Origin of the sequence: Amycolatopsis sp. cmx-11-12 (genome assembly GCF_046269425.1) — a bacterium.
Taxonomy (GTDB): domain Bacteria; phylum Actinomycetota; class Actinomycetes; order Mycobacteriales; family Pseudonocardiaceae; genus Amycolatopsis.
Genome location: NZ_JADNQM010000010.1, coordinates 57672 through 115342 on the forward strand (window position 1 = coordinate 57672; position 57671 = coordinate 115342).

Below are 57671 nucleotides of genomic sequence, written 5' to 3' on the forward strand. Positions count from 1 at the left end.
CACACCGAGGCTGGGCCGCGAACTCGAGCGCCGCGGCTTCGATCCGGCGGTATGCGATGTCTCCGAGTTCGGCAAGGCGGGCGGCGGCTGCCGCTGCCTGACCCTGGCCCTCGACGTGGAACTGGACCGTGCGACGGCTCCCCTCACCGCGGGGGTGGTGGGATGACGGTGGCCGCGTTCAGCCCCCGCATCGCGCGGTGGCTCCACGACCACGACCCGTCCACCCCCTGCCTGGTGCTCGACCTCGACGTGGTGACTCGGCGCTACCACGAACAACGGGCCGCGCTGCCGTACGCGACCCCGTACTACGCGGTCAAGGCGAGCCCGGAACCCGCGGTGATCGCCCTGCTGGTGAAGCTGGGAGCCTGCTTCGACGTCGCGAGCCGGGCCGAGATCGACCTGTGTCTGGACAACGGAGCCGATGCCGGCTCGCTGTCCTACGGCAACACCATCAAGAAGAGCGCGGATATCGCCTACGCCCACCGGCGAGGAGTGTCGATGTTCGTGTTCGACAACGTGCGCGAACTCGAAAAAATCGCCGACGCGGCCCCGGGGGCGGCGGTGTACTGCCGGTTGCTCAGTGAGAGCACCGGGGCGCGCTGGCGCCTTGGCGACAACTTCGGTTGTTCACTCGAGTACGCCGTGGAGCTGATGACACTCGCGGCGCAGCGAGGCCTGCGTCCCTACGGATTGTCCTTCCACGTCGGCTCCCAGCAACTCGAGCCGGCGCGGTGGGAGCCCAACATCGCCGCCGCGTCCGAGGCATTCGCGAAGCTGCGAGCCAACGACGTGGAGCTCGAGATGCTCAACCTCGGTGGTGGCTTTCCTGCCCGCTACGCCGAGCCGGTCCTCCCGATCAACCAGTTCGGGAAGGCGATCGAGCAGGCGCTCGACCGGTGGTTCCCCGGCGATCAGCGGCCACGAATCGTGACCGAACCCGGCCGTTCGCTCAGTGCCGAGGCCGGCGTGCTGCGCACCCAGGTGGTCTCGGTGCGCGAGCCGTTCGAGGGCGCCGAACGCTGGGTCTACCTGGACGCGGGTCGCTTCGGCGGGCTCGCCGAGACCGAGGGCGAGGCGATCCTGTATCGGGTCGAGACCGAGCGCGGCGGACCGACGCAGCCAGTGATCATGGCCGGACCGACCTGCGACAGCATCGACGTGATCTACCGCGACGCCGCCTACGCGTTGCCCAAAGAGCTCGAGATCGGTGACAGAGTCGACTTCCTCAGCGCCGGCGCCTACACCGCGAGCTATTCCTCGATCGGCTTCAACGGTTTCCCGCCGTTGCCGACGCATTGCATCGGAGGCGGATCATGACCGGAAACGCACGCCTTTCCGTCACTGGCCGGGTGCTGGTCCTTGGCTGTGGTTCGGTGTCCCAGTGCCTGCAGCCGCTGCTGCTCGCCCACCTGGACATGCCCCGCGACCGGCTGACCGTGCTGGACATGACCGACCGGCGCACGGAGATCCCGGACACGCTCGCCGCGGGGTGCCGGTTCGTTCAGCGGCAGCTGACCCCCGAGAACCTCGCCGAGACCCTCTCCGAGCAGGTCGGCCCCGGCGACGTGCTGGTGAACCTGACCTGGAACATCGGCACCGAAGACATCATCGGATGGTGCCACGACAACGGCGTGCTCTACGTCGACACCTCGGTCGAGCAGTGGGATCCCTACGCGGACATGAACGCCCGGCACCCGACCGACAAGACCCTCTTCGCCCGCCACCACGCACTGCGGCGCATGAGCCGGGACTGGGACAGCCGCGGCCCGACCGCGATCATCGAGCACGGCGCCAACCCGGGTCTGGTGAGCCACTGGACCAAGGTCGGGCTCGAAGATGTCGCCACGGCCATGCTCAAGGACGGCGTCGAGGACCTTCTGCGACGGGCCCGGATCGAGCAGGCGTTGGACGAGGGCGACCACGCGCGGATGGCGATGGAGACCGGGACCCGGGCCATCCACATCTCCGAGCGCGACACCCAGATCGGATCGTTGCCCAAAGAGCCGGAGGAGTTCGTCAACACCTGGTCGGTCGAGGGCTTCTACGAGGAAGGGGTCGCTCCCGCCGAACTCGGGTGGGGCACCCACGAGCGTGAGCTGCCGCCGGCGGCGGTGGTCCCGGAGGACGGCATCGGCAACCAGATCTGCCTCGCCCGTCCGGGTATGGCCACCTGGGTGCGCTCGTGGGTGCCCTCGTCGGGCCCGATAGAAGGGATGCTGATCCGGCACGGCGAAGCAGTGACGATCAGCGACCATCTCACCGTCACCGATGACGACGGGAAAGTCGCCTACCGTCCGACGGTGCACTACGCCTACCTACCCACTGACGCGGCGCTGGCCTCGGTGCACGAGTGCAAGATGCGGGGGTTCCGGCTCCAAGAGCGCCAGCGGATCATGACCGACGAGATCATCAGCGGCGCCGACGAACTCGGCGTGCTGCTGCTCGGCCATGACCTCGGGGCATGGTGGACCGGCTCGCAACTGACCATCGAGGAGACCCGCGAGCTGGTGAGCGGGCAGAACGCCACCACCCTTCAGGTCGCGGCCTCCGTTCTGGCGGCGGTGTTCGCCGCCGTGCGCCACCCGGAGCGGGGACTGTGCAGGCCCGACGACCTCGATCACCACGAGATCCTCGCGATCGCCGATCCCTATCTCGGCCCCACCCCGTCGGTCCGCAGCGACTGGACCCCCCAGGCGACCGGGCCGGGCCCGTTCGACGACTACCTCGGCGTGACCCCGCCCGACGACCCGTGGCAGTTCTCCAACGTTCTCGTGTCGTGATCCCCGCCGCCCCGCCGCGGCCCACCGCGGCGGGACGGCGCTCCCGTTCAAACTGCATGACTGCGTCAGTCATATATAGTGGAGCCATGGATGACCGGACCGCGAACCTCTTCGCCGCGCTCGTCGTGGCGCTGTCCGACGAGCTCGAGGCGGGCAGCGGGCACGTCGCGGGTCAGTCGACGGTCGGCACGGCCGCCCTCGCGACACTGCTGTCGGCGCCGGGAGCCCGGGTCGACGCCCTCGGCCGGGTTCTCGGGCTCACCGGCTCCGGCGCGGTCCGTCTTGTCGACCGGCTTGTCGCGGCGGAACTGGTCGAACGCCGCCGCGACACCACCGACCAGCGCGGTGTCACGCTCTGGTTGACCGATCAGGGTCGTGCCGCGGCCACGGACGTCGTGACGCGGCGCCGTGAGGTGGTGGCGCGTGTCCTCGCCCCGCTGAGCGACGCCCAGCGCGCCGCTGTCGCCGAGGCCACGGAGCCGGTGCTCGCTCATCTGGTCAAGGACCGGTCCCGCGCGGATCGCGTGTGCCGGTTCTGCGACTACTCCGTATGCCCCCCGGCCGACTGTCCCGTCGAAAGTTCGGTGCCATAACGGGTTCCACCACTGGCCACCGATCGAGAGAGGAGCAGGTGATGAGCGCCAATGCCACGTCGGCGCAGCACGTCGACGACGTGACGATCCACCCGGCCGAGCCCGACCGATGGGACGACGTCGTGGAGGCGTTCGGCAGCAACGGAGGCTGCGAGGGTTGCTGGTGCATGTACTGGCGGGTGCCCTCGGGACCCGAGTACGACCGGATGCGGGGCGCGCCCGCGCGAGCCGAGTTCTCCCGTCTGGTGCGCGAGGGCGAGGTGCCCGGGCTACTGGCCTACCACGACGGGCATCCGGTGGGGTGGTGTGCGGTGGCGCCGCGCCCCGCGTATGTGCGGCTGCGCAGCTCGCGGACCCTGCGCCCGGCCGAGCCTGACGACACTGGTGTGTGGGCGGTGCCGTGCTTTTACATCAAGAACGGGCATCGCCGCCACGGCGTCGCCGACCAGTTGCTCGCCGCCGCGGTCCGCCACGCGGAGCGGCACGGCGCGCACACCCTTGAGGCCTACCCCACCGATTCCGAGCATCGCCGCTACTCGTCCGGGGAATTGCACATGGGCACCGTGGACCTGTTCACGCGTCATGGGTTCACCGAGACCGAACGCCCCTCGCCAGGACGAGTCATCATGCGGCGCGGCCTGGCCTGACCATCACGTCTGGAGGCGAACAGCAATGCGAGTGATCGGTGCGCCATTCAGCTCTGCCGGCCGGATGGACCACGAAGCTCTGGCGCCGAAGGCGCTACGCGACGCCGGGCTCATCGAACGACTGCGCGCCGCCCTCGGGCCCGACGAACCGGTCACCGACGGCGGCAACGTCGCCATCGGCACCTCGGCGGCCTGCGACCACCGCGACGGGCACTCGGGACTGCGATCCCTTCCAGGGCTTGAGGCCGTGACCGCCACCACGCGTTCTGCGGTAGCCGCGACCCTGCTCGACGGGGATCGGCCCTTGGTGCTCGGCGGGGACTGCGCGATCCTGCCCGGCTGCCTGCGCGGGGCCCAGGACGCGCTCGGCGACGACCAGGTAGGGCTGCTGTTCATTGATGGCCACGAAGACGCTTGGCCACCGCACGAGTCCGACACCGGCGAGGCCGCCGACAGCGAACTCGGGTTCCTGCTGGGGCAGCATCGCGAACAGCTGCCGGCGTCGCTCGAGTCCCAGTTCCCTGTGCTCGACGAAAGCGCCGTGGTCGCGTTGGGCCCCCGCGACGGCGCCGAGATCGCCGGCGCCAGTGACGTCCCGTCGCTGGCCGAACGGATCAGGCTGATCACGGCGCGGCAGCTCACCATCGGCGAGGACAGCGCCGCCGAGTACGCGCGGAAGGCGTTGGCCCGCATCCGCGCCCACGCCGCGCATTGGTGGCTGCACATCGACCTCGACGTGCTGTCGAGCGACGCACTGGACGCGGTGAGCTACCCCCAGCCAGGCGGGCTGGACTGGAACCAGCTCAGCGAACTCGCCGCCACCGCGCTCGGTGAGCCAGGGTGCGTCGGCATCACCGTGTGCGTCTACGACCCGGATCGTGACCCGGACGGAACAGGCGCGCAGCGCATTCTCGACTGGGTCGGGTCCCTTCTGACGACCTGCCCTCCAGCATCGCCTCCACCGAAGTCGACCGACCGGCCGATGAGCGAAGCCGCCATCTGGGCGAACATGACACCATGTCCAACGAATCCCACCGCACCCTGAACCTGCTCGGCGCGGTCGTGACCGGAGTGCACGACCAGCTCGCGTCCGCGGTCGAGACCGCGGCCGGCCGTAGTGGCGCGCTCGCGGCGACGCTGGCCATGACCGCTCAGTACGAAGGTCTCACCATGAGCACCCTGCAGCGGTTCCTGGGCGTCAGCCGCCCGGCCACGATTCGCCTCGTCAATCTGCTCGAGAGCGATGGTCTCGCCGTGCGGCGCAATCTCGACGATGACCGTCGGACGACCTCGGTGGTGCTGACCGACGCCGGCCATCGCGAGGCCCGACGCGTCCTCGCCGCCCGCCGCTCGGTACTGGAGCATCTGCTGCCCGAATCGAGCAAGCAGGAACGCGTCGTGCTCGACCGCCTCCTCGAACGGATATTGACCGCGATGATCACTCACCCGTCCCGGGGGTATGAGGTGTGCCGGCTCTGCGACATCAGCACCTGCCCACCGTCGCGCTGCCCAGTGGAAACCGCGGTCGTCGCCATGGAACCCGACGCCCCCGAGGGGCTTCTGCATTCGGAGAACGAACGTTTGACCTGATCGAAGGGAGACCGTCGTGTCGGAGAACCCGAGGGAAACAGGAACCGCGCATTCGAGCCGGGCAGGCCCGAGGGAATGGACGGGCCTCGCGGTCCTCGCCCTGCCGACGATGTTGCTCGGGCTCGACGTGACCCTGCTCTACCTCGCCCTTCCGGCCCTCTCGGTCGACCTGCGGCCCACCGGCACCCAAGCGCTGTGGATCCTCGACTCCTACGGGCTCGTGATCGCCGGGCTGCTGGTCACCATGGGCGCGATCGGAGACCGCCTCGGTCGCCGCCGCCTGCTCATGATCGGCACCGCGGCGTTCGCCATCGTCTCGATCGTCGCCGCCTTCGCCCCCAGCGCTGAGATCCTCATCGCGGCACGGGCCCTGCTGGGCGTGGCGGGCGCGACGCTCATGCCCTCCTGCCTCGCCCTGATCACCAACATGTTCACCGACGCCCGCCAACGAGCACTGGCGATCGGCGTCTGGGCGACCACCTTCGCCCTCGGCATGGCCGCCGGCCCACTTGTCGGCGGCGTGCTACTGGAGGCTTTCTGGTGGGGCTCGGCGTTCCTTCTCGCACTTCCCATCGCCGCGCTCGTGCTGCTGACCGCACCGGTGCTGCTGCCGGAGTACCGCGCCGAGGGCACCTGGCGGGTCGACCTGCTCAGCGTCGCACTCTCGCTGGGCGCCATCCTTCCCCTGGTCTACGCGATCAAGCACGCGGCCGCCCACGGCTTCGACACCCAGACCACCGTCACCCTGGTGGCCAGCGTGGTCTTCACCCTCGCCTTCGTCCGCCGCCAGCGCCGTCTGAGCGACCCGCTGCTCGACGTCGCGCTGTTCACCAATCGCGCCTCCGGCACCGCCCTTGGTGTCCTGCTCGTGGGACTCGTCGGCGTCGGCGGTGCGCTGTATCTGGTCACCCAGCACCTGCAACTCGTCGAAGAGCTCACCCCGCTGGCCGCGGGCGCGTGGATGGGCCCACCCGCCCTGGCGATGGTCGTGGCCGCCATCGGCGCTCCCCTGATCGCGCGTCGCGTGCGACCCGGCTACGTCGTCTCGGGCACCCTCGTCCTGTCCGTCCTCGGCTACGTTCTGCTCACCCAGGTGGAGGGCCCTGGCAGCATCGGCCTGATCGTGGCCGGATTCGCTCTGGTCTACCTCGGATTCGGAGCGGTGGGAGCGCTCGGCTCCGACCTGGTGGTCGGCACCACCCCCGCTCATCGAGCCGGCTCCGCCGCCGCGATGTCCGAGACCGTCCAGGAACTCGGCGTCGCCATGGGTGTGGCCATGCTGGGCAGCCTGACCACCCTGGTGTACCGCGATCAGATGCGCTTCACCGATGGGCCCGATGGCGCCGCCTCCGCGGTCGGCGAGAGCTTGGCCGAGGCCAAGTCCACGCCCGAGGTCCCTCCCCCGCTGCTGGCGCAGGCCAAAGAAGCCTTCACCTCCGGGCTCAACATCTCCGCCACTATCACCGGCGCCGTCATTCTCGCGCTGGCCATCCTGGCCGCGGTCGTTCTACGGCACATCCCGGCCACCGGCGAGTCGGTTCCCGCCGAGCCTTCCGAATCGGCCGACGACGGGACGCGTGACAGCGTGAGCACACGCGGAAAGCTTTCCTGAATGCCTCATTCAGAGCCGAGCGGGGAAGTCAAGATGTCGAGTTCGGGAGCGGTGCCGGACCTCGGCCCTCACTGTGTGGATTTTGGTGCGTTGGATGACCCAAAATCCACACAGTCCCGCACGAGGAGTCCCGGTGACCACCAGATCCAGAGGGGTGTGTGGAAATAGGGACACTCAACGTCCCTATTTCCACACACCCCTCACCCGACGCCACCTTTGCCTTGTCCCTCAATAGAACCCGGATCCCCCAAGCCCCCTGCCGTCCACCCCCTTCGGACAGCCGACGATGCCCAGTCAAAACACCAGGAGCGCCACCGACCAGCGAAGGCAACTTTGCCGGGACGCTGGGGACACCCAACGCCCCCAAATCTTCCCAGCAACAACAAAAACGTACATATCGGGAGCAATCGGACAGATCGCCCTGAGCTGCGGCCGAAGTTCGCGTCACCCACATTGGTATCAACCGGCACACGACCCGGTAAATCCTGGACTGTTCGCCCGCCGCGGGAATTGTCTGTATTTACGCTCGGCGCCATGCACACCGTATTCGCGGCCGCGTTGCGCGAAGGTGACTGGTTCTGGCACGAACCCTGGCCAGGCCACCGCTCCGCTCTGCTCCAGGCCGCAGCAGTACTGGTCACTGACACGACGGTGCAGATCAGCACCACCGACGGCAAACGCGAACTCGTCAACTACCGCCACGACCGGCCCATCGAGCTTGCCTCGCAGCACGAACGTCAGATCACTGAACCCTCGAGCGAGGACACTCCGACGCGACACGCCAGCATCACGTAGCCCAGTCTCCTGCTGCCGCGACCAGTGAAAGCGGTTGCTCATGACACTAGGTATTCGGCGTTGCGGTGTGTCCGACGACGTCGTCGACGTCATTTCTCCGACCGTGTTCGAATTCGGTGACGAAGACGTTTTCGGGCAGGTTGCGCCGGATCCTGGTGGTGATCCGGTCGATGTCGCCGCGTTCGGCGGGTGGTAATGGCGCTCCCGCTGCTTTCCTGAGTGTGGTGGCCGCGCCGAGCAGACGGGCGGCACGGTGGTGATGGCCGGTGAGCGAGTGCGCTCCGGCCAGTCCTTCCAGTGCGAGCGCGATCGCCCGTTGGTCGCCGGTGGCCTGTGCCGCGGTGTAACCGTCGAGATGCAGGGCGAGTGCCGTCGACGCGTCGCCGCGTTGTTCCGCGATGAAGCCGAGTTCGGCCAGGATCAGTGCGAGGCCGGGGGTTCCGTTCCAGCGTCGGCACCAGTCGAGCCAGTTTCGCAGATGTGTTTCGGCGGTATCGAGTTCGCCTTGCCTGCGTGCGCCGAGCCCGAGGCCGACTTCGGCGTGTTGGACGCCCCACTGGTGGGACTGTTCCGCGGCCAGTCGCATCGCTCGGGTGTGGAACTCCTCCGCTGTGCCGTAGTCGCCTGCCAGCAGGGCGCTGCGGCCGAGTCCGGACAGTTCGTACGCCGCCTCGGTCCACAACCCGAGTTCTTCGGCGTTGCGCAGGCCCTCCCGGCGAAGACGTGCGGCGTCTTCGTAGTCGCCACTGATTTCGGACAGCGTGGCGAGGCGCTGCCTGGCCTTCAGTTGCCCCCAGCTGTCGCCGAGCTGCTCGAAAAGGGTCAGGCTTCGACGGCCGAGTCGGCCGGCTTCGGCAATGTCACCTTTGGCCAGTGCGAACGTATGCGTGATCAGGACGGCCGCGACGCCCCAGTTGTCGTCGGCGGCGCGATAGGCCGCCAGAAGCCGGTCGATCCGGTCACCGGTCGTTGCCGGGGCATCGAAACCGCTCTGCGCGAAGCCGAGGAACCAGTCGGCCCACGCTCGCACGGCAGGGTCGGCGACGGCGTCGTTCACCGTGTCCAGCACACCGCTCGGAACGACCGTGTCCGGATCGGTGGCATCGCGGATCAGCAGTGAGATACCTGCTTGCCATACGGCCGACACGGCTCTCGTCGCGGCGGGCGCCGACCCGTGGCGGGTCAAGACCAGGTTCAGCATTCGGCGTGCTTCGCCGAGCCTGCCGCGCAGGAACCAGTACCAGCCCAGCGCGTTGACCAGCCGGAGAGCCAATTCCGCTTCGTCGTGCTGGATCGCTTCGTCCAGCGCCCGGTGGAGATTGGCGGTCTCGGTGTCGAGGCGACGCAACCAGTGTCGTTGCTGTCCGCTTCGCAGGTGTGGCTCGGCGCGTTCGGCGAGTTCGGTGTAGTACCGGCGGTGCAGCTGCCGGATCCGTTCGGACTCACCCGCTTCGTCGAGGTGTTCGTGGCTGTAGGCCGCGACGGATTCGAGTAGCCGGTACCGAGGGCCGTCCGCGGTCTCGGTCATGACGACCAGCGAACGGTCCACCAACCGGGCAAGCAGATCGAGAACCTCCCCCGCCCGCACTCCCCCGCCCGCACAGACGGTTTCGGCCGCCTCGATGGTGCAGCCTCCGGAGTGGACGGACAGGCGGCGCAGGACGACGCGTTCGGCCTCGGTGAGCAGTTCCCAGCTCCAGTCGATCATCGCCCGCAACGTCCGCTGACGGGCCGGTGCTCCCCGGTTCCCGCCTGCCAGCAACCGGAACCGGTCGTCCACTCGCGCGGCCAGTTCCCGCGCGCCCAGTGCCCGGATCCGAGTGGCGGCCAGTTCCAAAGCGAGAGGAATTCCGTCGAGCCGTCGGCAGATCGTGGCGACGGCGTCGGCGTTGTCGGTGGTCAGGTCGAACCCGGGCACGGCGGCGCTCGCTCGTGCCAGGAACAGCCGGACCGCGCTGGACTCGCGCACGGCTTCGATCGCCGCCCCGGGGGCCGGTGGCTCCAGCGGCGACACGGGCCACACCTGCTCCCCGTCGACCGCGAGCGGTTGACGGCTGGTCGCCAGGATTCGCAGGCCCGGTGCGGTCGACAGCAGTCGTCCGACGAGTTCGGCGGCCGACTCGGTCACGTGCTCGCAGTTGTCCAGTACCAGCAGGAGCTGCTTCGTCCGCAGAGCGCCGGTGAGCCGATCGAGCGAGGAAACGGGACCGGTGGAGGGAAACAGGGCAGTTGTGGCGTCGTCTCGGAGGCCGAGGACCGCAGCCACCAGGTCGGTCAGTTCCGCTGACGTCCTCGGATCGCCCTGGCGATCCAGCATGGCCAGTTCGACCAGCCAAACGCCGTCGGGGAAGGCATCGACCAACCGGCCCGCCGTTTCCACTGCCAGCCGCGTTTTGCCGACACCGCCAGGGCCGGTCAGTGTCACCAACCGGTCCGTGCCCAGCTCCGAGCGCACCGCGCCGACGACGTCCGCTCTGCCGATCAGGGCGCTCAGCGGGATGGGCAGATTGGTTCGCGGCGCGACGCCGGAGGTAAAGCTGAGGTGGGTGGCCTGTTCCAGGATCGACTGGTGGAGGGCGGCCAGCTCGGGCCCGGGGTCCAAGCCCAGTTCCTCGGCCAGCCGCTGGCGAAGCCCGCTGTAGGCGGCCAGTGCCTCAGCTTGGCGCCCCGCAAGGTAGAGCGCACGCATGTGGACCGCGCACAGGCGTTCCCGCAGAGGGTATCGAGCCACCAGTTCGCCGAGCTCGCCGACGAGCGCGGCGGCGAGCCGGTCGTCAGACTCCAGTCTCGCCTCAGCCTGTTCTTCGAGGGCGACCAACCGCTCCTCCTCAAGACGTCGAGTGAGGTGCCTGGCGAACTCCTCGTCCTGGAAGTCGGCGAAGGCCTGCCCGCGCCACAGCCGCAGGGCCTCCGACAACAGCCCCGCCCGGGTCCGGGCGTCGTCGCTGATTCGCGCCTGCGCGGTCAGGTCCCGGAACCGGCCCAGATCCACCATGGCCGGATCGACCCGCAGCAGATATCCGGGCGGCTGGGACACCACCAGGTCCCGCCCTCCCGGCTCGGCGTCTTCCAACGCTCGCCGGAGTTGCCAGACCCTCGTCTGCAAGGTCTTCCTGGGGTTGAGCGGAAGCTGCTCGCCCCACAGATCGTCGATGAGCCGATCGGCCGACACCGGTCGTCCCTCGTGGATCAGCAAGTCCGCCAGCAGAGCACGGACCTTCGACTCCCTGACGTCGACCGGAGTCCCGTCCGCCGTCCACACGGCCAGCGGACCGAGCACTCCGAAACGCACGGCACCACGGTAACCGGCGGGCCTGCGGCCGACTCGACGCGCACCCGACCTAGACCGGACCTAGACCGGACCTGGGGTGTCCCCTCCCAGAGTGGTGGTCACAGACCGAATGGAGTTTTGAGTGAACGAGCACGACCCACCCGTCCCGGTGACGGTCATCGGCCTCGGCGCGATGGGCAAGGCGCTGGCCGCCGCGTTCCTGGCCGCCGGCCACCCCACCACCGTCTGGAACCGCTCGGCGGGCAAGGCCGACAGTCTCGTCGCGGACGGCGCGACGCGGGCGGCCACGATCACCGAGGCGGTCACGGCCAGCCCTCTGGTGGTCGTCTGTCTGCTGGATTACCCGGTCCTGCACGAGATCCTCGATCCGGTCGGCGACGCCTTGGCCGGTCGAGCGCTGGTGAACCTCACCAACGGCACTCCGGACCAGGCCCGCGAGACCGCGACCTGGGCGACCGAGCGCGGCGCCGACTACCTCGACGGCGGCATCATGGCCGTGCCTCCGATGATCGGCCAGCCGGAAGCCTTCGTCCTTTACAGCGGCTCACGGCCCGTCTTCGACCAGTACGAGCAGGCGCTGAACAGGCTGGGCATCGCCAAGTACGTCGGCGCCGCCGCAGGGTTGGCGTCGCTCTACGACCTGGCCCTGCTCAGCGCGATGTACGGCCAGTTCGCCGGAGCGAGCCACGCACTCGCCCTCGTCGGCACGGAGAAGGCCGATCTCGCGGACTTCGCCTCGTCCCTGCTCGGGCCCTGGCTGACCGCGGCGACCGTCGCGCTGCCCCTGCTCGTCCAGCAAAACGGCACCAGCACGCAGGCTGCCGCGGAATCCGATTCCCCGCCGGACATGCAGACGGTGGCCATCGCCAACATCGTCACGGCCAGCAACGCCCAGAACGTCGACAGAGCCCTGCTCTCCCACCTGCTCATCCCCCTGCGAGACCTCATCGGCCCGCCGGCTCATGGCCGCGGTCTCGCCGACATGGTCGACCTGATCAAGAAACCCGTGGAGTAGACGATGAGCAAGTATTCAGGCAAGAAGGCCGTCGTCGCAGGCGGAACGCACGGCATGGGACTCGCTGTCGTCAAGGCACTCCTCGACGGTGGCGCGGAAGTCCTGTTGACCGGCCGCAACGAGAAGAACATCGAAACGGCACGGACCCAACTCGCGTCCCCGGCCGCGCACGTGGTCCGATCCGACGCCACCAGCATGGCCGACATCCACGCGCTCGGTGACCTCGTCGAAGAAAAGCTCGGCCGAATCGACTTCGCCTTCGTCAACATCGGACTCGCCAAGCTCGAACCCTTCGCCCAGGTAACCGAAGCGTCCTACGATCAAAGCTTCGCCACCAACACCAAGGGCGCGTTCTTCACCACCCAGCGGCTGGCTCCTCTCATCCGCGATGGTGGCTCGATCGTCTTCACCACCTCCATCGCCGACGAAGGCGGAACAGACGCCCTGACCGTCTACTCCGGAGCGAAAGCAGCCGTCCGGGCGTTCGCCAAAGGGATCGCCGGCGCGCTGCTGCCCAGGAACATCCGGGTGAACGTGATCAGCCCCGGTTTCATCGATACCCCGACGATGGGCATCACCGGCATGACCGACGACGACCGGGACGCCTTCGTGAAAATGGGAGACATGGCGACCCCGATGCAGCGGCACGGGACCGTCGAGGAAATCGCCGCGGCCGTGCTGTTCCTCGCCTTCGACGCGACCTTCACCACCGGCGCCAGACTGACCGTCGACGGTGGCATCGGCCAAGGCATCCCCGCACCGCAGTAAGAAGGCATCGCACGAACGAGCGCAGCCTCGTCGGGATCGAGGGGCGGCTGGGTTCCGGCCGCCCCTCGAGTCAGCACGTCGTGGCCGAGACCGGGCTGATGCCGGCGCTTCGCCACATCGACGTCGACAGCCACCCGAGCGTGAGGCCGAACAGGATGTGCAACCCGCTGGTGAACAGGGTGTCCGGCAAGGGAGCGGCGAGCGCGAACGCGGCAGGCACCACCACGTAGAGGCCCGACGGCAGCCGTGGGTGGATCTTCGCGCGCAGCAGGGACAGGCCGAAGAGCACCGAACCGAGGGCGAACACGCTCGCGCTCGCGGTGAGGACCAGTGTGGTCGGGCCGCGCAGTAGTTCGGCGACTACCGGGCCATCGAGGTAGAACAGCGCCATGTTCAGCGTGAACGCGGCGCCGCCGAACAGTCCGAGACCGATCAGGTTCACCAGGTACGCGATGGCACCGAACCGGCCGGCGGCCTCGCTGTGACGCGCGTAAAGCGCCACGAGCGTCGGCGTCGCCAAGGCCGGGGCGAGGCCGAGGACGAAGCTGGTGGCCGCGGTCTCCCCCAGCACCGTTTCGACGGCCGCGGGAGCCGCGATGAACAGGCCGGCGACGATGCCGCACGGCGCGCCGAGGCGGATCAACGTGGGCGACAGCATATGAGAACTCCTTTGTGGCACAAGCGTTGGCGTGCAAGGACAGGGGTCGAACGCTACGAAGGACCGCTGCGGCCCGGAAGTGCCGACCGGACCGGGAGTTCGCACCGATCACCGCCGAACGGCACGTGCCGTTCGGCCAAGGTTTCGCGGGCCGGGGCGAATGCCGCCGGATCAGCCGTACTCTCTCCCTACTGGGAGGTGACGGTGTGACGATCGTGCGGAAGGAATCGCCGGTGCCGTGGGTGTCGGCGGTCGTTTACGGGATCGTGCTGCTCGCGGGCCTCTACTACGTCCTCGCCGGGCTCGGCGCGGACGTCCGTCCACTTCGGACAGCAGGGTTCGTCGCGGGCGTCGCGGCGCTGTTCGTGCTGGAACTCGCCGAACGGCGCTGCGGCGAGGGGCGCGGCACCGCCTTGGCGTTCCTGCTCGTCCGGCTCGCGCTGTTCGTCACGGTCGCCGCGCTGGACGACTCGGGGCTGTCCCGGGCGCTGTTCGTGCTGGTGCCGTTCGCGGCCTACCTCGCGTTCGGCCGGACGGTGAGTATCGCGCTCGGCGCGCTGTGCCTGGTGCTGCTCGTCTATTCCTACGCCTTGTGGGTTCCCGGCTGGTACACCAGCGCCAACTACGTCGCCGACGTGCTGATGTTCGTCATCGGCCTGGTTCTCGCCATCGCCATGGCCGGGATCGCGGTCCGCGAGCAGCGGGCCCGCACCCGGCTCGAGGAGTCGTTGCGCGAGGTGACCTCCTACGCCGCCCAGGTCGCGGACCTGTCGGCGGCGGCGGAACGCAACCGTCTCGCCAGGGACATCCACGACAGCCTCGGCCACCACCTCACCGCGATCGCGGTGCAGGTGGAGAAGGCGTCCGCCTTCTGGGACCGCGATCCACGGGCCGCGGACCAGGCGCTGGCCGACGCGCGGTCTTCGGCACGACACGCGCTCGACGACGTCCGCCGGTCGGTCGGGACACTCCGTGACGAGCGGGCGGGACGCACCCTGTCCGCGTCGCTCGCGGAGCTCGTCGACCAAGCCGGGGACGACCGGCTCCGGGTCAGCCTCGTCGTGGACGGCGAGGAGCGCGCTGGGGACAACGCGACGGTGAGCGCGCTTTTCCGTGCTGCGCAAGAAGCCTTGACCAACGCGCGAAGGCACGCACAGGCTGATCGGGTCTCGGTGTCGCTGACGTTCGGCGACACCGAGACCCGGCTGGTCGTCGCCGACGACGGCCGCGGGTTCAGCACCGGAGCGTCCGAGTCCGGAGAAGGGTTCGGGTTGCTCGGCCTGCGCGAGCGCGCGGCGCTCGTCGGCGGGCTCGCGCGGATCGAGAGCAGTCCCGGGGCGGGCACCCGGATCACCGTGACGGTGCCGGCCTGATGAGCGTGCGCGTGCTGGTCGTCGACGACCAGCGGTTGATCCGGGACGGTATCGCCTCGCTGCTGGGCATCCAGCCGGGCATCGAGGTGGTCGGCGTCGCCGCGGATGGGAAAGAAGCCGTCGCCCGCGTCCTCGCGCTCGAACCCGACGTGGTGCTGATGGACGTCCGGATGCCCGGGATGGACGGCGTCGAGGCCGCCGCGATCCTGCGGCACAAGGCGCCCGGCTGCCGAATCGTCATGCTGACCACCTTCGACGACGACGAATACGTCGTGCAGGCGCTGCGCGCCGGTGCCGCCGGATATCTGCTCAAGGACCTCCCCGCCGACGAACTGGCCGACGCCATCCGGCTGGCGCACGCCGGGATCACCCAGCTCGACACCTCGGTGGCACGGCGCCTGGCCGCGGCGGCTCCATCAGCCGAACCCGCGAGACCAGCACCCGCCGAAGTACTGACCAGCAGGGAAACCGCTGTGCTACGGCTCGTCGCGGTCGGCTCGACGAACCGCGAGATCGCGGCACGGCTGTACCTCAGCGAGGGAACGGTGAAGAACCACATTTCCCGCATCCTCGGCCGCCTCGGACTACGGGATCGCACCCAGGCGGCGATCTACGCCCGCGACCACGGACTACTGGCGAACTCCGAGGACTGAGCCCGCCCGCCGAGACGATGACGCCGATGGTGCCGGGGTCGGCCTTGGTGTCCGTCCGGATCCGGTGGTCACAGGGATTGTGTGGATTTTGGGTCATCCAACGCACCAAAATCCACCCAGTGAGGGTTACGGTCCAGCCACTGCCCTGCGGCGGTCGCCATGACCTTCCTGCCCGACCTGCGCGACGCCGCCCCGGCCCCGCGCCGACCACCTGAGACCGAAGGAAGCCCCATGCCCACTTTCATCGACATCTCCGTCGCCCTTCGGGACGGCATCGCCTCCGACCCGCCCGGATCGCGCCCGAAGATCGAGTACCTCGGCCACCGCGACACCGTGGACGGCATGCTCGCCCACTTCCCCGGCGCGGGCCCCGAAGTATTGCCCGACGGCGAGGGCTGGGCGATCGAGCGGATCGAGTTGACCACCCACTGCGGCACGCACATGGACGCGCCGTACCACTACGCGTCCACAATGGACAAAGGACAGCGCGCGATCACCATCGACGAAGTACCACTGGAGTGGTGTTTCCAGCCCGGAGTGAAGCTCGACTTCCGGAAGCTGCCCGACGGCTACGTCGTGACACCCGACGACATCGACCTCGAACTCGAGCGGATCGGGCACACCCTCAGTCCCCTCGAGATCGTCATCGTCAACACCAGTGCCGGGACCCGCTACGGCGAGGACGACTACCTCGCCCGGGGCTGCGGCATGGGCCGGGACGCCACGCTGCACCTGCTCCGCCAAGGCATCCGGGTCACCGGGACGGACGCATGGAGCTGGGACGCGCCGTTCGTCCACACCGCCCGCCGGTTCGCCGAAACCGGGGACGGCTCGATCATCTGGGAAGGGCACAAGGCAGGCCGGGAGATCGGGTACTGCCATCTCGAAAAGCTGCACAACCTGGAAGCGTTGCCCGCCACCGGATTCCGGATCTCCTGCTTCCCCCACAAGATCCACGCCGCCTCCGCCGGCTGGACAAGGGCCGTGGCCATCATCGACGACGTCGAGGAGAACGCATGAAATTCGCCGCCCTGCACGTCGACGGCCGGTACCGGCAAGCGCTCGTGCACGACGACCTGCTGCACCCGCTCCCGCCCGGCACCGATCTGTTCGAACTGCTGGCCGCCCGCCCCGGCGAAGACGAAGTGCTGAGCCGGTGCGCCGCACCCGTCGCGCTCGCCGGGCAACGGCTCCTGCCGCCCGTCCAGGCCGGGTCCATCCGGGATTTCATCACGTTCGAACAGCACGTCGAAGGCTCCTTCAAGGGCAGCCGCGACCCCGCGGTCGTCCCCGAGTGGTACGAGATCCCGACGTTCTACTTCACCAACCCGTACGCGCTGATCGGCCCGGCCGACCCGGTCCCGATGCCGCCCGGCTGCACCGTCTTCGACTTCGAACTCGAAGTCGCCGCGATCATCGGCACCAGCGGTCACAACCTGCGCGTCGAGGACGCCGAAGAGCACATCGCCGGGTACAGCATCTTCAACGACTGGTCGGCACGCGACCTCCAGATGCACGAAATGCGCATCGGCCTCGGACCGGCCAAAGGCAAGGACACCGCCTCCACGCTCGGGCCCTACCTGGTGACCCCGGACGAACTCGAGCCCTACCGCCAGGGCGACCGGTTCGACCTCACGATGTCGGTATCGGTCAACGGAACCCCCATCGGCGAGGATTCGCTGGCCAACTCGGCGTGGTCGTTCCCGGAGATGGTCGCCTACGCCAGCCGCGGCACCGAAGTACGCGCCTCGGACGTCCTCGGCTCCGGAACCTGCGGGAACGGCTGCCTGATCGAACTGTGGGGCCGCAACGGCGGCGAGCGCGTGCCCCCGCCACTGGCGATCGGCGACACCGTGACCATGGAGGTGGCCGGGCTGGGCACCATCGAGAACTCCGTCATCCCCGGCGCTCCCGTGCACCCCGTGCCCCCGGCACACCGCGCCCGTTAGTCGACCGGGCTGCGGCGTTCGAGGAAGACGGTGTCGTGCCAGACGCCGTCGCGTTGGGCGATACGTTCGCGGACGCCGACGGTGCGGTAGCCGGCGGAGTGATGCAGGGCGATACTGGCGCGGTTGTCAGTGAAGATCGAGGTCTGCAAGGTCCACAGCCCGGCAGCGTCAGCCTCGGTGACCTGCTTGAAGAGCAGAGCTTTCCCCACACCGCGCCCGCGGTGGCTTTCGGCGACATAGGTCGAGGTTTCGGCGACGCCTCGATAGCAGTCGCGTGCCGACATCGGGGCGGCGGCGGTCCAGCCGACGACCTCGCCGCCGATCTCGGCTGCCCAGCGGTGGCCGGGCAGCCACTTCGCGTCGAGGTCCTCGCGACTGGGGACTTCGGTGTCGAAGGTGGCGAGGCCGGTGTCGATGCCTTCGCCGTAGATCCGGCGCACGACGGCCCAGTCGTCGTCGCGGAGTGCGCGGAGGGTGACGTCCTCGGGGAGGTCGTCCGGGCAGCACGGTCGCGGCGCGAGCAGGCCCATGACGGCGTCTGCGGCGTGCGGAAGCCCGCTACAGCAAGCCTGGTTGATCGTCACGACCGTGGCAGTGCCCTCTTTGCGCAGGTGCAGGAAGCCGACGTCCGCGAGCTTCCGCACGTGGTGGGAGCAGGTGGACTGGCTGGTCCCGAGGATCTCCGTCAACGCCCCCACGGTCATGCCGCGAGGTGAGGTGGCGACCGCGTGCAGGAGTTTCACCCGCATCGGCTCGGCCAGGCAGGCGAACCACCCGGCATAGGTCGCGGCCTCGGTCTCGGGCAGGAGACCGGCGAGAGGTACGGGCACAACCGTGGTCATACCGCACAGTATCGACCAGAATCGATGGTTGCGTCAATCGATGACCATCGATACAGTCCCTGACATTGCTTCAATCGATCCTGATCGATGAAAGGGTGCGTGGGATATGAGCGAGTTGCCTGTCGTGGTGATCGGCGCGGGTCCGGTGGGGTTGGCGGCGGCCGCCGAGCTGGTGGAGCGGGGTTTCACGCCACTGGTGCTGGAACGTGGTGCGCAAGCGGGCGCGGGTGTGGCGGAGTGGGGTCACGTGCGGTTGTTCTCGTCGTGGTCCGAACTCGTCGCCCCCGCCGCCGGTCGCCTCCTGGAAACGACCGGTTGGACTCGCCCCGACGGGAACGCCTATCCGACCGGCGAGGACTGGGCCGGGCTGTACTTGCGGCCGCTGGCGAAGACACTTGCCCACCGGGTGAGGTTGGGTGCGGAGGTGATCGGCGTTGCGCGCCGGGGCCGTGACCGTGTCGTGGACAGCGGCCGGGACGACGAGCCGTTCACCGTGCATGTTCGCGCCACCGACGGCACGGAGGAACGGATCGCGGCACGTGCGGTGATCGACGCCTCCGGAACCTGGTCGACACCGAATCCCCTTGGCGGGGAAGGACTTCCGGCCACGGGTGAACGAGCAGCGGCGGACCGGATCGCTTACCGGGTCCCGAATCCGGGTGAGGCGAGGTATGCGGGCAAGCACGTGGTGGTCGCGGGCAGCGGGCATTCGGCGCTCACCGCGCTGGTCGCGCTGTCCGGTCTCGCGAATACCCGGATCAGCTGGGTTCTGCGCCGCGGTTCGGTCGGCGACACCTTCGGCGGCGGCGACGCCGACCAGCTCCCCGCCCGTGGCGCTCTCGGCCTGCGCGCCCAGGCCGCGGTCGACTCCGGGCTGATCACGGTGGTGACCGGGTTCCGCACCGAGGCGGTCGAACGCGACGACAACGGACTGCTGACCCTGATCTCCTCCGCCGGACAACGACTTGACCAGGTCGACGAAGTCGTGACGCTGTCCGGATTCCGCCCCGACCTGACCTGGCTTTCGGAGATCCGGCTGGAGCTGGACCCGACGCTTCAGGCACCGGTCGCTCTCGCTCCGCTGATTGATCCGAACGTGCACTCGTGCGGAACCGTGTACCCGCACGGCGCCAAGGAACTCGCTCACCCGGAGAAGGACTTCTACCTCGCCGGGATGAAAAGCTACGGCCGGGCACCGACCTTCCTCGCCATGACCGGCTACGAACAGGTCCGCAGCATCGCCGCCGAACTCGCCGGAGACCATGATTCGGCGGCACGCGTTGAACTCAGGATGGCCGAAACCGGGGTCTGCGGTGGCGCGGGCATATTCGACGAGCCGGACGACACCCCGGCCGCCGGTGGATGCTGCGCGGTCCCGCCGCCGACGACCACTACCCACGCCGTCTCGCTCACTTGATTCGCCGCCTGATGCTGGATCCCGCACTCCTGGCTGGTGCTGGGGCATCCGTCCGGCCACGACACCTGGTGTTCGCGCTCAATACCCTTGGGGCGACGGGACTCGCCTTCCTGTCGCGGAAAGCCTGGCGTCGCGGTGATTCGGATCTCCAGCCCGTCAGTTTGGTGTCGGGTTCACCCGATTCGCTGTCAAGAACTCGTCAACGTCCTCGCAGCGAAGAAAAGCAGAGCCCCACGCTGACGGCGTGACCACAACACTCACCCGCCCCGAGAGCGACACCGACCGCTCCGAACGGCACCGTCTTTCCGTCGTCGGCGGGCTCGCCGCGCTGTCCTTGGACGCGATGGCGTCGGTCGCCTACGGGCCTGAAGCAATCGTGATCGTGCTGGCCGTCGCGGGCGGCGCCGGGCTGGGCTTCACCTTGCCCGTCACGATCGCGATCGCCGTGCTGCTGGGTGTTTTGACGCTGTCCTACCGCCAGGTCATCGCCGCGTTCCCCGACGGCGGCGGGGCCTACGGCGTCAGCCGGACCTACCTCGGGCGCCGGGCCTCACTGGTGGCCGCGGCGTCGTTGATCATCGACTACGTCCTCAACGTCGCGGTCTCGGTGGCGGCGGGGGTGGCCGCGCTGACGTCGGCGTTTCCCGGCTTGCTGCCGTACACGCTGTGGGTGTGCCTCGGCGTCCTGGCGTTGGTCACGGTGGTGAACCTGCGAGGCATCGCGGAAAGCGCTCGCGTGTTCATCGTGCCCACCGTGATCTACGTCGGCGCGATCCTGACGGTGATCGTCGCCGGCCTGCTCCGTTCGGGCCCGGCGGCGGAGATCGCCGCGCCGGAGCACGCACAGAACCTCCAGATGGTCGGGATTCTGCTGCTGCTCAAGGCTTTCGCGAACGGGTGTGCCGCGCTGACCGGCGTCGAGGCGATCGCGAACGCGGTGCCGTCGTTCCGCAGGCCGCGGGTGCGCCGCGCCCAGCACGCGGAAATCGCCCTTGGCGGCTTGCTCGGCGTGATGCTGATCGGAATCGCCGTGCTGATCGGGAAATTCGCCATCCACCCGGTGGACGGCGTCACCGTGCTCTCCCAGGTGACCACCGCGGCGCTGGGCGACGGCTTCGGTTTCTATCTCGTGCAGTTCTCGACCGTGGTGCTGCTGGCCTTGGCCGCGAACACCTCCTTCGGCGGGCTGCCGGTACTCGCGCAGTTGCTCGCGAAACACAACAAACTCCCCCACGTGTTCGCCCTGCGCGCGGAACGCCAGGTGTACCGCTACGGCGTCGGCTTCCTCGCCGTCACCGCCGCCCTGCTGCTCCTCATCACCGACGGCGACATGAACACGCTGGTCCCGCTCTTCGCCATCGGGGTCTTCGTCGGGTTCACGCTCTCCCAGTTCGGGATGGTCCGGCACTGGCGGCGGCATCGCCCGGCAGGCTGGCGGGGCAAGGCCACGCTCAACGGCTTCGGCGCGCTGCTCACCGGCGTCGCCGCGATCGTGGTGACGACGACGAAGTTCGGCGAGGGCGGCTGGCTGATCGTCCTCGCGCTCCCACTTCTGGTCGCGGCCATGGAATGGGTGGAACGCAGCTACCGCAGGATCGGCGACCGGCTCGAACTCGGCATGACCCCGGCACCTCCCCGGCCGAACCGGTCGATCGTGATCGTCCCCGTGCACACGGTGTCCCGCCTGACCCGCGACGCCCTCGCCGCCGCACTCTCCCTCGGCGACCAGGTCGAAGCCGTCCACGTCATCCACCCTGAGGACGAGCAGTCGGCGCGGGATTTCGTGACGGCCTGGGAGAAGTGGCATCCCGACGTGACGCTGGTGCAGCTCTACGACGAACGGCGACGCCTCGGCGAACCACTACTCGATCACCTTCGCGCCGCCGGCGACCGGCACGTCTTCGTCCTGATCGCCGAAGTCGAACCGGCACACTGGTGGGAGCGGATCCTGCAGAACCAGCGCGGCGCCGTACTCGCCCGCGTGCTCCGGCGCCGCTCGGACGCCGTCGTCTGCCGGATGCGTTTCCGGCTGGAGGCGCGCTGAGCGACCTCCCTGATCGGCCAGTTACCCCTGCCCGGAAGGAATCCGTAAAACCGGACCCCCGTCTCTTGCCCCTCGGGCATGGACAGGTTTGGCTGGATCCATGGGCAAAGGTGACGTTCGCGGGTACGCGTGGGGCGTGCGCCACGACGACCGTCCACCTCATCCGATGCCGGTCGGCGATACCTCCGATTCCGGCGATTCCCCGGCCGGCCGTTGACATTCGGCCCCTGGCGCGATCGAACGCGCCCTTGAATCCTTTATGGACGGACAATGAACGAAGGCCCCACAGTCCTGCTCACCGGGACCTCCGAAGGTATCGGCTTCGAAACCGCCCGGCTGCTGGCGAACCTCGGCTGCACCGTGATCGCCCACGCGCGAACCCGGGAGGAAAGCGACGAATCCGTTGCCAGGCTGGTGAACTCCGGCGTCGACGCACGACGGCTCCGCCCGGCCGTCGCCGACTTCACCGACCTTCGCCAGGTCATCGATCTCGCCGTCGACGTCGCCGAGTCCTATCCCCGGCTCGATGTCCTGGTCAACAACGCCGGGACCGCCGGTGCGCACGGGCGTGTGCTCACCAAGGACGGTCACGAGCAGACCATCCAGGTCAACTACCTCGCCCCGTACCTGCTGACCCGGCTGCTCGAGGACGCGCTCGACCGCTCCGAGGTGAGCCGCGTGGTGAACGTGTCCTCCTCACTGCACCGCGGCGGGCGGATCAACTGGAACGACCTGAACTGGAAGCGCCGCTACAACCGCGGTGCCGCCTACGCCCAGTCGAAACTCGCCCTCACCATGATGACCACCGCGCTGACCGAATTCCGGCCGAAGGTCAGGGAAGCCGTCAGCGTGCACCCCGGCATCATCGCCACCGGAATGCTCCCCGGCTACAGCTACCGCGGCCGCCCCGTCGCCGAAGGAGCCGAACCGGTCGCCCGGCTCGCCGACCCCGGATCCAAGGTCCTCAACAGCGGCTACTACGACGGTCGGCTACCTGCCAAGGCGGCGACCGCCGCCGTCGATCCCGAGGACGTCCGGAAGCTGTGGTCGCTCAGTGAACGCCTGACGCTCTTCGACAAGCGACGACTCTGAAGGTGATGCCCGGGCAAGGCTGGGGAGATCAAACCCCGAGCCGACTGTAGAGGCGGCTGGCGAGGGTCGCGGCCAGCTGGTTGAGCTCCGAGGTGGGGTCGAGCTGGGCGTATTGGCCGAGCAACTCGGCCACCACATGTGCCTCGGTCTCCGACAGCAGCGCGACGCAGCGCTCCCGCCGGCCCTGGCCGACCATACGTTCGAGAGCGCGGGCGTACTCCTGGTGGTCGCGCACTCCGCCGAGGTCGAACGGATCCTGCCGCGCGATCGAGTCGCTCATTCCCCTCGTCACCCTTCCGAGTGTCCTTGGCCGCGTGCCCCTCGCCGCTGACCTGCGGTTCCGGGCTTCCGAAGGAGCTTCCCTCCGGAACCCGAGCAAATCTATGATGGCGGGGGTAGACATTCAAGCTTGGGTGTGTGTAGTGTTCTTCTCGTACCGAGAGAGACAACGTCAAGCAGGCGCGGGAGATGACGGAACTACCCGCGAGGTGAGACAAGACGGCCAGGCAGGACGAAGCCAATCAGTGAACAGGTTTCGACTGGTGGCCGATGAAGTACCGGGATCGAGAAGTGAAGACGCGAACAGCAAGGCCGATCCCGGCGAAGCAGAGCAGTGCAGTAAGCGCAGTACGCAGTTGCAAGTCAGTACGCAGTTTGTAGTTCAGTAAGTAGTTGTAAGTCAGTAAGTAGTTGTAAGTCAGAACGCAGTACGCAGTTGTAAGTCAGTAAGTAGTTGCAAGTTCGTTAGTGCAGGACCGGTCAGGTGGCCGGAGCCGATCACGGTCAGGGCTCCGGGCAGTGACCAGCGGCGTTTCGCGTGCTGGGGCCGATCAGTGAAAGGGTCCCAGCCGGTGACGGTCGCAGCGATGAAAGTGATGCAAGGTAAGGAAACACAGGAAAGAAGGGAAAGGGCGCATCATTGGATCGCCCGCCGCGGCTGGGTAGTAGCGCCGCGCGGGTACCGCAGTCCCATCAGATTGGTAGGTGGTTCTCGGTTACGAATGAGCGATCTCCGCGTTGTTCGCCTCTCGGACGGACACAGCGGATACACGAAGTCGGCCTCACGGCCGGTTGACAATGGTGAAACCCAACCCCAGGGACCCCGGATGCCTCGAGGCATCCGGGGTCCCTCGTGATGTGGAGGTGGAATGATTCCTGACCAACGCCATACCCCCGCTCCCGACCCGAGTGGAGCGGACAAGTTCGACGACGACCACTACCCCGCCTACACCATGGGCAGGGCCGCGGACATGCTCGGCGCGACGCAGGGCTTCCTGCGCAGCCTCGACGAAGCCGGTTTCCTGCAACCGCAGCGCTCGGCCGGCGGTCATCGCCGCTACTCCCGCCACCAGCTCCGCCTCGCCGCGCGCGTACGAGAACTGGTCGACAACGGCACCGGCCTCGACGCCGCCTGCCGCATCGTCACCCTCGAAGACCAGCTCCACGACGCCCAGCGCGAGAACCACGAACTCCGCTCCGCCGACTGAACCGCCGGGTGTGCCGCAAGCGTCTCGCGGCACACCTCGCACCAGTCGTCAAACGAGCCTGCGATAGCGCGGGGTGTCGTGTTCGATGCGGCCGCCGTTGCTCTCACCGCGTGCTTTTCGGTCAAGGGCGACTATTCCCCGGCCGCGTTCTGGCCCGGTCACCGCGCCACCCTGGACCGGGACGGAGCTTGTCCATTTAGGACTACCCGTGACGACGAACGTGGTCTGCCTCGCCAGCGAGACCGCGTGATCGGCGAAGCGTTCGTAGTACCGGCTCAGCAAGGCGGCGTCGACCGCTTTCGCGGTGCCGTAGGTCCAGTCCTGGTAGTCGATCACCGTGAAGAGCGTGCGGTGCAGGTCGTCCATGTCGTCGTCGACACTGATCAGCGTGCGTGCCAGTACGGCGTCCCGGCTCTCGATCGCCTGCCCGGCCATCACCGCCAGCCATACGGCGATCCGGCTCATTTCGACGAACCGCGGCATCAGCACCTGCGGCACCACCCGGTCCGGTTGCCTGCGCTGGACGGCTTCGGCGACATGGACCGCGAGGCGGCCCATCCGATCGAGGTCGCCGACAGCGTGGATCGCCGACAGCACGACCCGAAGGTCGGTCGCGACCGGGGACTGCAACGCCAGGATCGCGTGCGCGTGCCCTTCGGCCTCGGCCTTGACCCGTTCCAAGGCGGCACCCTCGGCGATGACCTCGGCCGCCAGTTCACCATCGGCCTCGAACAGGGCCGTGCCTGCCCGGTCCATCATGTCCGCGACCACCCGCGAAGTCCGCAGCAAGCGGGCGACGAGCCGGTCGAGTTGGTCGTGGTAGGAGGTGCGCATGCACCCGATCTTTACGCGCGGGGAATTGATTCCCCGCGCCGTGCGACCGTTTTTCACGGGAACAGAACGCGGATCACCCCGATGACGACCTCTCGTTAACGCGTGACGTCAGCCGACGTGGATCCCGGGGCGGAGCGCCGGATCACGTTCGCTGGTGCGGATGATCTCGCGGACGACGGGGGCGGTGTCACCGCGGCCGAGGATCAGGTAGCGGAACAGGTGCCCGAGCGGATTTCCCTCGCTCCACTCGAAATGACATTGCGGCCGCACCCCGGTGGCGTCACGCAACGCGAGCAGGACAGCCGCGATCGCGTTCGGCGCGGCCGGGCTTTCCACGCGCAGGACACGGAAACCGTCGATCTCGACCCCGCGGACCTTCAGCACGTCGCTGAACCCGGACGGGTCGATCACGTCGATTTCGAGGAACAGGACGTCGGCGGCGCCCGGTACCGGGTTCATGCCGCGCTGCTCGGCTTCCTTCGCCCGGTATTCGTCGGCGTCGCCCGCCTGGCGCCGGTTCGCGATGATGGTCAGCGCGCCGTCGTGAGCGATCGAATCGGTGACGAACCGGCGCGCGGGCTCGTCGAACTCGATGTGCTCCACCCGCAGTTCCGTGGTGCGGCTGACCCGCGAGATCAGCGACACGACGATGATCCCGAGGATGAAGAACGCGGAGATCGTCAGGCCGTCCGGCTTCTCGATGACGTTCTCCACCAGCGCGTAGATCAGGATCAGCGTCAGCACGGCGAAGGCGATCGCGGCTTTCCGCTGACGGCGGCGGACAGCGGAGATGGCCACGGCGACCGACGCGGAGACCATCATCGCGAGGATCCCGGTGGCGTACGCGCCGGCCTGGGCGTTGACGTCGGCGTTGAAGATGATCGTGACGAGGACGCAGATCGCCGTGTAGACCAGGACGACCGGGCGCACGGCGCGGGCCCAGTCCGGGGCCATCCCGTAAGCGGGCAGATAGCGCGGAACGATGTTGATCAGCCCCGCCATCGCCGAGGCGCCCGCGAACCACAGGATCAGGATGCTGCTGATGTCGTAGGCGGTGCCGACCCAGTCACCCATCAATTCATGCGCCAGGTACGCCAGCGCGCGGCCGTTCGCCTCGCCGCCCGGTTTGAACTGTTCGGCCGGGATCAGGATCGTGGTGACGAAACTGGTCGCGACCAGGTACACCGACATGATCAGCGCGGCCGCGGTGAGCAGCTTGCGGGTGTTCCGGATCCGGTTCGCCAGTTTCTGCTCGGCGTTCTCGCCCTTCGCCGCCACCAGCGGCATCATGCTCACACCGGTCTCGAATCCGGACAAACCGAGCACCAGCAACGGGAACGCCAGGATCGCCGGGCCGATGACACCGCCGAAGCCGCCGCCTCCGGACGTCAGCGCGTCCAGCCAGCGGTCGAGCGCGGCGGGCTCGGTGAAGACCTCGCCGACCCCGGCGACCACGACCACCGCGTTCAGGATCAGGAAGATCGCCACCAGCGGGATCGCGACCCCGACGGCCTCGCTGAACCCGAGCAGGAACACCCCGCCCAGGATCAACAGCAGGATCACCGTGATCAGCACCTCGTGCCCGTGCAGGAACGACGGCGCGATCGGGTTCTCCAGCGCGTGCACGGTGGCGTCGGCCGAAGACAGGGTGATGGTGATGATCCACGACGTCGCGACGAACCCGAGCAGCACCAGGACGAAGATCTTGCCGCGCCAGAACGGCAGGAGGTTCTCAAGCATCGCGACCGAACCCTGGCCGTGCGGGCTTTCCTTCGCCACCCGCCGGTACATGGGCAGCATGCCGAGCAGGGTCAGCGCGACGATCAGCAACGTCGCCAGCGGCGACAGCGCGCCCGCGGCCAGCGCGGCGATACCGGGCAGATAGGACAGCGTGGAGAAGTAGTCCACGCCGGTCAGGCACATGACCTTCCACCACGACTGCGGGGTGGCGTGCTCCTCATGGCTTTCCGGCCCGACAGGCTGGACGCGGTGCTCCATCAGCCAGCGGCCGAACTTGCCTGACGGTCCCGTTTGCCGGTCCGGGCTGTCGACCCGTTCCGGAACAGCGGACTCCGGTACTTCGGTCATGCCGTGCCTCTCCCCGACGATGTTCTGCGCGCACAGCATGCCCGACCCGTCCGGCGAGGCCAATCCGGCACACCGACACCGTGGTGAAGCCGCGGTGACACCGGCCACCCGCACTGTCCTCTCGAACGTGGCGACAGCCGCCACGGTGTTCGAAGGGAGGGACATGACCGGCGCTCCATCACGATCGGCGATCTCGGTGACCGGGCTCCGCAAGTCGTTCGGCGACCAGGTGGTGCTCGACGGCATCGATCTGGAAGTCGCCGAGGGAACGACGTTCTCACTGCTGGGCCCGAACGGGGCAGGCAAGACCACCGCGGTGCGGATCCTGTCCACGTTGATCGGGTCCGACGGCGGCCAGGCACGGATCGCCGGGCACGACCTGGCCAAGGAGCCCGGCGCGGTCCGCCGCGCGATCGGGGTCACCGGCCAGTTCTCGGCCGTCGACGATCTGCTCACCGGCGAAGAGAACGTCACCCTCATGGCCGACCTGCACCACCTCGGCCGAGCCGAGGGCAAGAAACGGGTCTCGGAACTGCTCGACCGCTTCGACCTCGTCGAGGCCGCGGGTCGGCTGGCTTCCACCTATTCCGGCGGGATGCGGCGCAGGCTGGATCTGGCGATGACCTTGGTCGGCGCCCCTCGGGTGATCTTCCTCGACGAGCCGACCACCGGGCTGGATCCGCGCAGCCGCCGCACGATGTGGCAGACCATCCGGGGTCTGGTCGCCGACGGTGTCACGATCTTCCTGACCACGCAGTACCTGGAGGAGGCCGACGAACTGGCCGACCGGATCGCCGTCCTCGACCACGGCAAGCTGGTCGCGGAGGGAACTCCGGAGGAGCTCAAACGCGGCATCCCCGGCGGGCATGTGCGCCTCCGGTTCAGCGCGGTGGCGAGTCTCGACGCGGCGGTGCGCTCCTTCGGCGGCGGAACCCGCGACGACGAGGCCCTCACGCTCCAGGTACCCGGCGACGGCGGTGTCCCGGCGTTACGGGCTCTGCTGAGCAGGCTGGAGCAGGCGGGGATCGAGGTCGAGGAGCTGTCCGTGCACACGCCGGACCTCGACGACGTCTTCTTCGCCTTGACCGGCCACCCCACCAGCACGAAGGAGACGGCACGATGACCGACGCGGTGATCATGCTGCGGCGCAACGCCAAGCACACCCTGCGCAACCCCAGCACGATGATCATGACCATCGGGCTTCCGGTGATCCTCCTGCTGCTGTTCGTCGGCGTGTTCGGCGGCGCGCTGAACGCCGGACTCGGCGCCGCTCCGCGCGGCGGCTACATCGACTACCTGGTGGCCGGGATCCTCCTGATGACCGTGGGCTACGGGTCCACCACCACGGCCATGGCCGTCAACCGGGACATGACCGAAGGCATCATCAACCGGTTCCGCACGATGGGGATCTCCCGCGCGGCCGTCCTGACCGGACACGTGGTCGGTTCGTCCACGCGAACGATGATCAGCGCGGGCCTGGTCATCGGTGTCGCGCTGGTGCTGGGCTTCCGTCCCACCGGCGATCCTGTCCGGTGGCTGGCCATCATCGGCCTGCTGGCACTGCTCGTCCTCGCGCTCACCTGGATCGCTGTCGCGGTCGGCCTGCTCGCCAAGACGGCGGAGGGCACGAGTCCCTTCGTCTTCGTCGTCCAGTTGCTGCCGTTCCTCAGCAGCGCGTTCGTCTCGCCGGACTCGATGTCCGCGCCGGTGCGCTGGTTCGCCACTCACGAACCCTTCACACCGATCATCGACACGTTGCGCGGACTGCTTCTGGACACAGCCGTCGGGAACAGCGGGATCATCGCCGTCGCCTGGTGCGTCGGCCTCGCGCTGGCCGGCTACCTGTGGGCGCGGGCGTTGTTCAGGCGGGATCCGAGCCGGTGAGCTGATCCCTCGAGCCCAGCGCCGCGGCGACCGCCGCCCGGAGGCCGTCGTGATCGAGGCCGGCGTACGACGACACCGCGTCGTCGTACGCCCGGCTGTCGGCCTCCTTGGCGATGTTCGTGATCCGCGCCGGGGCCATGGTCGGCTGGAATTCGCGCAGCAGGCCGAACCGTTCGGCCAAGGCGATCATCCGCACTCCGTCCGCGGTGGCACCGCGGTCGAGGTCCGCCACCGCCAGCGCCACCAGGAGCGAGCCGCACACCGGGAACTCCGCCACGGCCGCCGTGCTGACCATGGAGGCCAGAATTCCCGGCAACGGGGCGATGATCTCCTGGACCTGATCGAGCCGTCCATGACGCGCATGGGTGACGACGGCGACGGCTTCGACCTCGTACGGCCACAGCCCGGACAGGTCACCGCCGGAGTTCTTCAGTCGTTCGGCGGCCTGCCGCCACAAGCGCAGGCCACCCTCGATGTCACCCCGGCCGAGCAGGATCTCCGCGCGGGCGCAGAGTTCGAACAGCACCGGGCCCGAGTCGTCCGCGAGACCGCGCACGGCTTCCTCGAGCCCTAGTTCCGCCTCGTCGAACGCGCCGCGCTGCAGATTGGCCAGCACCAGTGCCCACCGTCCTCTGGCCGCGATCGACCACCCGAGCCGCTCGGCGAGCACCAACGCGGCGTTCAGGTGGTGGAACGCCGGCTCGCCGGGATCGATCTGCAGGCACAGCTCGCCGACCCGGCCATGGGCCACCGCCGAAAGGATCGGTGTCCCGCCGTCCTCGGCGCGCGTGAGCATGTTCCTGGCCGCCCGCAACGCGTTGTCCAGATCATTGCCGTTCTCCCAGAAGTAACTGAGCACGTAGTCGGCGATGGCGGCGGGCAACGGTTCGTCGCTTGTGGACAGCTCAAGCAGTGCGGGGACGTCCGGCTCGCGCAACGCGAGATGGGCGGCACGGATCACGGTGTCCGGCGGAGCGGTCGGCAGGCGTCGCAACGTGACCAGTGCGCGCAGCGGGCTCAGTCCCGGCATGACGGACGCGATCATCGCGCCCAGCACCGCCGCCGTCCGGACGGCCTCGACGAGGGCGGGTTCGGGCCGGGCGTGGGACAACACCCACGCGGTGTCCCTGGCCAGCGGCGCCAGGCGGGTGAAGTTCGATTCGCTGACCCACAGACCGCCCAGCAGGGCCGTGGTCACCGCGACGGCCGCGCCGTCCTCCCGGTCGAGCCCGTACCGCAGGACCTGGAGAAGGTTGTCCTGCTCGGCGCGGACCGCGTCGACAGCGAGGGAGCCGGCGAGGAAGTCTTCTTGCCCCCACCGTGCTCCGAAGTCGACGGCCCACCCGAGGAAGCGATCGACGACGTCGTCCGTCATGCCTGCCGCTTCCCTGCGTCCCGCGCTGAACTCGCGCACGGTCTCCAGCATCCGGAAGCGCGTGCCTCCCTCGCTTTCGGTCACTTTCACCAAGGACTGCTCGGCCAGGTGCTCCAGCACGGCGTCTTCGCCGAGCAGGTGACGCGCCGCGGCCGCGGTGAAACCGCCGGGGAACACCGAAAGCGCGCGCATCGCGTCTTGCCCGGCGGGGTCCAGGAGGTGCCAGCTCCAGTCGATGACGGCGTGCAGCGTGCGGTGCCGCTCAGGTGCGTCCCGCGTACCGCCTCGGAGCAAGGCGAACCGGTCGTCGAGGCGACCGGCGATCTCGGCGACCGACATCACCCGCGTCCGTGCCGCGGCCAGCTCGACGGCGAGCGGCAACCCGTCCAGGTGACGGCACAGTTCTCGGACCGCTTCCGCCGGGAGGTCGACGTCCGGCCGGATCGCCCGCGCGCGTTGGCCGAACAGCTCCACCATCGTCGGCAGGTCGAGCTCGGGCAGCGGGTACACCGATTCCGAAGACAGCCCGAGCGGAGCACGGCTGGTGGCGAGCACCCGCGGATCCTTGCTCAGGGACACCAGGGTTTGCGCCAGTTCGGCGGCTCCACCGACGACGTGCTCGCAGTTGTCGAGCACCAGCAAGGCCGGTCCGGGGCCGAGGGCCTCGACGATCCCCGCGAAGACGTCCGTCCGGACGGCGAGCCTGCCCGTCGGACCGGGGCCCGCCTCCCGCACGCCGAGAGCGGACGCGACCTCCCCGGCCACATCGTTGTCAGCGGTGACACCGGCCAGGCCGACGAAGTGCACGACTCGCTGTTCCGCCTCACGACCGACCGCGTGCGCGAGGCGCGTCTTGCCCAGCCCGCCGGCGCCGACGATCGAGGTCACCCGCGACATCCGGACCAGATCGGTCACCGCGGCGATGTCCTTGTCCCGGCCGAGCAAGGCATTGGGCTCCTGCCGCACCCCGTCCCGGACCGCGGGGGCGTCGCTGCGCAGCAGTTCGCGGTAAACGTCCCGCACAGCGTGTCCTGGGTCGCTGCCCAGTTCGTCACGTAGCGCCCGCCGATAGGCCTCATACCGGGCCAGTGCGGCGGCCGACCCGATCGTGGAAGCCTCGCAGCGCAGCAATTCCACGAGGATTTCCTCGTCCCGCGGGTGCTCGAGCGCCAGAAGTCCGAGCGTCTCGACAGCCTCGGCCGACCGGCCGACCCGAGACAGCGCCAACGCTCGGGCGCGCACCAGCGAGCGATACGCCGGCACCCGCGCCGCTCGCAACGCGGACACCGGATCGTCCAGCGTGTTCGCCCACTCTTCGGCCCCCGCACACAACGCGAGGCCTTCTTCGGCACGTATGAGGGCCGACCGGTGGTCGCCCACGCGAGCACACTTCTCGGTCGCGGACACGCTCAGCAACACGGCGGAGGCGTCGACCTGACTCTCCCCCAACGCGAGCCGATAACCCGTCGGCGTGCTGAGAATGACGTCAGCGCCGAGCCGTGCGCGCAGACGGGACACTACGAGCTGTAGCGCTTTCGTGGGGTGCGCGGGCCGCTCGACCGGCCACAACGCGTCCACCAGCCTGCCCGTGCCGCAGCCCGCACGGAGTTCGCCTGCCAAGAGCGCCAGCAAACCGCGGGGCCTGGAACCGGCGATCTCCTCGTCGCGGTAGGCCACCCGCGACAACAGCGCCAGCTCGATGGTCACCTGCGTCAGAGTAGCCCGGACCGGCCCATCGGGTTCATGGTCATGCCTTCTTGCTGATGGACTCCTGATACAGGTCCGCGTAGGTGCGCGAGTCCCCGATCAGGTCGTCACAAAAGGCAGCGACGTCGTCGCCGATGAGCTCCAGCACTCCTTTGCCCGCGGCGACACCCTCCTCGAAGAAATCGACGATCCCCGGGAGCAGAGGCCCGTCGGTCAAGTCGATCGGTCCCACCTTGAAGAGGTACTTCTGAATCTCCTTGTAGACGATCCGGTAATCCGGCGGGAGCGCCTTGACCCGCGCCACGTGCGCCCGCCACTGCTTCTTGCCCTCGATGATGTCTTGGATACCCACGTCAACCTCCCAGCTGATTCAATTTCCTGGCGACATTCCTGTTCAATTGCCGTCGCCAGCGATCGCGATAGCCCCGAGCCTGTTCTCCGCCGGCCAACGCCGCACAGAAGCCCTCGACGTCATCACCCAGAACTTCGTGAATCCCCTGCCCGTCGGCCGCTGTTTCCTCGAGCAGTCCCAGCGCACCGTCGAGGATCGGCATCAGGTTGCGACCGGTGAAGTCCGAATAGGGGGAAAGATGACCCTTGATCTCTTCCCACGCAGGCCGATAGTCGGCAGGCAATGCCTCGGCCCTGACTTCGAACGCCTTCCATTCCCTGGTGAGATCGCTACCTGTAATGGTCTCCCAGAAGTTCATTTCCCGCCCTCCTTGAGCTTGTCGATCCGTGAAGTGATGTACTCCCATTTCGCCCAGAACGTCGCGAGCTCCTTACGTCCCGCGTCGTTGAGTGCGTAAAATTTGCGTGGCGGCCCTTGCCCCGACGGTCGTTTCGCCACCTGGACGAGTCCGTTCTTCTCCAGTCGCAGCAGGATGGTGTAAACCGTTCCCTCGACGACGTCGCCGAAACCGAGTTCGTTCAGGCGACGCGTGATGGCATACCCGTAGGTCTCCTCGCCACCGATGATTTCCAGCACGCAGCCCTCGAGCGTGCCCTTCAGCATCTCCGTCAGGTCGTCCATCGTGGCCCTCTTCGCTCTACTGGTACTCGGTGGTACCGAGTACCAGTACAACGTATCACTAGGTAGTGGTTCCGGTCTAGTCACGGTGCGCCACGAGCGCGAAGGTAACGTGTACCTGACGATCAGGGGGGAGGCTGCATCGTGACTCGACGACTACCACCTGGCGATCGCCCCGGAGTCAAAGGCTCCCTCGGACCGGTCAGCCTCGTGCTCGGTTTACTCGGCTGGATACTCCCCTATGGCGAAGTGGTATCGGTACTCGCCTTGGCAGGCGGAGCGGTTTCGATACTGACCGACCGGCAATATCGCTTGGACGGGCTTGTCATCGCCGGCGTCTGCATTGCCTCATTCCAGTTGTTCTTCGCGCTGGTTCTTTTCACCATGGACCTGGCAGGCCACTGAGCAAACGGGCCACGGAAGGCCACCGTTCCCAATGCCTCATCGGAGACGCTCAGCGACACCAATGCGACATTGGGGACACCGTCACCGGCCAGTCTGATCGGGCTTCGGTTGGAGTTCTTGCAATGCGGACAGTTCGGCTGGTGCCGGACCGGGGTGCACGACGCCCAGCCGCTGGGTGGTTCTGGTCATGGCGACGTACAGGTCGTTGTGGCCATGTGGTGCGGCGCGGAGGATTTCGGCCGGGTCGGCGATCAGGACCGAGTCGAACTCCAGGCCTTTGGCCTGAGCAGGGGTGAGCAGGACCACCTTGCCGGTCAGGTCCGGTGCCGTCTTGAGGGACAACGCGGCGGCCAGGGGCTCGATGAGGGCACTCGGGGCGATGATCCCGAGTTGGCCGTCGGTGTGTGCCGCGGCGAGGTCGGCGATGGTGGAGATCAGGCCGGCGCGGGTGGTGCCGAGACGCCAGGGCGGTACACCGGTCGAGCGGACCGACCGGGTCGGAGGCGTTCCGGGATGGTAGGCGGCGAGCAGGTCCGCGGTGGCGGCCATGATTTCCGCGGGTGTGCGGTAGTTGACCGTGAGCCGGGCGAGTCGCCACCGATCCCGCACATGTGGTCGCAGTACGCGGTCCCACGAGGAGGTTCCTGCCGGGTTCCCGGTCTGGGCGAGGTCCCCCACGATGGTCATCGATCTGGTGGGGCACCGGCGCATCAGCATTCGCCAGTCCATTTCGGACAGTTCCTGTGCCTCGTCGGCGACCACGTGCCCGAACGTGGCATGGCCGCCGCCCTGGTCGATCAGGGCGGCGGCCTCGTCCAGCAACGGGACATCGGCGGCGCTCCAACCCTCAGCCCGCTCGCCGAGAAGGTCCGATACCACGCGTTCCGGGGTCAGCGGCGGCCACAGTCTGTCGAGTGCGGCCTGGACGCCGGTGTCCGCGAGTATCGAGTTCCGCAGACCGGTCCGGTCCCTCTCGTCCAGCATCGTCTTCGGCCCGGCGTCGTGGTCGATCACGACACCCGCGGCGGCGAGCGCGCGCAGGTCGGCTTCGCTGAGCCGGCCGTCCGGGCTGCCGCCGTCGAGCGCCTCACCGGTGTCGGTGAGCACGATCGCCTCCATGTCCTCGATCAGGCGCCGCGCGAGCACCTCCACGATCTCCCGCTGAAAGACCAGCCTGGCCTCGTTGTGCGGAAGTCCCGTGTGCTTGGCCTTGTGCATGGCGCGGCCGCACTCGCGCGGGTCGAGCCGCAGCACCTGCTGCTCGAACTCGAAGTCGACCGCGTAGTCCGGTGTCCGTACCCGGGACCGTATCGCCGCGGCCAGCCGTTCGGCCATGACCGCCTCGCCCTTGAGTTCGACGGTTCCTGGTGGGTCAACCCGGCTGATCTCGACGTCCGGTCTCAGGTCGGCGATGGTCGTGGTCACCACGCTGTTCTCGCCGAGACCTGGCAGTACTTGGCCGATGTAGTCGAGAAAGACGCGGCTGGGGCCTACCACCAGGACGCCGCGGGTGCGCAGATGCGGACGGGTGTAGAGCAGGTATGCGACCCGGTGCAACGCGACCGCCGTCTTTCCCGTGCCGGGACCGCCCTGCACCACCAGCACCCCGTCGGTCTCGTGCCGGATGATCCGATCCTGCTCGGCCTGAAGGGTGGTCACGATGTCGCGCATGCGCCCGGTCCGCTCCACGGTCACCGCCGCCAGCAACGACGCCTCGCCGACCAGACCATCGTCGCCGGCACCGTCCGGGGTCAGCAGCTCGTCGTTCAGCGCGACGACGGCTCGGCCTCGCGTCGTGATGCGCCGCCGTCGCCGCACGCCGTCCGGAGCGGTCGCCGTCGCGGTATAGAACGCACGGGCCACCGGGACGCGCCAGTCCACCAACAACGGTTCGCCACCCTCATCCCGGAACAGACCGAGCCTGCCGACATAGACGCGTCTGCCGTCGTGCATGTCCAGCCGCCCGAAGCACAACCCTTGCTCCACCGCGTCCAGTCGCGCGACCTCCGCCCGCCAGACAGCCGCCGCCTCTCGACCCCCGGCCGCCGTAAGCCGCTCGGCCGCTTCCTCGCGCAGAGCGTCCAGCCGGGCGTACAGGGCCGCCACGTATTCCTGCTCCAGGTCGATCTCGCTACCGGTCAAAGCCACCCGTCCTCCAGGTCGACGATCAGCGCCATCGAGCGTGCACGGCGAAATCCGGGAAGAACAGTCTTGTTCTTTCCCGCCACCTCAGCCGCTCAGCGAGTCCGGACGGACGCCTCGATGGGCTCCTGGCAGGAGAAGGGCCCGGCCGCGGCGACGAGGTAGCCAACCGACTGAGCCATCCGGCCAGTGTCCTGAGTCCGTGTCGTGAGTACGTGGGCAAGCACGGTGACCCGTTCGCCGTATCTCACTAGTGTCGCGTGATCCTGCTTGTTTGACGTTGGGTTTCGTTCCTCAGACGGAGATCTCGCGTGATCAGACGGCGGTTACGCGTGATTGGGCGGAGATCTCCCGAGATCTCCGCCCAATCACGCGAGATCTCCGTCCAATCACGGGTAAGACCCGCAGGATCACACGACTCTAATGCCCGCAAGGGCCGAATGGGGACGAATAGCCGCCTGACCTACAAGATCTCGACTTTCCTTCAGAACAGGCAAGGAGGCCTTCACGGCCAGGTGAACACCGGCACTCGGTGGCCGATCAAGAGGCCGGGCGGTCAGGCCACCCGGCTGATGAGCTGGTACTGGTAGCCGAACAGGACGGCCTGGGTTCGGTTCGGCAGGCCCAGTTTGGTCAGGATGTGATAGGTGTGCGAGCGCACCGTGGTCTGGGAGATCACGAACCGCTCGGCGATCTGTGCGTTGGAATGCCCGAGTCCGAGCTGGATCAGCACTTCACGTTCCCGTTCGGTGAGGACCTGGTCGGCGCGGGAGAAGCGGGTCGGGTCGGCGGGGAGCTGACCGGCCAGCCAGTCGAGCAGGCCGTTGGTGATCCGCGGGGAGAGGAACGCGCGGCCTTCGGCCAGGCTGCGCACCGCGGGCACGAGTTCTTCGTGCACGGCCTGGTCGCTGACGAAGCCCCGGATGCCTCCGCTGATGGCGTCGAGCACAGCGTGTTCGAACAGCGCGCCCGTGACCACGACGACGGGGTACGTCGCCGCGACCGAGTTGACCGCCGACGCCGATCTGAGGTGTTTCAATACTTTCGGCCCGGCCTGGACGATGGCGACGTCGGCGCCGGACGGCCGGCCCTTCAGGAGTACATCCGAGATGTCCCCGGGTTCATCGACGATCCGGATATCGGCGGCGCCCAACAGGATGTTGCGCAGTCCGGCCAACGCCAGTGGCTGCGCCGCGCACACTTGTACATGAATCACAATGATCTCTCCCGACTGTGGCTCACTCATCCGCACCCGAGCAGGCAAAACCCACGATCACCGCAACACCGTCATGGTGGACCGGCCGATGATCACACGACATTATTCGCGGGTCTGTTCCCCTCATTGGGACCGGGAGGAATCCCCCTGGACACACTGGTGTGGCACACGAAAGTCAACCGAGGGCTTGAATGGTTTCAGCCCACGGCGACGTGGATTGTGTGCGGCGACGCGTAAGGCTCATGTCCTTGCGACCTAAGCATGTTGTCCACCAGCAGGACATCGATCACGTCCCGGTCGGCTGTTTCCCCGCTGCCCGAGCAGGTATCGAAGGGCTGCCCGCCTATCCCGAACGGGTGCGCGAGGCGAGACATCCAGTTTGCCGCGGAATCGGCCATGATTACCTTGAAACCCGTGCTTGGTCATCGAGTCCGGTATCGGTGGTGCCGCGACCGTGGATCCCGGCATACCGAGGTGGACCATCACGGTCGACCCTGTGTTCGCTCCAACGACCTAATACTCCAGGTCGCTCCGCCCGGAAAGTGAAATAAGCGCATCAGAGGACCCTCAAGTCTTGGTCACGCAGCGTATAACCACTGTTGACGATGTTATCGGGCGATCTCGTACGAATAAAGGAGAAAACAGGGCAGATACTCTGTTTTTTGGGGCATCCTCTGATAGATCACGCAGTACCTTATCGGCGGATTGACCGCACCGTGATCAACCCCGGCACCGGCTACGCGGCGGCCGCCGCCTGCTCGGCAATGGCCCTCAAGGCCGCCAGCGTGGTGTCCACCTCGGACTTGGTGAAGCCCGAGTGAGTAGCCAGCCGCACGCGGTCGGGAGCGAGACCTGCCAGCAGCACGCCCTTGTCCCTCGCCGCCTGAGTGAAGGACGGGATCCCCAGACCGGGACCGGTCAGTGCGAAGAAGACCATGTTCGTCCGCGGCGCCACCGGATCGACCGCGTAGCCCGGAATCCGGGCGAGTCCCTCGGCGAGCAGACGGGCGTTCTCGTGGTCCTCGGTGATCCTGTCCGCCATGTCGGCCAGTGCCACGAGCCCCGCGGCCGCGAGTACCCCCGCCTGTCGCATACCGCCGCCCAGCATCTTGCGGATCCGGCGGACGTTCGCCACGAATGCGCCGCTCCCCGCCACCATGGAGCCGACCGGCGCGCCGAGTCCCTTGGACAGGCACATCTGCACGGAGTCGGCGTATCGCGCGATTCGCGAAGCGGGGACCCCCATGGCGATCGCGGCGTTGAAGATCCGGGCGCCGTCGAGGTGAACCGGGATGCCGCGGTCCGCTGCCAGTGCCGACACGTCGGCGAGGTAGTCCAGCCCCAACGGCCGGCCACCGCACCGGTTCTGCGGATTCTCCAGGCACAGCAACGATGGCAGGGCGAACTGCGGATCGGCCGGGTTCGCGGGGAACGCCGCTTCGATGTCTTCGAGCGCGAGGGTGCCGTCCGGCTGATTGGCGATCGGATGGTACACCACCCCGCCGCACACCGAGGCGCCGCCAGCCTCGTAGACGTAGATGTCGGACTGGTCACCGACGATGGCCTTGGTGCCCCGCGCGCAGTGCGCCAGGATCGACGCGAGGTTGCCCATGGTGCCGCTGGGCACCAGGCACGCCGCCTCCTTGCCGAGCAGGTCGGCCACCTGACGTTCCAGTTCGTTGACCGTGGGGTCCTCGCCGTAGGTGTCGTCGCCGAGCTCGGCGGTCGCCATCGCCTCGATCATCCGGGGCGTCGGCAGGGTGAACGTGTCGCTGCGAAGTTCGACGAAGGTCATCGGTGTCTCCCCTGTTCACGAATCCGCCTCACGGCGGTGTCGAGGTCTTGGTGCGCGGCCAGCCACACCTGTCGTTGCCGAGTGAGCGCGTCGCGGTGGGTGAACCACTGGCCGCGCAGGCGTTCCCACGCGTGGGCGAACGACGCGGGACCCGGACCGCCGCCGAAGTCGGCGGCGTTGCGGACGTCGGCCGCCGCGAGGTGCTCCATATCCGCGTCGCCGCGGGCCAGAACGGCCTCGCCCAGCGTCTCGGCCTGCCCGGCCAGCACCGCGCGGACGCTCACCCCGACCTCGTGATGTGCTCTGCGGAAGGGCGTTCCGGCGGCGACAAGCCGTTCCGCCGTCGCGGTGGCCGTCGTCATGCCAGACTCCGCACGGCTCGTCATGACTGCCACGACCGGCTTCGTCCCGCTGATCACCGTACGCAACAGCGTGATGGCATCCGTGGTCGACCGAAGTGCGCGCCATACATGACTTACGCCCTCGGTGCCGACGGAGATCGAGTTGGTGAACGGTGTCCCCCGCATCGCCGCGGTCGCCCCGGTGAACGCGCCCAGCGCGTCCGCCGTCCGGCCCTGCACGTGTTCCAGTACGAACGCGTTGCGCTTCTGCGGCATCATCGAACTGGACCCGACGCACCCGTCCGGCACCGTGACGAGCCCGAACTCCGCGGTCGACCAGGTGAGTAGATCCACCGCCACGCGGTTGAGCACCACTCCGAGGGTCGCCGCCGAGGCCAGCAGACGGAGCACGACGTCCCGGGAGGCCACCGCGTCGAGTGAGTTGAGCGCCGCCGAACCGAATCCGAGCAGTCGCGCCGTGCGCGCCGGGTCGATCGGCACGGTCGTCCCACCCACCGCGCCTGCCCCGAGCGGACTTCGGTCAAGGTGCCGGGCGGCCGATTCGACCGCTTCCGCCTCCCGGGCCAAGGCGCCGGCGACGCCGACGAGGTAGTGGCCGTACGTGATCGGCACGGCTGCCTGGTAGTGCGTGTACGCGGGCATCACCACGTCCCGGTACTGGCGGGCACGGCCCAGCAGGACCAGCCCCAGCCGCACCAGGCCGGACATCAGGTCCTGATAGACCGGGCGTAACGCGAGCAGCAGGCAGGTGGCGTTGAGATCGTTGCGTGACCGTCCGGTGTGCAGCACACCGCCGACGCGCTCGCCGAGTTGGTCGACCAGATGGCCCTCATAGGCCAGATACAGGCCCCGGGGTGTCGGGATTCCGTCCAGTGGCGCGAAGTCCTGCTCGCGCAGCGCCGAGATCGCGGTCAGCAGCTCGGCCGCCACCTCGGAGCCGATCACGTTCTGGTCGGTGAGCATCACGACGTGAGCGAGATCGACGGTGCTGATCCTGCCGAGTTCGGCGCGCGAGTCCTGGCTCGTACCCCAGAGCATGCGGGCGATCTGCGGTGACACGCCGGTGACCAGTCGTCCGGTGTCGGTCATCGGGCGGCCACCCGCGCGGCCGATACCACCGGTTTGATCAGCCGGATCGCGGAATCCGCGGCGGCTTCCGCGAGCGCTGCCCGGTCGGCGACGGCGAGGACGTGGCCGAGGCGGTCCCGGAAATCGCCGGTCACCGACACCGGGGTGTTGTCCGGCCGGTATATGTCGACCTCGATCACCTGCGGTTGCCGCCGTGCGGCGGCGGCACCTCGAACCTCGCTCAGTGTGCCGCCGCGCGGTGCGACGACGAACCGGATCGACGCACTGCGCGCCCGGTCGGCTGTCAGCCGCGGCGGCTCGCCGACGGCGGCCAGCAGCGTGGCGGTGATCAGGTCGACGCCGGTCGCTTCGGCCACCAGTCTCGGGATCAAGCCACCGGCCAGCCGGGGATTGACCTCCACGACCACCGGTCCGGCCGCACTCTCGCGGACTTCCACATGCGCCGCACCGAAATCCAGGCCGAGCGCGCGGGTGGCGGCCAGTGCCACCGCGGTCAGCCTGTCGCCACGGGATCGCCCGACCGGAGCGGGGAAGTCGTGGCCGGTCTCGACGAACCGGGGCAACCGGCCGAGGTGCTTGCGGGTGATTCCGACGACCTGCCCGCCGAACACCTCCACGGAGAACTCCGGCCCCGTCACCGCTTGTTCGACGAGGACACGGGCCGGGATCCGGTGCCCGCGCTCGTTGTGCGTGACCGTCAGCAGCCGCTCGGCATGGCCGGTCACCTCGTCCGAGGTCCGGCACAACAGCACTCCGATGCTGCCGCTGCCGGTGACCGGTTTGACGACGGCGGGGAGCCCTGTCGCGACAAGGGCTTCTCTCGCCTCGCCTGGCGTACCCGCGATCACGAATTCCGGCTGAGGCACCCCTGCGACGGCCAGCAGGCGACGTTGCCTGCCCTTGTCCCGTGTCACCCGGACGGCGTCCGCCGACGGACCCGGCAGTCCCAACCGGTCCGCCACCTCCGCGACGACCGGAACGAAGTACTCCGAACTGGACACGATGCCCGCTGTCTCGCCAAGCCCTCGGCACGCCCGCGCGACCGCGGCCGGGTCGTTCGTGTCGACACGCAGGGATTCCGGTACGACGTCGCGCAGGTCGTACCGGTCCGGGTCGGCGGCGAGCAGAACCGGCCGTAGGCCCATCTCCACACCCCGGCGCACGAACTGGCGTCCGGTGCCGGTGGTGTTGCTCTCCACCAGGACGAGCCGACCCGTCATGTGACCACCTGCTCCCGGGTCCGCCGGTTCCAGGCGAACCTCGACCAGCCGCCGACGACCTCGGTGGGATGGTCCACGTCGACAGGCCGGTGGGGCACCACAGACGTGAACAGGTCTTGGCGCCGCAACCAGCGCGGATCATGGACCGTCCGCTGGTACCGGTGTCCCTCGTCCGGCATCACGACCAGCGTCACCGCGTCCGGTCGCCGCCGGGCGACCGCCGCGGCGACCAGGTGTGCCGCGCCACTGGACGGCCCCATGTAGAGGCAGTGGTCCGCGTACAGTCCGCGGGTCGAGGCGAACGCCTCGGCGGCGCCCACCCAGTGCACCTCGTCGAACAAGCTGTGCTCGAGCACCTGCGGCACGATCCCGCTGCCCAGTCCCCGCAACGGCCTGGGGCCAACCGGCGCGCCGAACAGCACACTGCCCGGTGTGTCCACCCCGACCAGGCGCAGATCCGGGAACCGTTCGCGCAGCACCGAGGCGATACCCGACGACGAGCCACCGGATCCCACCGGGCACACCAGGACGTCGACCCGCCCGAGGCGTTCGGTGATCAGGTCCGCGACCGGACGATAGGACGCGGCGTTGAGCGGGTTGTCGTACTGCCGGGGCGTGTAGAACTTCTCGTGCCGCCGCTGGATCCGGGCCAGCCGGTCCAGCCTCGCCTGCTGTACCCCGTTCTTGGCCAGTTGCCTGCCCGCCACGATGTGCACCTGCACACCGAGATCGGTGAGCCTTCGCCGCAGTGCGGCGTCGATGGCCGGATCCCCCACCAGGATCAGCGGATTGCCGCGCAACCGGCACACGATGGCCAGGCCGAGGCCGAAGGTCCCGGACGTGGTCTCGATGACCGTCGTGCCCGCGTCCAGCTCACCGCTCGCCGTGGCCTGCTGGAGGATGAACTGCGCGGGCAGCAGTTTCATCAGCTGGAAGACCGCCGCGTGCAGGTTGCCGCCCAGCCCGACGATCTTGGGAAGCACACTGCTTTCCACCACGCCGGGTGACCGACGCGCCGCCGTCACCACGGGGCTCATCGGGCGGCTATCCGGACCGGCAGCGTGCGCAGGCCCCAGGTGAAGTTGGACGGCGTCCGCTCTGGCCGCCCGGTCAGCTCCAGCCGGGCCACCTGGGTGCGGAGTTCGGCTAGGAAGACCGACAGTTCCAGGCGGGCCAGCCGGGCACCGAGACACAGATGCCTGCCGTGGCCGAAGGCGAGATGCCGATTGGGGCTGCGGGTGATCACGAACTCGTCGGGCCGCTCGAAGACCTCCTCGTCCCGGTTGGCCGACGCGTTCCACAGGGCCACCCGATCCCCTGCCCTGATCGGGGTACCGGCGATCCGGGTGTCCTTGGTGGCCGTGCGAAGGGCGTGGACCCCCGGCGTGGTCCAGCGCAGCACCTCTTCCACCGCGGTGCTCAGCGTGGCTTCGCTCCCGTCGGCACGTATCCGTTGCCACTGCTCGGGATTCTCGATGAAGGCGAGGATCGCGCCTGCCGCCGAATACCTCGTGGTCTCGTTCGCTCCGGCGAGTACGCCGTTGCAGTTGAACACGATCTCCTCGTCGGTCAGCGGCCGCCGCCCGCCGTCGGGGCCCGCCGTCCGGGAGGCGGCCGCGATCTTGCTGACGAAGTCGTCTCCGGGATTCCGCCTGCGCTCGGCCAGCAATTCGCTGAAGTACAGGAATATCTCCGCGTGCGCCCCGGCGCGGTCGGCCTCGCTGTCGGAGTCGAACGCGTCGCTGGTGACTCCGCCGAGCCATTCCCAGTCCTGGCGCGGCACTCCCATCAGGTCGCACACCACGTAGTTGGGGATCCGTTTGGCGACAACGTCGACGAAGTCGATCTCGCCCGCCGTCAGTGCCTCCCGCAGGGTCTCGCGCACGACCTGCTCGACCCGCTGCCGGAACCGGGGCATCTCCGCCGGGCCGAACGCGCCGCTGAAGACCCGTTTGAGCGCCGTGTGGTCGGGTGGATCGCTCACTATCAGCATCCGCTGGGACACCTGCTCGACCGCGGCGGGGTCACTGTCCAGGCGCATGCCGAACCGGGAACTGAACGTCTGGTCGTCGGCGTAGACACCGACGATGTCGCGATATCTGGTCAGCGCCCAGAATCCCCCGCCGTCCGGCTCCCCGTGCCAGTACACCGGCGCGTTCGCCCGCAACCACCGCAGCACCGGCCCGGCCTCGTCCCTGGCGAACAGATCGGGATCCTTCAGGTCGACGGTCATCGCCTCACCGGACGCGGTCACCGGCCCAGTTCCTGTCGCAGGCTGAGCGGCCGCATGTCCGTCCAGTACTCGTCGACGTACCGCGCGCACTCGTCTTCCGAGCCGGTGAACCCGGCGGTCCGCCACCCCGGCGGGATCGGCCGCCCGTCGGGGTAGATCCCGTATTGCTCCTCGTCGTTGATCAGCACGACACGTCGCGGTGTTCCGGTTGCGTCCACGATTGCTCCTGTCCCCCGGCGGCCGCACCGGTCGCGGCATCGAGTACCCGCCGCAGCTCGGTGAGCGCCGTAACCTGGTCGTCATTGATGAAGTAGTGCCCGCCGGAGAAGTCACGCTGCCGGGAATGCCCGCTGGTGAAGCGATTCCAGCCGTCCATCTGCGCGCGGGGGACGATGCTGTCGTCGCTACCGCCCCAGACGTGGAGCGGACTGCTCAGGGTCACACCGGCTTCGTGGCGGTAGCTCGTGCACAGCTCGATGTCCGCGCGCAGCGTCCTCAGCAGCATCTCCTGGCTGTCCTCGTCGACGTCGTCGACGTCCAGCCCCCGTGCCGCCAGCAGCCCGACCAGTTCGTCGTCACCGCCGAACAACTCCCCGCCCACCCACAGATCAGGCGAACGGCACGCGCTGACGACCACCGCCTCCGGCGACGAGTCGTGCTCCAGCCGACGGGCGACCTCATAGCCGATGATGGCGCCGAAGCAGTGTCCGAAGATCACCAGTGGACGCTGGGCGGCCAGCCGCCACACGTCCGGCACGACAGCGTCGTACACCTCTTCCATGGACTCGGCCTTCGGATGCCGCCAGCGGCCCTCCCTGCCGGGCAACTGCACCGCGACCACGCCGACCTGTGGCCCCAACGCCTCCTGCCAGCTCCGGAACTGGTTGGCACCGGCACCGGCCGGCGGTACGCACAGCAGTGTCACCCGGACGTCCTGCCGCCAGAACTCCGGCCAGGACACCAGCCATCCGCCGGTCATCGCACGGCTCCCGTCGGCTGTGCCTCGGCCGCGGCCAGTTCGTCCAGCCGCGCGGCCACCTGGGCGGGCGTCGGCCCGGCGAAGAGATCCCCGACCGTCAACCGCAGTCCGCTGGTGGCGCGGAGTGCCGACACCACTCGGGCCGCCATCAAGGAATGGCCACCCAGCTCGAAGAAGTCCCGCTCCACATCGGTCACCTCGCTGCTGAAGAATCGGCTCCAGACGTCCAGGACCTCCTGCTCCCGCGTGGTACCCGGCGCCCGGCCGGCGGTCGCCCGCGCGGCCGACGCCAGGTCCGCCAGTGCCCGCCGGTCCACTTTTCCGTTGCTGGTGAAGGGAAGCGAGTCAAGGACGACGATCTCCGCCGGACGCATATGCGCTGGGAGCACGTCCGCACAGTGCTGCCGGACAAGACCGGCGACCTCCCCGGTCGCGGCCACGGCCGCGCCCAGTGCCGAACCGGAGGCGAGCGGGAACACCGCGCACGCCGACACGCCCGGCACAGCGCCGATCACGGTCTCGATCTCACCCGGTTCGATCCGGAATCCCCGGACCTTGAGCTGATCGTCCTTGCGCCCCAAGAACTCCAGCGTGCCGTCCGGTGACGTCTTCGCCAGATCCCCGGTGCGGTAGATCCGGCCACCGGGTGCGCCGAACGGGTCCGGTACGAAGGCGACCGCGGTCGCTCCCGGCTGTCCCCGGTATCCCCTGGCGACGGCCGGACCGCCGATGTGGATCTCGCCGACGGTGCCGTCGGGCACCCGGCGCAGCTCGCTGTCGAGCACGTGCACGGTATAGCCGGGAAGTGCCCGGCCGATCGTGGTCGCCGGGTCGTCGCCGCGGGCGGTGTCCGCCCAGGTGGCGGCGATCGTGGCCTCGGTCGGGCCGTACACGTTGAGCACCCGGCGCCCTGCCGACCACCGCCGGACCAGCCGCGGACCTGTCGCTTCACCTGCCAGCACGAGAACTTCGACTGTCGGCAGGTCCACCTCGCAGGCGGCCAGAATGGACGGTGTCAGTGAGATCGTCCGCGGGCCGATCCCGGCCAGCCGGTCACCGACACCCATGCCGTCATCGTCCGTGAGGTCGACGAGAGCCACTCCCTGTCCGTACAGCAGACAAAGCAGCGTGCACCACAGCCATCCGTCGAAGAACGGTGAGACAGGGTTGACGCCCAGTCCCCCGACGGGCAGGTCCAGCGTCAGCAGCGCGCTCGTGAACGCCTCCAGTCCGCCATAGGTGATCTCCACGCCTTTGGGGCGCCCGGTGGTGCCGGAGGTGAAGACGATGTAGGCACGCGCGGCAGGGTGCGGTTCCACGGGATGGTCCACCGGCTCGGTGAACCGGCGGGCGTCGGCGAGCCGGACGACAGAGGATGGTGTCACGTCCAGATCGGACCGGACCTCGTCGGCCAGCAGCAGGGCCACGTCCGCCTGCCGGATCAGGTAGTTCAACCGGTCGGCCGGGTCTCGGTCGTCCAACGGTACGTACACCGCGCCGATCCACCACACCGCCAGCAAGCACGGGACCAGGTCACGGCCGCGCCCCACGAGGACGCCCACCGGGGTCTCCGGGCCCGCGCCGCGAGCGACGAGCGCACCGGCGATCCGGGCGGCCTGGTCCACCAGCACGGCGAAGTCCAGCGTGCCGTCGGCGGCCAGGACCGCGGTCGCCTCGGGACGTTCGGCGGCATACCTGGCAACCTGAGCCGGGACGCGGCATACCGTCGAGTGGGTTTCTACTGAGGACTGTTTGATCACTGTTCTCCCCGATCAGCGGCGCCACACCGGGCCTGCTCGGTCGACGTGGTCGGCGACTCTCATCGCACGGGTTCAGCTCGTCGGAAAGGTGATTTCCGCCTTTCCTGTCTACCACGCCGAAAATGGCCCCAGCAAGCGATTCTCCGGCGCGAAAAAACTGACGGATTCCACGTAACCGGGCCATCACTCGAAACTTTTACGGTCGATTCATCGTGGCCACAACTCCGGGGAGGGATTCGTGACGCTCAGCACCGACGCGGCCGACGCGGCAGGCGCCTTCTGGCGGAATGAATTGGCGGGCAGCGAATTCAGCGCCGTTCCCAGATGGGCGCCACCCGGCGCGCGGCGCACGCGCGTCATCGAGCGACGGCGGCGTATTTTCCCGGCGCCGCCGATTCCCCGGGAATCGTTCCGGCAAGCGGTGCTCGCCGCACACGCCAAGGTGCTCAGCGTCCTGGTCGGCCAACCGGCTGTCCGGACGGGCTTTCTCACCGATGGCAATTCGACGCCGTTCTGCCTGACGGTGCGGCCCGGTTCCTGGGCCGATCTGGTCCAGGCGGCCGAAAGCACCGCGGCCCGGCTGGCACCACACCAGTGGTATCCGCTGGCGTCGATCATCTCCGACGGCGGCGGGGATCTCGTGTTCGACGTCGTGATCTCGGTCGACCCACCGAGCCGGCCGCTGCTCACCACCGCCGGCAGCACGGCCGTGATCGGCTTCGCCGTGCACGGTTCAGGGGACGACTTGACCATCACCGCGGACTATCACGCGGGACTGTTCGACGAAGAGCACGTGGATCGGCTGATCTCCTACCATTTCACGGCTTTGAGCCTGCTGACGGCCGAACCGGACGCCGATCACGACGCCTGTTCCCTGCTGTCCGAGGAAGAACTCGACAGACAGACCCGGGGCATGAACGACAACTGGGTCGAACCGCCACCCCTGCTGGTGCACGACCTGATCGAGGAACACGTCCGGCGCACTCCCGACGAACCCGCCGTGGAACACGACGGGCACCGACTGTCCTATGGGGAACTCAACGAGCGGGCGAACCGGCTCGCCCACGGCCTGATCGCGCGGGGTGTTCGTGATGGTGCCGTGGTCGCGGTCCTCACCGAACGGGATCTGGACTGGGCGGCCGCCGTTCTGGCCGTGTTCAAGGCCGGGGGCACGTACCTGCCGATCGACCCCCACTATCCGGCTTCCCGTATCCAGCACCTGCTCGAGCAGAGCGGATCGGTGGTCGTGCTGACCCAGCCAGGGGCCACCGCCGAGCTGCCGGAATCGTCACCGCCGGTCGTCCTCATCGACGCTCTCACCGCGGGCCAGGATCGGTGTGACGATCCCGACGTCGTCATTCCGGCGGACCAGCGGGCATACATCTACTTCACCTCCGGCTCGACGGGATTGCCCAAGGGCGCGATGTGCGCACACGACGGCATGCTCAACCACCTGCTCGCCAAACGCGACGACCTGGGGCTGACCGCGTCGGACGTGGTGGTGCAGAACGCCTCGCAGTGCTTCGACATCTCGCTGTGGCAGCTGGTGGGCCCCTGGCTCGTGGGCGGACGGTCGGTGATCGTCGATCAGGAGTGGATCCTCGACGTGGCGGGGTTCATCGACCATGTGGTGGCGCGCGAGGCCACCGTCCTCCAGATCGTTCCGTCCTATTTGGATATCATGCTGTCCTGGCTGGACGAGCACCCGCGACCCCTTGGCAGGCTGCGGTTCCTCGGCGTCACCGGTGAGGCGGTCAGCCGCAACTCGGTCGCCCGATGGCTCGCCCGGTACCCGGGAATACCTCTGCTCAACGGATACGGCGCGACGGAGGCGTCCGACGACACCACACACGAGATCATCGCCGCGGTCCCGGACCAGGACCTGGTTCCGGTCGGCAGGCCGAACCGCAACGTCCGGGCGTACGTCATGGACAGCCGGTCGCGACTGGTCCCGCTCGGCTCCGTCGGAGAGATCGTCTTCTCCGGTGTCTGTGTCGGTCTGGGCTACGTCAACGACCCGGAGCGGACCGCGGCCGCGTTCCAGCCGGATCCGTTCCACCCCGGCGACCGCATGTACCGCAGCGGGGATTTCGGGCGCTGGCTGCCCACCGGCAGCCTCGAATTCCTCGGCCGCCGCGATTCGCAGGTGAAGATCCGCGGCATGCGGATCGAACTCGGCGAGATCGAGAACCGGATCACGGCACTACCCGGTATCCGGGCGGCCACCGTGCTGGTGCGCCCGACACCCGGTGGTGACAAGGAACTCGTCGCGATGTTCGTCGCCGACGACGACCTGCCCGCAGCGCGGCTGCGCGCCCGGCTTCAGGACACGCTGCCCGCCCACATGGTGCCCGCCGTATGCCACCAGCTGGGCGCCATGCCGTTGAACGACAACGGCAAGGTCGACCGGCGCGCACTGGCCGCGATGGCCGACTCCCGTATTCCGCGCACCGAACACGTGGCACCGGCGACCGCCACCGAACGGCGGCTGGCCACGGCGTGGGCGGAGGTACTCGGCCTGCCATGGGACGAAATCGGCGCGCGGAGCAACTTCTTCGACCTCGGCGGCAGTTCGCTGTCGGCGGTGCGGCTGGTGGTCGTGCTCGACCGGTTGATCTCGCTCAACGACCTGACCGGCAAGCCGGTTCTGCGTGATCTCGCCGCGGCCGTCGACGCACAGGACGACACGAACGGCGGCCGGGTCCTGCAAGCACTGTCGACGCCTGCCAGGACTCGGACGTCGGTGGTCTTCTTCACCGACGCGGCAGGCAACGCCGTCAACTTTCATCCGCTCGCCCAAGTGCTGGTGGGCCACGACATCGCGGTGTACGGGATCGAGCCACCAGGGCACGACCTCGCGGGCACCGGCGCCATGGTCGACGTGCCCGCCCTCGCGGCCAAGGCCGTCGCCGAGATACTCGCGGCGGTGGACGGTCCGGTGGTGCTCTGGGGCCAGGGCACCGGCGCGGCCTGCGCGGTGGCGGTCGCCCGCTCACTGGCCGGGCATGGCGCGGACGTACGTCACCTTGTCGTGGGCTCGCCACCATCGCTGGAGCGCTCGTGGTTGCGGCGCCACGCGAGCCTCGCCGAAGCCATGAGCGACGAAGACGTCCGGGCGTTGTTCGGTGCGCACAGGATGTTCACGGCGCTCGACGAGCTGAACCCGGAACGGGTGTCGCTGGTGGGCGCGTGTTACCGGCACGATGTCGTCAGCGCCTGTCGTTACCTGCTCGACGACCGCCGTGACCCGCGGCCACCGGCCCGGGTTCCGCTGACCGTCGTCACCACGGTGGACGAGCAGGACACGACCGGTCACCAGGATTGGCGGAGGTTCAGTACCTCGGTGACCGTCCGCACGGTCGCGGGCGATCGCTATCTGCCTCAGCGGCACCCGGACGCCGCGGCGGAGATCGTGCTGGAGGTCATGGGACTCTCCCAGCCCCAGACCACGCCATGACCTTCCGGGCGCCGGCACCGGGTTCGCTGACCACGGTGGGCGTCAGCAGTGTGTTCGGCACGTTCGGTGAACTGCTGCAAGGTGTGCTGCCCGACGGCCGCGACTTCCTCGTGACGTTCCCCATCGCGCGCTGGAGCACGGCGACGTTCCGCCCCGCTGCCCGGTCCGCCGGGGTGCGGGTCTTCCCTGCGGGCAAACGAAAAGTCCGCGGCCTGGCGGAAAAGATGCTCTCGGGGTCCGACGCGCCGGGCGGCGAACTCCGACTGGACAGCAGTCTGCCGGAGGGCAAGGGGCTGGCCAGTTCGTCGGCCGATCTGGTGGCCGCGGCCCGGGCGATCGGCAACGCCCTCGGCCGTGAGGTCACCTCGGCGATGATCGAGGACCTGTTGCGGGACATCGAACCCACCGACGGCGTGATGTACCGCGGCATCGTCGCGTTCCATCACCGCGAGGTCCGGTTGCGGTCCGTTCTCGGTTCGCTGCCGTCGCTGACCGTGGTCGGCCTGGACGAGGGCGGCACCGTGGACACGGTCGCGTTCAACCGGATCGCCAAACCGTTCGGCCCGGCCGAACGACTGGAGTACGAGTACCTGCTGGCCAAGCTCACGGCCGCGGTCCGCGACAAGGATCTGGCCGCCGTGGGGGAAGTGGCCACCCGCAGCGCCACGATGAACCAGGTGCTGCGCCCCAAACGCACGCTGGAGCAGGCCAAGGACCTGTGCGAACGGATCGGCGGGCTCGGTGTGATCGCCGCGCACAGCGGCACCACCGTCGGTGTGCTGCTGGCCGACGACCATCCCGGCTACCACCGCCAGCTGGCCGCCGCCCGGCATTTCTGTCTCGCCGTTTCGGGCACTGTCGCGAAATACCATTCGCTGCCGTTCGGCGATTCCTCGACGAGGCGGGGTCACCGTTGAACCACCTGAACGACCACACCCTGGCACCGCCGTCGCTCACGAGCACGGTGCACACCTTGGGCGGATTCCGGTTGACCCTGAACGGTGTTCCCGTCGAGCACTGGAAGGGAGGCCTGACGAAAGCTCTCTTCCAGCATCTGCTGTCCAACCTCGAACGGCCGGTCTCGAGGACGGCATTGATCGAGGCCCTGTGGGGAGAGTCCTCCGCCACGAAACCGGCGGCGGGTCTCAAGGTCGCGGTGCACACGCTCCGGCAGTTGTTCACCGAGGCGCCACCGGCAGGCCCGGACGATCCGCGGTTGTGGATCTCCTTCCAGGACGCGGGATACGCGCTCCACGCCGAGAACCTGTGGATCGACGTGCACGAGTTCGAGAAAGCCGTCACCGAGGCCATCCGGCTCGAACGGGACGGCGACCCGGCCGCGGCGGCGGTTCGCTACAACCAGGCCGTACAGCTGTACAAAGGCCCCTATCTGCCGGAATCCGACGATCCGTGGGCGACATCGCGTCGCGAACGGTTCAAGAACATGCAACTACAGGTGCTGACCCGGCTCGCCGCGCATTCCTACGAGCGGGGCGACCTCCAGGAGGTGCTGGTGTCGCAGCACCGGATGCTGGAAATCGACCCGTGCCGGGAGGAGAGCTACCAGGAACTGATGCGCTGCCACGCGCTCCTGCACCAGCCCTCCCGGGTTCAGGACTGGTTCGCCACCTGCGTCCACCAGATGGCCACGCGCTTGGCGGTGGAACCGGGCGCCGCGACGCGCGCCGCTTACCACGAGGCGCTGCGGACGGCGTAAGGCTTTCCCCAGTACATGAAGGCCGCCGCGGCCGCGAGAGGCGGGCGATCGCGAGTGGCGATTCGGGTTAGAGCCGATCGTGCCTTAGGTACCTACTGGATTTGGGTGCGATTGATCGCAGGTTCGGTCCGTGAAGGCCTCCTTACCTACCCTCAAAGTAGGGAAGGAGGCCTTCACGGACTCCGCGATATCCAGCGGCCGTGTCGCGAAAGCCACTTTCGGGACATCAGACGTCGCGAAAGTGGCTTTCGCGACACGGGGGCGGGCTGGTGTGGCCCTCACGGCGGCCCGGACCAGTGGGTCGTGAGTGGCGTTTCGGGTCAAAACTCGAAACGCCACTCACGACCAGGCACGCCCCTCAGCAATCACGTGAGTCACGCCTGCGACAGGCGCAGGGCATCAGGTGGGGTCCGCCGCCAGACCGCTTCCCGTGTCCTCGCTCAGGTCTTGCAGGAGCTGCGCCACCGCCGTGACCTCGGCGCCGTGGTCCGGATGCGACACCAGTTCGGCGGCGACGTCCGCGGGTGTGGGCAGGGTGAAGATGGTGCGCAGCGGCACGTCCACGTCGAACAGTTCGCCGAGCCGTTGCGCGATGGTGGCGGCCAGCATGGAATTGCCGCCGAGGTCGAAGAACCGGTCGCCCGGCCCCACCTCGGGCACGCCGAGCACTTCCCCCCACAGGTCGGCGACGAGCCGTTCGACCGGGGTGGGCGCGGCCGCCGGGTCGAGGCGGGTGGACGACACCGCCGGCTGGATGTCGGCGAGTGCGGCGCGATCGACTTTCCCGTTTCGGGACAAGGGAAGTTCGGCGTGAAAGTGGTAGACGGCCGGTACCGCTGACGCGGCCAGCGCGGAGCCGGCGTGTCGTCGCAACTCGCCCGCGTCCACGGCCCCCGCCTCCGTCGGCACGATGTGCGCGGCGAGGCGGCGTTCCGCGTGCTCGCCGATCGCGACGACGGCGACCTGCGCCACGGCGGGATGCCGCCGCAGCGCGGCCTCGACCTCGCCGAGTTCGATCCGGTGTCCCTGGACCTTGACCTGGAAGTCGACCCTGCCGAGGATCTCGACGGTGCCGTCGGGCAGGTACCGGCCCAGATCACCGGTGGCGTACGCGCGTTCGCCGGAATCCGGCAACCGGACGAACGCGGCCGCGGTGCGGTCCTCGTCGCGCCAGTATCCTTGTGCCAGACCGACTTCGCTGACCACGTACATCTCCCCCGCCACCCAGAGCGGGCATTCCCGGCGATGCTGGTCCAGGATGAGATACCGGTGGTTGGCCATCGGTTTGCCGTAGGGGATGCTCGTCCAGTCCTGCGAGATCTCGCCGATCGGGTACGCGATCGACCAGTTCGTGGTCTCGGTCGGGCCGCCGCAGCTGATCGGTGACACGCCGGGCGCCAGCGCGCGCAGCCTGCCGGGCAGCGTGAGCGGGATCCAGTCCCCCGCGAGCACGACCGTCCGAAGCGGGGCGAGGGTCGTGCCGGGCACCGCCTCCGCGCGGGACACCACCAGGTCCATCAGCGCGGGCACCGCCGCCCAGAAGGTCACCGAATGCGTGGCGACCAGGCTGATCCACTGATCCGGGTCGGGACTCGCGTCCGGCTGAGGGACGACCGCCGCGCCGCCCGCGGCGAGGATGCCGAACACGTCGTACACCGACATGTCGAAGTTCAGCGCCGCGGTGGCCAGCGCGCGGTCGCCCGCCCGGATACCGAACCGGCGGTTGACGTCCAGCACGTGGTTGACCACGGCCCGGTGGTCCACCATCGCGCCTTTCGGTGCCCCGGTGGAACCGGACGTGTAGATGACGTACGCGAGATCGGTCGGCGTCTGGACGGGTTCGAGTGCCGAGTCGCCGATCCCGTCGAAGTCGTCGATGGTCAGCACGGTGACGTACTCGGGCCAGGTCACCGAATCCGCGAGCCACGACTGGGTGAGCACTGTCCCGACCTGCCCGTCGGCGAGCAGGTGGTGCAACCGGGCCACCGGGACCCGCGGATCGACGGGCAGGTAGGCGGCGCCGGCCGTGAGCACGCCGTAGACCGCGGCGTACTGTTCCCAGCCCTTCTCCATCACGACTGCCACGAGACTGTTCGGGCGCGCACCACGTCGCCTGAGCGATCGCCCGATCCGGTTGGCCGTCGAGCGCAGCTCGGCGAACGTCAGGACCCGGCGGGCGCTGATCACGGCGGGCTCGTCGGGCCGGAGCCGGACCTGGTCGTCGAACAGGTCCAGCAGTGAGACGTCCGGAACAGCGGTCTCGGTCCGGTTGACCTCGGACAGCAGCCGCCGGTGGTCCGGCGGGATCAGGTCGAAGCGTTCGGTCCGCCAGGCGTCGTCGTCGGCCAACGCGTGCATCAGCCCGCAGTAGGCGTCGAACATGTCCTGCACCATGCCGTCCGGGAACAGCCCGTCGAGGTAGTCCCAGTTGAACTGCAGGGCGCCTTCGATCTCGAACACCTGGAAGTCCACCGAGACCTGCGGGGTCTGGGAGATGGAGTAGATCGCTTCACCCAGCGCGGTGGCGAACCGCCGCGGCGGATGCCCCACCAGACTGGTCAGCACGATCGGCATGGCCGCGACCACCGAGCTCCGTGCCTTGGCCAGCTCACGCAACACCCGCACGCCACTGAAGTAGCGGTGCTCCAGGTCGGTCCAGAGCCTGTTCTGCAAGGACGCCGCTCGCTCGGCGAAGGTCCCGTCGGACTTCTCCACCGCCAGCAGCAGGGTGGTCGTGGTGTCCCCGATCAGGGAATTGACCTGTGGGTGCACCGGAAGCCGGTTGAACAGCGGGAAGTTGATCGTGAACCGGTCCTGCCCGCTCCACACCCGCAGCACTTCCGCGAACACCGCCGTGAGCAGGCCGGACGGGGTGACCCCGTGCCGGGTCGCCTGCTGTTTGAGCCGGTCCCAGCCCGCCTTGTCGATCCGGTGGTCACAGCGGTCGAAACGGATTTCCCCGTCTGCCCGGCGCCCCGGCAGGACCGGCAGTTGCGGCGCGGGTGGCAGATCGGCCAGCCGGTCCAGCCAGTACTGGCGGGACCGCCGATAGATTTCGGTCGACTCGAGCATGCCTTCCGAGCCGATGACGTAGTCGCGGAACGTCAATTCGAGCGGTTCGAGCTCGCCCGACGGATCCTCGTAGAACTGGACAAGGTCGGGTACCAGCACCTGGAAGTAGCTCCACGCGTCGACGATCAGCATGTCGAGGCTCAGGTGGATGCGGACGCGCGGCCCCTCCGGTGTGTCGAGCCGGGACAGCCGGAGATCGAACAACGGCCACTGGTCGTCCGGGATCACCAGATGCGACATCTCGTCGCGGATCTCCATCAGCCGCCGCTGACTCTCCTCGTCACCGGCGCCGCGCAGGTCCGCGACCGGGATGCGGTACTCCGGCGGTTCGGCCAGCACCCGTTGCGTGCCATCGCGGCCGACCACCGTGCGCAGTGCGGCATGGCGTTCGACCACCAGTCGCCAAGCCGTCTCGAACCGCGCCACGTCCAGGTCGCCCTGCCATTCGAAGTATCCGTGGCAGCCGACGTTGCCCAGTTCGACCGCGTCACCACGGCCGACCCACAGCGCCTGCTGGCTGTCGTTCAGCGGGAACGGTTCGTGGCGCGCCGCCGGGTCCGGCCGGACCTGCTGGATGTCGACATGCCGATCGCCATGCCCGTTCACGATCAGCTCGGCCATCCCGGCGACGGTGGGGACGCGGTGGATGTCGGACAGCCGCAGCTGGATGCCGAACTCCCGGCGGACGCCTTCGATCAGCTGCATCGCCAGCAGGGAGTGGCCGCCCAGATCGAAGAAGCCGTCGTGCACACCGACCCGCGGGAGCCGCAATGTGTCACACCACAACGAGATCAGGCCGCGCTCGATGTCGGTGCGTGGCTCCGCGTACTCGGTGCGCAAGTGCTCCCGCCCGTCGACCGCGGGGAGTGCCCGCAAGTCGAGTTTGCCCGCGGGCAACCGGGGCAGGTGGTCCAGCAGGACGAACACCGAGGGTGTCATGTAGGTCGGCAACCGCTCCGCCACCGCGCCGCGCAAGGATTCCGCGGACAGTTCGGAGCCGTCGGCGCCCACGACGTAGGCCACGAGGTGCCTGCCGGTTCCCGTGTCCTCCGCCGCCACCACGGCGACGTCGGCCACCGCGGGCAGCGCCGCCAGCACGGCCTCCACCTCGCCGAGTTCGACCCGGAACCCCCTGATCTTGACCTGGTCGTCCGACCGGCCCAGCAGTTCGATCACGCCGTCGGCGCGATACCGGGCCAGGTCCCCGGTGTCGTAGAAGGTGACGCCGGGGTCCTCGGGCAGATGGCTGGGCCGGAACGAGCGCTCGGTCAGCTCCGGGCGGTTGTGGTACCCGCCCGACAGTCCGGCCCCCGTGACGTGCAACCGGCCGACCACACCGACCGGCACGGGCTCTCCCGAGGGATCGAGCACGTACACCCGCTGGTTGGCGATCGGCCTGCCGACCGGAACCTGCCTGGTCAGCCGGACGTCCTCGGGGGTGGCACGCGTGGTCGCGTCGACATCCGCGCCGAGATCGAGGCAGGACAACACATTCGTGGCTTCCGTGCACCCATAGGTCATCACGACGGTGAAGCCCTTGTCCGCGGGTGGCCAGCTGTGCACACGTTCGGCCGTGGTGACCATGATCCGCAGTTTGCTCGCGGGCGACCAGTCCAGCTGCCACGCCCGTTCGGCCAGTACGGCCACGAGCATGGCGTGGGTGATCTCCTCGGCGACAATCCAGTCCTTGAGCCGATCGGCGGACATCGCGATGTCCTCGTCCGCGATGTGCACCGCCGCGCCGAGCGCGAGGTAGGGCATCCATTCCATCACCTGCACGGCGAATCCCGGCGTCGAGACCCACGACGCCCGGTCGCCCGCGGACACCTCGTAGGCCCGGCGAGTCCAGTGCACCAGGTTGGCCAGCGCACCGTGCCGCTCCCGCACCGCCTTCGGCTCACCGCTCGATCCCGAGGTGTAGATCAGGTGGCTGACGGTGTCGGCGGTCGCCGTCACCGGGAGCGCGTCCGCGGGTTCGTCGTCGAACTCCGCCGAGTTCACGACATGGGCGGGAACACCATCAGGCACCCGATTGAGCAGATGCTCGGAGGTCAGCACGAACGGCACGTCCGCGTCGGCCGCCATGAATTCGAGCCGATGGTCCGGATTGATCGGGTCGAGCACGGCGGCCGCTGCACCGCTCTTGAGAATCGCGAGCACGGCCACCACGTAGTCGGCGCTCCGGGAACAGAACAGTCCGATGTGGACTCCCGGGCCCGCGCCGAGGCGGCGCAGCCGACGAGCGATCCGGTTGCTTCGCACGTCCAGTTCGGCATAGGTGTAGACCTGCCCGGCCGAGACCACGGCGGGCGCGAACGGTGTCGCCGTCACCTGATCGGCGAACAAGTCGAGGTAGCCGACCGCCGGATCCCAGTCACCGGCGGTGTCGTTCCACTCCACCAGCACCCGGTTCCGTTCGGCCGCGTCCAGCAGGGGGACGGCCGACACGGGCAGCCCCGGTTCCGCGGCCGCGATCATCGCCAGGTGACCGGCCATCCGTTCGACGCTCGGGCGATCCCATAGGTTGCCGTCGGCGACCAGGACGGCCTCACCGCCGGTGATGCGCAGGCCGATGTCGGCGAAGTCGAGCAGGTCCGTGTCGCCAAAGCTCGCGTGCGCGGCGGGCAGGTGCCCTGAGGCGATGTCCGGTGCCCGCCCGGCGAGCAGGTCCGCCGCCGGGATCGACGCGGTCTCCCGCA

46 protein-coding genes (2 of these 46 cut by a window edge) are annotated in these 57671 nt (G+C 68.5%); 25 read left to right on the forward strand and 21 right to left on the reverse strand.

Translation table 11 applies throughout. The annotated features are described in order from the left end of the window. The 9 genes from ACLARN_RS16090 to ACLARN_RS16130 form a co-directional block, all read left to right on the forward strand. On the forward strand, positions 1-166 hold the final stretch of the coding sequence (locus tag ACLARN_RS16090; RefSeq protein WP_409492202.1) for a dimethylarginine dimethylaminohydrolase family protein. Its footprint begins 728 nt before the window's first position; 166 of the gene's 894 nt are visible here — the last part of the coding sequence; the start codon falls outside the window, past its left edge; its stop codon occupies positions 164-166. Next, complete coding sequence (locus ACLARN_RS16095; RefSeq protein WP_409492203.1) at positions 163-1317, forward strand: type III PLP-dependent enzyme; 1155 nt, start codon at positions 163-165, stop codon at positions 1315-1317. Before ACLARN_RS16090 ends, ACLARN_RS16095 begins: the two co-directional genes overlap by 4 nt. Next, positions 1314-2780, forward strand: a complete 1467-nt coding sequence (locus tag ACLARN_RS16100; RefSeq protein WP_409492204.1) for a saccharopine dehydrogenase C-terminal domain-containing protein — start codon at positions 1314-1316, stop codon at positions 2778-2780. Before ACLARN_RS16095 ends, ACLARN_RS16100 begins: the two co-directional genes overlap by 4 nt. Before the next feature lie 86 nt (positions 2781-2866). Beyond that, a complete protein-coding gene (locus ACLARN_RS16105; RefSeq protein ID WP_409492205.1) occupies positions 2867-3373 on the forward strand; it encodes a MarR family winged helix-turn-helix transcriptional regulator in 507 nt (168 codons plus the stop codon). Between the two features lie 41 nt (positions 3374-3414). Next, positions 3415-4020, forward strand: a complete 606-nt coding sequence (locus ACLARN_RS16110; RefSeq protein ID WP_409492206.1) for an N-acetyltransferase family protein — start codon at positions 3415-3417, stop codon at positions 4018-4020. Positions 4021-4045: 25 nt separating this feature from the next. Continuing rightward, positions 4046-5065, forward strand: coding sequence for an arginase family protein (locus ACLARN_RS16115; RefSeq protein ID WP_409492207.1), 1020 nt, complete (start codon positions 4046-4048; stop codon positions 5063-5065). After that, positions 5038-5610 (forward strand): MarR family winged helix-turn-helix transcriptional regulator, encoded by a 573-nt coding sequence (locus ACLARN_RS16120; protein ID WP_409492208.1) that lies wholly within the window; start codon positions 5038-5040, stop codon positions 5608-5610. Before ACLARN_RS16115 ends, ACLARN_RS16120 begins: the two co-directional genes overlap by 28 nt. A 109-nt stretch (positions 5611-5719) precedes the next feature. Continuing rightward, on the forward strand, positions 5720-7222 hold the full coding sequence (locus ACLARN_RS16125) for an MFS transporter (protein WP_409492402.1): 1503 nt from the start codon (positions 5720-5722) through the stop codon (positions 7220-7222). 534 nt (positions 7223-7756) lie between these two features. Continuing rightward, positions 7757-8017 carry a hypothetical protein gene (locus ACLARN_RS16130; protein WP_409492209.1) on the forward strand — a complete coding sequence of 87 codons (261 nt, stop codon included), beginning with the start codon at positions 7757-7759 and terminating at the stop codon, positions 8015-8017. A gap of 46 nt (positions 8018-8063) precedes the next feature. On the opposite strand, the gene ACLARN_RS16135 is transcribed toward ACLARN_RS16130, so the two are convergent. Next, the gene (locus ACLARN_RS16135) at positions 8064-11309 is read right to left on the reverse strand and encodes a BTAD domain-containing putative transcriptional regulator (RefSeq protein WP_409492210.1); all 3246 of its coding nucleotides are present in this window, start codon (positions 11307-11309) and stop codon (positions 8064-8066) included. Between the two features lie 121 nt (positions 11310-11430). Here ACLARN_RS16135 and ACLARN_RS16140 point away from each other — a divergent pair, with 121 nt between their 5' ends. Next, positions 11431-12324, forward strand: coding sequence for an NAD(P)-dependent oxidoreductase (locus ACLARN_RS16140; RefSeq protein WP_409492211.1), 894 nt, complete (start codon positions 11431-11433; stop codon positions 12322-12324). Between the two features lie 3 nt (positions 12325-12327). After that, positions 12328-13092 (forward strand): SDR family oxidoreductase, encoded by a 765-nt coding sequence (locus tag ACLARN_RS16145; protein WP_409492212.1) that lies wholly within the window; start codon positions 12328-12330, stop codon positions 13090-13092. A gap of 70 nt (positions 13093-13162) precedes the next feature. On the opposite strand, the gene ACLARN_RS16150 is transcribed toward ACLARN_RS16145, so the two are convergent. After that, complete coding sequence (locus ACLARN_RS16150; RefSeq protein WP_409492213.1) at positions 13163-13750, reverse strand: hypothetical protein; 588 nt, start codon at positions 13748-13750, stop codon at positions 13163-13165. Positions 13751-13956: 206 nt separating this feature from the next. Here ACLARN_RS16150 and ACLARN_RS16155 point away from each other — a divergent pair, with 206 nt between their 5' ends. The 4 genes from ACLARN_RS16155 (at position 13957) to ACLARN_RS16170 (ending at position 17725) form a co-directional block, all read left to right on the forward strand. Further along, on the forward strand, positions 13957-15123 hold the full coding sequence (locus ACLARN_RS16155; RefSeq protein WP_409492214.1) for a sensor histidine kinase: 1167 nt from the start codon (positions 13957-13959) through the stop codon (positions 15121-15123). Beyond that, positions 15123-15776, forward strand: coding sequence for a response regulator (locus ACLARN_RS16160; protein WP_409492215.1), 654 nt, complete (start codon positions 15123-15125; stop codon positions 15774-15776). The genes ACLARN_RS16155 and ACLARN_RS16160 overlap by 1 nt, the downstream gene beginning before the upstream one ends. Positions 15777-16007: 231 nt before the next feature. After that, positions 16008-16796, forward strand: a complete 789-nt coding sequence (locus ACLARN_RS16165; protein WP_409492216.1) for a cyclase family protein — start codon at positions 16008-16010, stop codon at positions 16794-16796. Beyond that, positions 16793-17725 (forward strand): fumarylacetoacetate hydrolase family protein, encoded by a 933-nt coding sequence (locus ACLARN_RS16170; RefSeq protein WP_409492217.1) that lies wholly within the window; start codon positions 16793-16795, stop codon positions 17723-17725. Before ACLARN_RS16165 ends, ACLARN_RS16170 begins: the two co-directional genes overlap by 4 nt. Here ACLARN_RS16170 and ACLARN_RS16175 read toward each other — a convergent pair. Further along, positions 17722-18567, reverse strand: coding sequence for a helix-turn-helix domain-containing GNAT family N-acetyltransferase (locus tag ACLARN_RS16175; RefSeq protein ID WP_409492218.1), 846 nt, complete (start codon positions 18565-18567; stop codon positions 17722-17724). The genes ACLARN_RS16170 and ACLARN_RS16175 overlap by 4 nt on opposite strands. Positions 18568-18673: 106 nt before the next feature. On the opposite strand from ACLARN_RS16175, the gene ACLARN_RS16180 reads away from it, so the two are divergent. From ACLARN_RS16180 to ACLARN_RS16190, 3 genes are all read left to right on the forward strand, one after another. Beyond that, positions 18674-19984: an NAD(P)-binding domain-containing protein gene (locus ACLARN_RS16180; protein ID WP_409492219.1), complete on the forward strand. Its 1311-nt coding sequence runs from the start codon at positions 18674-18676 to the stop codon at positions 19982-19984. Between the two features lie 244 nt (positions 19985-20228). After that, positions 20229-22028 (forward strand): APC family permease, encoded by a 1800-nt coding sequence (locus ACLARN_RS16185; protein WP_409492220.1) that lies wholly within the window; start codon positions 20229-20231, stop codon positions 22026-22028. A 270-nt stretch (positions 22029-22298) separates the two neighbouring features. Further along, positions 22299-23120, forward strand: coding sequence for an SDR family NAD(P)-dependent oxidoreductase (locus ACLARN_RS16190; protein WP_409492221.1), 822 nt, complete (start codon positions 22299-22301; stop codon positions 23118-23120). A 28-nt stretch (positions 23121-23148) separates the two neighbouring features. Here ACLARN_RS16190 and ACLARN_RS16195 read toward each other — a convergent pair whose 3' ends face one another. Next, positions 23149-23400, reverse strand: coding sequence for a hypothetical protein (locus ACLARN_RS16195; protein WP_409492222.1), 252 nt, complete (start codon positions 23398-23400; stop codon positions 23149-23151). Between the two features lie 868 nt (positions 23401-24268). Between ACLARN_RS16195 and ACLARN_RS16200 the strand changes: the two genes are divergently transcribed. Next, positions 24269-24607 (forward strand): MerR family transcriptional regulator, encoded by a 339-nt coding sequence (locus tag ACLARN_RS16200; protein WP_409492223.1) that lies wholly within the window; start codon positions 24269-24271, stop codon positions 24605-24607. A gap of 48 nt (positions 24608-24655) precedes the next feature. On the opposite strand, the gene phoU is transcribed toward ACLARN_RS16200, so the two are convergent. Beyond that, on the reverse strand, positions 24656-25441 hold the full coding sequence (gene phoU, locus ACLARN_RS16205) for a phosphate signaling complex protein PhoU (protein WP_409492224.1): 786 nt from the start codon (positions 25439-25441) through the stop codon (positions 24656-24658). 108 nt (positions 25442-25549) lie between these two features. Further along, positions 25550-27529, reverse strand: a complete 1980-nt coding sequence (locus ACLARN_RS16210) for an amino acid transporter (RefSeq protein WP_409492403.1) — start codon at positions 27527-27529, stop codon at positions 25550-25552. 163 nt (positions 27530-27692) lie between these two features. On the opposite strand from ACLARN_RS16210, the gene ACLARN_RS16215 reads away from it, so the two are divergent. Together ACLARN_RS16215 and ACLARN_RS16220 are read left to right on the forward strand one after the other, a co-directional pair. Further along, complete coding sequence (locus ACLARN_RS16215) at positions 27693-28652, forward strand: ATP-binding cassette domain-containing protein (protein WP_409492225.1); 960 nt, start codon at positions 27693-27695, stop codon at positions 28650-28652. Beyond that, the gene (locus ACLARN_RS16220) at positions 28649-29413 is read left to right on the forward strand and encodes an ABC transporter permease (protein ID WP_409492226.1); all 765 of its coding nucleotides are present in this window, start codon (positions 28649-28651) and stop codon (positions 29411-29413) included. Before ACLARN_RS16215 ends, ACLARN_RS16220 begins: the two co-directional genes overlap by 4 nt. On the opposite strand, the gene ACLARN_RS16225 is transcribed toward ACLARN_RS16220, so the two are convergent. From ACLARN_RS16225 to ACLARN_RS16240, 4 genes are read right to left on the reverse strand one after another with little or no spacing between them, the layout of a single operon-like run. Further along, on the reverse strand, positions 29391-32495 hold the full coding sequence (locus ACLARN_RS16225; protein ID WP_409492227.1) for an ATP-binding protein: 3105 nt from the start codon (positions 32493-32495) through the stop codon (positions 29391-29393). The two genes, ACLARN_RS16220 and ACLARN_RS16225, sit on opposite strands and share 23 nt — an antisense overlap. Before the next feature lie 40 nt (positions 32496-32535). Beyond that, the gene (locus ACLARN_RS16230; RefSeq protein ID WP_409492228.1) at positions 32536-32847 is read right to left on the reverse strand and encodes a DUF1048 domain-containing protein; all 312 of its coding nucleotides are present in this window, start codon (positions 32845-32847) and stop codon (positions 32536-32538) included. A gap of 1 nt (position 32848) precedes the next feature. Continuing rightward, the gene (locus tag ACLARN_RS16235; protein WP_409492229.1) at positions 32849-33205 is read right to left on the reverse strand and encodes a DUF1048 domain-containing protein; all 357 of its coding nucleotides are present in this window, start codon (positions 33203-33205) and stop codon (positions 32849-32851) included. Then, entirely contained in the window at positions 33202-33528 is a 327-nt protein-coding gene (locus ACLARN_RS16240) for a PadR family transcriptional regulator (protein ID WP_409492230.1), read from the reverse strand. The genes ACLARN_RS16235 and ACLARN_RS16240 overlap by 4 nt, the downstream gene beginning before the upstream one ends. A 141-nt stretch (positions 33529-33669) precedes the next feature. Between ACLARN_RS16240 and ACLARN_RS16245 the strand changes: the two genes are divergently transcribed. After that, a complete protein-coding gene (locus ACLARN_RS16245) occupies positions 33670-33930 on the forward strand; it encodes a hypothetical protein (RefSeq protein ID WP_409492231.1) in 261 nt (86 codons plus the stop codon). An 81-nt stretch (positions 33931-34011) separates the two neighbouring features. On the opposite strand, the gene ACLARN_RS16250 is transcribed toward ACLARN_RS16245, so the two are convergent. The 10 genes from ACLARN_RS16250 to ACLARN_RS16295 all read right to left on the reverse strand — a co-directional run bounded on the left by ACLARN_RS16250 (position 34012) and on the right by ACLARN_RS16295 (position 46726). Next, complete coding sequence (locus ACLARN_RS16250; protein ID WP_409492404.1) at positions 34012-36072, reverse strand: HelD family protein; 2061 nt, start codon at positions 36070-36072, stop codon at positions 34012-34014. A gap of 556 nt (positions 36073-36628) precedes the next feature. Next, positions 36629-37288 (reverse strand): DNA-binding response regulator, encoded by a 660-nt coding sequence (locus ACLARN_RS16255; RefSeq protein ID WP_409492232.1) that lies wholly within the window; start codon positions 37286-37288, stop codon positions 36629-36631. A 736-nt stretch (positions 37289-38024) separates the two neighbouring features. Further along, entirely contained in the window at positions 38025-39083 is a 1059-nt protein-coding gene (gene ltaE / locus ACLARN_RS16260) for a low-specificity L-threonine aldolase (protein WP_409492233.1), read from the reverse strand. After that, positions 39080-40534 (reverse strand): argininosuccinate lyase, encoded by a 1455-nt coding sequence (gene argH, locus ACLARN_RS16265; protein WP_409492234.1) that lies wholly within the window; start codon positions 40532-40534, stop codon positions 39080-39082. The genes ltaE and argH overlap by 4 nt, the downstream gene beginning before the upstream one ends. Continuing rightward, positions 40531-41754 carry an ATP-grasp domain-containing protein gene (locus ACLARN_RS16270; protein ID WP_409492235.1) on the reverse strand — a complete coding sequence of 408 codons (1224 nt, stop codon included), beginning with the start codon at positions 41752-41754 and terminating at the stop codon, positions 40531-40533. Before ACLARN_RS16270 ends, argH begins: the two co-directional genes overlap by 4 nt. Further along, complete coding sequence (locus ACLARN_RS16275) at positions 41751-42791, reverse strand: pyridoxal-phosphate dependent enzyme (RefSeq protein ID WP_409492236.1); 1041 nt, start codon at positions 42789-42791, stop codon at positions 41751-41753. Before ACLARN_RS16275 ends, ACLARN_RS16270 begins: the two co-directional genes overlap by 4 nt. Continuing rightward, positions 42788-44008: a cytochrome P450 gene (locus tag ACLARN_RS16280; RefSeq protein ID WP_409492237.1), complete on the reverse strand. Its 1221-nt coding sequence runs from the start codon at positions 44006-44008 to the stop codon at positions 42788-42790. Before ACLARN_RS16280 ends, ACLARN_RS16275 begins: the two co-directional genes overlap by 4 nt. Beyond that, a complete protein-coding gene (locus ACLARN_RS16285) occupies positions 44005-44205 on the reverse strand; it encodes an MbtH family protein (RefSeq protein ID WP_409492238.1) in 201 nt (66 codons plus the stop codon). The genes ACLARN_RS16280 and ACLARN_RS16285 overlap by 4 nt, the downstream gene beginning before the upstream one ends. After that, positions 44169-44966: a thioesterase II family protein gene (locus ACLARN_RS16290; protein ID WP_409492239.1), complete on the reverse strand. Its 798-nt coding sequence runs from the start codon at positions 44964-44966 to the stop codon at positions 44169-44171. The genes ACLARN_RS16285 and ACLARN_RS16290 overlap by 37 nt, the downstream gene beginning before the upstream one ends. After that, on the reverse strand, positions 44963-46726 hold the full coding sequence (locus ACLARN_RS16295; RefSeq protein ID WP_409492240.1) for a non-ribosomal peptide synthetase: 1764 nt from the start codon (positions 46724-46726) through the stop codon (positions 44963-44965). Before ACLARN_RS16295 ends, ACLARN_RS16290 begins: the two co-directional genes overlap by 4 nt. A gap of 238 nt (positions 46727-46964) precedes the next feature. Between ACLARN_RS16295 and ACLARN_RS16300 the strand changes: the two genes are divergently transcribed. From ACLARN_RS16300 to ACLARN_RS16310, 3 genes are read left to right on the forward strand one after another with little or no spacing between them, the layout of a single operon-like run. After that, the gene (locus ACLARN_RS16300) at positions 46965-50183 is read left to right on the forward strand and encodes a non-ribosomal peptide synthetase (RefSeq protein WP_409492241.1); all 3219 of its coding nucleotides are present in this window, start codon (positions 46965-46967) and stop codon (positions 50181-50183) included. Then, positions 50180-51100, forward strand: coding sequence for a kinase (locus tag ACLARN_RS16305; RefSeq protein ID WP_409492242.1), 921 nt, complete (start codon positions 50180-50182; stop codon positions 51098-51100). Before ACLARN_RS16300 ends, ACLARN_RS16305 begins: the two co-directional genes overlap by 4 nt. Next, the gene (locus ACLARN_RS16310) at positions 51097-51900 is read left to right on the forward strand and encodes a BTAD domain-containing putative transcriptional regulator (RefSeq protein WP_409492243.1); all 804 of its coding nucleotides are present in this window, start codon (positions 51097-51099) and stop codon (positions 51898-51900) included. The genes ACLARN_RS16305 and ACLARN_RS16310 overlap by 4 nt, the downstream gene beginning before the upstream one ends. Positions 51901-52299: 399 nt before the next feature. On the opposite strand, the gene ACLARN_RS16315 is transcribed toward ACLARN_RS16310, so the two are convergent. Beyond that, on the reverse strand, positions 52300-57671 hold the 3' portion of the coding sequence (locus ACLARN_RS16315) for an amino acid adenylation domain-containing protein (RefSeq protein ID WP_409492244.1). The gene runs 352 nt beyond the window's last position; the window shows 5372 of its 5724 coding nt (coding positions 353-5724); its start codon lies off the right edge, out of view — the gene reads right to left on this strand; the stop codon is at positions 52300-52302.

Excerpts from the sequence above, each read along its gene's own strand:
- ACLARN_RS16095 (WP_409492203.1), top strand. The coding sequence starts at position 163 with ATGACGGTGGCCGCGTTCAGCCCCCGCATCGCGCGGTGGCTCCACGAC.
- ACLARN_RS16100 (WP_409492204.1), top strand. The coding sequence starts at position 1,314 with ATGACCGGAAACGCACGCCTTTCCGTCACTGGCCGGGTGCTGGTCCTT.
- ACLARN_RS16105 (WP_409492205.1), top strand. The coding sequence starts at position 2,867 with ATGGATGACCGGACCGCGAACCTCTTCGCCGCGCTCGTCGTGGCGCTG.
- ACLARN_RS16110 (WP_409492206.1), top strand. The coding sequence starts at position 3,415 with ATGAGCGCCAATGCCACGTCGGCGCAGCACGTCGACGACGTGACGATC.
- ACLARN_RS16115 (WP_409492207.1), top strand. The coding sequence starts at position 4,046 with ATGCGAGTGATCGGTGCGCCATTCAGCTCTGCCGGCCGGATGGACCAC.
- ACLARN_RS16120 (WP_409492208.1), top strand. The coding sequence starts at position 5,038 with ATGTCCAACGAATCCCACCGCACCCTGAACCTGCTCGGCGCGGTCGTG.
- ACLARN_RS16125 (WP_409492402.1), top strand. The coding sequence starts at position 5,720 with ATGTTGCTCGGGCTCGACGTGACCCTGCTCTACCTCGCCCTTCCGGCC.
- ACLARN_RS16130 (WP_409492209.1), top strand. The coding sequence starts at position 7,757 with ATGCACACCGTATTCGCGGCCGCGTTGCGCGAAGGTGACTGGTTCTGG.
- ACLARN_RS16145 (WP_409492212.1), top strand. The coding sequence starts at position 12,328 with ATGAGCAAGTATTCAGGCAAGAAGGCCGTCGTCGCAGGCGGAACGCAC.
- ACLARN_RS16150 (WP_409492213.1), bottom strand. The coding sequence starts at position 13,750 with ATGCTGTCGCCCACGTTGATCCGCCTCGGCGCGCCGTGCGGCATCGTC.
- ACLARN_RS16160 (WP_409492215.1), top strand. The coding sequence starts at position 15,123 with ATGAGCGTGCGCGTGCTGGTCGTCGACGACCAGCGGTTGATCCGGGAC.
- ACLARN_RS16165 (WP_409492216.1), top strand. The coding sequence starts at position 16,008 with ATGCCCACTTTCATCGACATCTCCGTCGCCCTTCGGGACGGCATCGCC.
- ACLARN_RS16170 (WP_409492217.1), top strand. The coding sequence starts at position 16,793 with ATGAAATTCGCCGCCCTGCACGTCGACGGCCGGTACCGGCAAGCGCTC.
- ACLARN_RS16175 (WP_409492218.1), bottom strand. The coding sequence starts at position 18,567 with ATGACCACGGTTGTGCCCGTACCTCTCGCCGGTCTCCTGCCCGAGACC.
- ACLARN_RS16180 (WP_409492219.1), top strand. The coding sequence starts at position 18,674 with ATGAGCGAGTTGCCTGTCGTGGTGATCGGCGCGGGTCCGGTGGGGTTG.
- ACLARN_RS16190 (WP_409492221.1), top strand. The coding sequence starts at position 22,299 with ATGAACGAAGGCCCCACAGTCCTGCTCACCGGGACCTCCGAAGGTATC.
- ACLARN_RS16195 (WP_409492222.1), bottom strand. The coding sequence starts at position 23,400 with ATGAGCGACTCGATCGCGCGGCAGGATCCGTTCGACCTCGGCGGAGTG.
- ACLARN_RS16200 (WP_409492223.1), top strand. The coding sequence starts at position 24,269 with ATGATTCCTGACCAACGCCATACCCCCGCTCCCGACCCGAGTGGAGCG.
- phoU (WP_409492224.1), bottom strand. The coding sequence starts at position 25,441 with ATGCGCACCTCCTACCACGACCAACTCGACCGGCTCGTCGCCCGCTTG.
- ACLARN_RS16210 (WP_409492403.1), bottom strand. The coding sequence starts at position 27,529 with ATGACCGAAGTACCGGAGTCCGCTGTTCCGGAACGGGTCGACAGCCCG.
- ACLARN_RS16215 (WP_409492225.1), top strand. The coding sequence starts at position 27,693 with ATGACCGGCGCTCCATCACGATCGGCGATCTCGGTGACCGGGCTCCGC.
- ACLARN_RS16220 (WP_409492226.1), top strand. The coding sequence starts at position 28,649 with ATGACCGACGCGGTGATCATGCTGCGGCGCAACGCCAAGCACACCCTG.
- ACLARN_RS16235 (WP_409492229.1), bottom strand. The coding sequence starts at position 33,205 with ATGAACTTCTGGGAGACCATTACAGGTAGCGATCTCACCAGGGAATGG.
- ACLARN_RS16240 (WP_409492230.1), bottom strand. The coding sequence starts at position 33,528 with ATGGACGACCTGACGGAGATGCTGAAGGGCACGCTCGAGGGCTGCGTG.
- ltaE (WP_409492233.1), bottom strand. The coding sequence starts at position 39,083 with ATGACCTTCGTCGAACTTCGCAGCGACACGTTCACCCTGCCGACGCCC.
- argH (WP_409492234.1), bottom strand. The coding sequence starts at position 40,534 with ATGACCGACACCGGACGACTGGTCACCGGCGTGTCACCGCAGATCGCC.
- ACLARN_RS16270 (WP_409492235.1), bottom strand. The coding sequence starts at position 41,754 with ATGACGGGTCGGCTCGTCCTGGTGGAGAGCAACACCACCGGCACCGGA.
- ACLARN_RS16275 (WP_409492236.1), bottom strand. The coding sequence starts at position 42,791 with ATGAGCCCCGTGGTGACGGCGGCGCGTCGGTCACCCGGCGTGGTGGAA.
- ACLARN_RS16290 (WP_409492239.1), bottom strand. The coding sequence starts at position 44,966 with ATGACCGGCGGATGGCTGGTGTCCTGGCCGGAGTTCTGGCGGCAGGAC.
- ACLARN_RS16305 (WP_409492242.1), top strand. The coding sequence starts at position 50,180 with ATGACCTTCCGGGCGCCGGCACCGGGTTCGCTGACCACGGTGGGCGTC.